The sequence below is a fragment of the Streptomyces solicamelliae genome (assembly GCF_045348655.1).
Taxonomy (GTDB): domain Bacteria; phylum Actinomycetota; class Actinomycetes; order Streptomycetales; family Streptomycetaceae; genus Streptomyces; species Streptomyces solicamelliae.
Genome location: NZ_CP160404.1, coordinates 5,098,008 through 5,155,203, shown reverse-complemented (window position 1 = coordinate 5,155,203; position 57,196 = coordinate 5,098,008). Strand labels below are relative to the sequence as shown.

The 57,196-nt window shown below is 71.2% G+C and carries 47 protein-coding genes and 5 tRNA genes (1 of these 52 running past the window's edge); 16 read left to right on the top strand and 36 right to left on the bottom strand.

Annotated elements, in window-relative coordinates:
* Window positions 1–62: 62 nt before the first annotated feature.
* The 4 genes from ABZO31_RS24085 to leuC form a co-directional block, all read right to left on the bottom strand.
* Window positions 63–716, bottom strand: a complete 654-nt coding sequence (locus ABZO31_RS24085; RefSeq protein WP_406863355.1) for an HU family DNA-binding protein — start codon at window positions 714–716, stop codon at window positions 63–65.
* Window positions 717–859: 143 nt separating this feature from the next.
* Entirely contained in the window at window positions 860–1,087 is a 228-nt protein-coding gene (locus ABZO31_RS24080) for a hypothetical protein (protein WP_406863354.1), read from the bottom strand.
* Between the two features lie 104 nt (window positions 1,088–1,191).
* Window positions 1,192–1,785, bottom strand: a complete 594-nt coding sequence (gene leuD / locus ABZO31_RS24075) for a 3-isopropylmalate dehydratase small subunit (protein ID WP_406863353.1) — start codon at window positions 1,783–1,785, stop codon at window positions 1,192–1,194.
* Window positions 1,786–1,791: 6 nt separating this feature from the next.
* Window positions 1,792–3,216, bottom strand: coding sequence for a 3-isopropylmalate dehydratase large subunit (leuC, locus tag ABZO31_RS24070; RefSeq protein ID WP_406863352.1), 1,425 nt, complete (start codon window positions 3,214–3,216; stop codon window positions 1,792–1,794).
* A gap of 141 nt (window positions 3,217–3,357) precedes the next feature.
* Here leuC and ndgR point away from each other — a divergent pair, with 141 nt between their 5' ends.
* Window positions 3,358–4,074 carry an IclR family transcriptional regulator NdgR gene (gene ndgR, locus ABZO31_RS24065; protein ID WP_005311436.1) on the top strand — a complete coding sequence of 239 codons (717 nt, stop codon included), beginning with the start codon at window positions 3,358–3,360 and terminating at the stop codon, window positions 4,072–4,074.
* Between the two features lie 138 nt (window positions 4,075–4,212).
* On the opposite strand, the gene ABZO31_RS24060 is transcribed toward ndgR, so the two are convergent.
* From ABZO31_RS24060 to ABZO31_RS24020, 9 genes are all read right to left on the bottom strand, one after another.
* Window positions 4,213–4,288, bottom strand: a tRNA-Glu gene (locus ABZO31_RS24060).
* 43 nt (window positions 4,289–4,331) lie between these two features.
* Window positions 4,332–4,403: transfer RNA gene (locus ABZO31_RS24055), tRNA-Gln, on the bottom strand.
* Between the two features lie 18 nt (window positions 4,404–4,421).
* Window positions 4,422–4,497: transfer RNA gene (locus tag ABZO31_RS24050), tRNA-Glu, on the bottom strand.
* 61 nt (window positions 4,498–4,558) lie between these two features.
* Window positions 4,559–4,631, bottom strand: a tRNA-Glu gene (locus tag ABZO31_RS24045).
* 41 nt (window positions 4,632–4,672) lie between these two features.
* Window positions 4,673–4,744 (bottom strand) — tRNA-Gln (locus tag ABZO31_RS24040).
* A 93-nt stretch (window positions 4,745–4,837) separates the two neighbouring features.
* Window positions 4,838–5,560, bottom strand: coding sequence for an HAD family hydrolase (locus ABZO31_RS24035; RefSeq protein WP_406863351.1), 723 nt, complete (start codon window positions 5,558–5,560; stop codon window positions 4,838–4,840).
* A 10-nt stretch (window positions 5,561–5,570) separates the two neighbouring features.
* Complete coding sequence (gltX, locus tag ABZO31_RS24030; RefSeq protein WP_406863350.1) at window positions 5,571–7,085, bottom strand: glutamate--tRNA ligase; 1,515 nt, start codon at window positions 7,083–7,085, stop codon at window positions 5,571–5,573.
* Window positions 7,078–7,854: a fumarylacetoacetate hydrolase family protein gene (locus ABZO31_RS24025; protein WP_406863349.1), complete on the bottom strand. Its 777-nt coding sequence runs from the start codon at window positions 7,852–7,854 to the stop codon at window positions 7,078–7,080. Before ABZO31_RS24025 ends, gltX begins: the two co-directional genes overlap by 8 nt.
* 103 nt (window positions 7,855–7,957) lie before the next feature.
* Window positions 7,958–8,143 carry a hypothetical protein gene (locus ABZO31_RS24020; protein ID WP_406863348.1) on the bottom strand — a complete coding sequence of 62 codons (186 nt, stop codon included), beginning with the start codon at window positions 8,141–8,143 and terminating at the stop codon, window positions 7,958–7,960.
* A gap of 548 nt (window positions 8,144–8,691) precedes the next feature.
* On the opposite strand from ABZO31_RS24020, the gene ABZO31_RS24015 reads away from it, so the two are divergent.
* The 8 genes from ABZO31_RS24015 (at window position 8,692) to ABZO31_RS23980 (ending at window position 18,913) form a co-directional block, all read left to right on the top strand.
* A complete protein-coding gene (locus ABZO31_RS24015) occupies window positions 8,692–12,246 on the top strand; it encodes a nitrate- and nitrite sensing domain-containing protein (protein WP_406863347.1) in 3,555 nt (1,184 codons plus the stop codon).
* Window positions 12,247–12,251: 5 nt separating this feature from the next.
* Window positions 12,252–12,665, top strand: a complete 414-nt coding sequence (locus tag ABZO31_RS24010) for a roadblock/LC7 domain-containing protein (RefSeq protein WP_406863346.1) — start codon at window positions 12,252–12,254, stop codon at window positions 12,663–12,665.
* A 132-nt stretch (window positions 12,666–12,797) separates the two neighbouring features.
* Window positions 12,798–13,205 (top strand): DUF742 domain-containing protein, encoded by a 408-nt coding sequence (locus ABZO31_RS24005; RefSeq protein WP_406863345.1) that lies wholly within the window; start codon window positions 12,798–12,800, stop codon window positions 13,203–13,205.
* Window positions 13,186–13,776, top strand: coding sequence for a GTP-binding protein (locus tag ABZO31_RS24000; protein ID WP_406863344.1), 591 nt, complete (start codon window positions 13,186–13,188; stop codon window positions 13,774–13,776). The genes ABZO31_RS24005 and ABZO31_RS24000 overlap by 20 nt, the downstream gene beginning before the upstream one ends.
* A 337-nt stretch (window positions 13,777–14,113) precedes the next feature.
* Window positions 14,114–17,266 (top strand): nitrate- and nitrite sensing domain-containing protein, encoded by a 3,153-nt coding sequence (locus ABZO31_RS23995; protein ID WP_406863343.1) that lies wholly within the window; start codon window positions 14,114–14,116, stop codon window positions 17,264–17,266.
* 10 nt (window positions 17,267–17,276) lie between these two features.
* Window positions 17,277–17,690, top strand: coding sequence for a roadblock/LC7 domain-containing protein (locus ABZO31_RS23990; protein ID WP_026057603.1), 414 nt, complete (start codon window positions 17,277–17,279; stop codon window positions 17,688–17,690).
* A 109-nt stretch (window positions 17,691–17,799) separates the two neighbouring features.
* A complete protein-coding gene (locus ABZO31_RS23985) occupies window positions 17,800–18,351 on the top strand; it encodes a DUF742 domain-containing protein (RefSeq protein ID WP_406863342.1) in 552 nt (183 codons plus the stop codon).
* Entirely contained in the window at window positions 18,332–18,913 is a 582-nt protein-coding gene (locus ABZO31_RS23980; RefSeq protein ID WP_017235983.1) for a GTP-binding protein, read from the top strand. Before ABZO31_RS23985 ends, ABZO31_RS23980 begins: the two co-directional genes overlap by 20 nt.
* Before the next feature lie 171 nt (window positions 18,914–19,084).
* On the opposite strand, the gene ABZO31_RS23975 is transcribed toward ABZO31_RS23980, so the two are convergent.
* From ABZO31_RS23975 to ABZO31_RS23955, 5 genes are all read right to left on the bottom strand, one after another.
* Window positions 19,085–19,285 (bottom strand): acyl-CoA carboxylase subunit epsilon, encoded by a 201-nt coding sequence (locus tag ABZO31_RS23975; protein ID WP_406863341.1) that lies wholly within the window; start codon window positions 19,283–19,285, stop codon window positions 19,085–19,087.
* A 15-nt stretch (window positions 19,286–19,300) separates the two neighbouring features.
* Entirely contained in the window at window positions 19,301–20,884 is a 1,584-nt protein-coding gene (locus ABZO31_RS23970) for an acyl-CoA carboxylase subunit beta (RefSeq protein WP_406863340.1), read from the bottom strand.
* A gap of 152 nt (window positions 20,885–21,036) precedes the next feature.
* Window positions 21,037–23,406 carry a polysaccharide lyase 8 family protein gene (locus ABZO31_RS23965; RefSeq protein WP_406863339.1) on the bottom strand — a complete coding sequence of 790 codons (2,370 nt, stop codon included), beginning with the start codon at window positions 23,404–23,406 and terminating at the stop codon, window positions 21,037–21,039.
* Between the two features lie 98 nt (window positions 23,407–23,504).
* The gene (locus ABZO31_RS23960) at window positions 23,505–27,410 is read right to left on the bottom strand and encodes an endo-alpha-N-acetylgalactosaminidase family protein (protein WP_406863338.1); all 3,906 of its coding nucleotides are present in this window, start codon (window positions 27,408–27,410) and stop codon (window positions 23,505–23,507) included.
* A gap of 133 nt (window positions 27,411–27,543) precedes the next feature.
* Complete coding sequence (locus ABZO31_RS23955; RefSeq protein WP_406863337.1) at window positions 27,544–28,053, bottom strand: hypothetical protein; 510 nt, start codon at window positions 28,051–28,053, stop codon at window positions 27,544–27,546.
* A gap of 271 nt (window positions 28,054–28,324) precedes the next feature.
* Between ABZO31_RS23955 and ABZO31_RS23950 the strand changes: the two genes are divergently transcribed.
* Window positions 28,325–28,936: a YceI family protein gene (locus ABZO31_RS23950; protein WP_406863336.1), complete on the top strand. Its 612-nt coding sequence runs from the start codon at window positions 28,325–28,327 to the stop codon at window positions 28,934–28,936.
* 149 nt (window positions 28,937–29,085) lie between these two features.
* Here the strand turns inward: ABZO31_RS23950 and ABZO31_RS23945 are convergent, their stop codons facing one another.
* Entirely contained in the window at window positions 29,086–29,364 is a 279-nt protein-coding gene (locus ABZO31_RS23945) for a hypothetical protein (RefSeq protein WP_406863335.1), read from the bottom strand.
* Complete coding sequence (locus ABZO31_RS23940) at window positions 29,361–29,915, bottom strand: RNA polymerase sigma factor (RefSeq protein WP_406863334.1); 555 nt, start codon at window positions 29,913–29,915, stop codon at window positions 29,361–29,363. The genes ABZO31_RS23945 and ABZO31_RS23940 overlap by 4 nt, the downstream gene beginning before the upstream one ends.
* A gap of 253 nt (window positions 29,916–30,168) precedes the next feature.
* Here ABZO31_RS23940 and dnaN point away from each other — a divergent pair, with 253 nt between their 5' ends.
* A complete protein-coding gene (dnaN, locus tag ABZO31_RS23935) occupies window positions 30,169–31,266 on the top strand; it encodes a DNA polymerase III subunit beta (protein WP_406863333.1) in 1,098 nt (365 codons plus the stop codon).
* Between the two features lie 27 nt (window positions 31,267–31,293).
* Here the strand turns inward: dnaN and ABZO31_RS23930 are convergent, their stop codons facing one another.
* From ABZO31_RS23930 to ABZO31_RS23910, 5 genes are all read right to left on the bottom strand, one after another.
* Complete coding sequence (locus ABZO31_RS23930; protein ID WP_406863332.1) at window positions 31,294–32,643, bottom strand: hypothetical protein; 1,350 nt, start codon at window positions 32,641–32,643, stop codon at window positions 31,294–31,296.
* 92 nt (window positions 32,644–32,735) lie between these two features.
* A complete protein-coding gene (locus ABZO31_RS23925) occupies window positions 32,736–35,051 on the bottom strand; it encodes a glycoside hydrolase family 3 N-terminal domain-containing protein (RefSeq protein WP_406863331.1) in 2,316 nt (771 codons plus the stop codon).
* 66 nt (window positions 35,052–35,117) lie between these two features.
* Window positions 35,118–36,734, bottom strand: a complete 1,617-nt coding sequence (cimA, locus tag ABZO31_RS23920; RefSeq protein WP_406863330.1) for a citramalate synthase — start codon at window positions 36,732–36,734, stop codon at window positions 35,118–35,120.
* A gap of 330 nt (window positions 36,735–37,064) precedes the next feature.
* Window positions 37,065–38,396 carry an MFS transporter gene (locus ABZO31_RS23915; protein ID WP_406863329.1) on the bottom strand — a complete coding sequence of 444 codons (1,332 nt, stop codon included), beginning with the start codon at window positions 38,394–38,396 and terminating at the stop codon, window positions 37,065–37,067.
* Window positions 38,397–38,471: 75 nt separating this feature from the next.
* Window positions 38,472–39,017 (bottom strand): TetR/AcrR family transcriptional regulator, encoded by a 546-nt coding sequence (locus tag ABZO31_RS23910; protein ID WP_406865451.1) that lies wholly within the window; start codon window positions 39,015–39,017, stop codon window positions 38,472–38,474.
* 270 nt (window positions 39,018–39,287) lie between these two features.
* Here ABZO31_RS23910 and ABZO31_RS23905 point away from each other — a divergent pair, with 270 nt between their 5' ends.
* Window positions 39,288–39,641, top strand: a complete 354-nt coding sequence (locus ABZO31_RS23905) for a DUF397 domain-containing protein (RefSeq protein WP_406863328.1) — start codon at window positions 39,288–39,290, stop codon at window positions 39,639–39,641.
* A gap of 221 nt (window positions 39,642–39,862) precedes the next feature.
* Here the strand turns inward: ABZO31_RS23905 and ABZO31_RS23900 are convergent, their stop codons facing one another.
* The 3 genes from ABZO31_RS23900 to ureA are packed head-to-tail and all read right to left on the bottom strand — an operon-like array spanning window position 39,863 to window position 43,338.
* Window positions 39,863–40,882, bottom strand: coding sequence for an agmatine deiminase family protein (locus ABZO31_RS23900; protein WP_406863327.1), 1,020 nt, complete (start codon window positions 40,880–40,882; stop codon window positions 39,863–39,865).
* Between the two features lie 30 nt (window positions 40,883–40,912).
* Entirely contained in the window at window positions 40,913–42,595 is a 1,683-nt protein-coding gene (locus ABZO31_RS23895; protein ID WP_406863326.1) for an urease subunit alpha, read from the bottom strand.
* On the bottom strand, window positions 42,595–43,338 hold the full coding sequence (ureA, locus tag ABZO31_RS23890; RefSeq protein ID WP_406863325.1) for an urease subunit gamma: 744 nt from the start codon (window positions 43,336–43,338) through the stop codon (window positions 42,595–42,597). Before ureA ends, ABZO31_RS23895 begins: the two co-directional genes overlap by 1 nt.
* A gap of 172 nt (window positions 43,339–43,510) precedes the next feature.
* Between ureA and ABZO31_RS23885 the strand changes: the two genes are divergently transcribed.
* Window positions 43,511–44,941 (top strand): cytosine permease, encoded by a 1,431-nt coding sequence (locus tag ABZO31_RS23885; RefSeq protein WP_406863324.1) that lies wholly within the window; start codon window positions 43,511–43,513, stop codon window positions 44,939–44,941.
* A gap of 3 nt (window positions 44,942–44,944) precedes the next feature.
* On the opposite strand, the gene ABZO31_RS23880 is transcribed toward ABZO31_RS23885, so the two are convergent.
* The 8 genes from ABZO31_RS23880 to ABZO31_RS23845 all read right to left on the bottom strand — a co-directional run bounded on the left by ABZO31_RS23880 (window position 44,945) and on the right by ABZO31_RS23845 (window position 51,891).
* Window positions 44,945–46,054, bottom strand: coding sequence for a branched-chain amino acid aminotransferase (locus ABZO31_RS23880; protein ID WP_406863323.1), 1,110 nt, complete (start codon window positions 46,052–46,054; stop codon window positions 44,945–44,947).
* 237 nt (window positions 46,055–46,291) lie between these two features.
* Window positions 46,292–47,332, bottom strand: a complete 1,041-nt coding sequence (locus ABZO31_RS23875; RefSeq protein ID WP_406863322.1) for a 3-isopropylmalate dehydrogenase — start codon at window positions 47,330–47,332, stop codon at window positions 46,292–46,294.
* A 100-nt stretch (window positions 47,333–47,432) separates the two neighbouring features.
* Entirely contained in the window at window positions 47,433–47,564 is a 132-nt protein-coding gene (locus ABZO31_RS23870; RefSeq protein WP_393643578.1) for a hypothetical protein, read from the bottom strand.
* A gap of 331 nt (window positions 47,565–47,895) precedes the next feature.
* Window positions 47,896–48,471 carry an RICIN domain-containing protein gene (locus ABZO31_RS23865; RefSeq protein ID WP_406863321.1) on the bottom strand — a complete coding sequence of 192 codons (576 nt, stop codon included), beginning with the start codon at window positions 48,469–48,471 and terminating at the stop codon, window positions 47,896–47,898.
* On the bottom strand, window positions 48,468–48,773 hold the full coding sequence (locus ABZO31_RS23860) for a hypothetical protein (protein ID WP_406863320.1): 306 nt from the start codon (window positions 48,771–48,773) through the stop codon (window positions 48,468–48,470). Before ABZO31_RS23860 ends, ABZO31_RS23865 begins: the two co-directional genes overlap by 4 nt.
* Window positions 48,774–48,802: 29 nt before the next feature.
* Entirely contained in the window at window positions 48,803–49,039 is a 237-nt protein-coding gene (locus ABZO31_RS23855) for a hypothetical protein (protein ID WP_406863319.1), read from the bottom strand.
* A gap of 128 nt (window positions 49,040–49,167) precedes the next feature.
* Window positions 49,168–50,799, bottom strand: a complete 1,632-nt coding sequence (gene pruA, locus ABZO31_RS23850) for an L-glutamate gamma-semialdehyde dehydrogenase (protein ID WP_406863318.1) — start codon at window positions 50,797–50,799, stop codon at window positions 49,168–49,170.
* A 165-nt stretch (window positions 50,800–50,964) separates the two neighbouring features.
* Window positions 50,965–51,891 carry a proline dehydrogenase family protein gene (locus ABZO31_RS23845; protein ID WP_406863317.1) on the bottom strand — a complete coding sequence of 309 codons (927 nt, stop codon included), beginning with the start codon at window positions 51,889–51,891 and terminating at the stop codon, window positions 50,965–50,967.
* A gap of 197 nt (window positions 51,892–52,088) precedes the next feature.
* Between ABZO31_RS23845 and ABZO31_RS23840 the strand changes: the two genes are divergently transcribed.
* The 3 genes from ABZO31_RS23840 to ABZO31_RS23830 form a co-directional block, all read left to right on the top strand.
* Window positions 52,089–53,360, top strand: a complete 1,272-nt coding sequence (locus ABZO31_RS23840) for a PucR family transcriptional regulator (RefSeq protein ID WP_406863316.1) — start codon at window positions 52,089–52,091, stop codon at window positions 53,358–53,360.
* A gap of 133 nt (window positions 53,361–53,493) precedes the next feature.
* Window positions 53,494–53,868, top strand: a complete 375-nt coding sequence (locus ABZO31_RS23835; protein WP_406863315.1) for a CU044_2847 family protein — start codon at window positions 53,494–53,496, stop codon at window positions 53,866–53,868.
* A protein-coding gene (locus ABZO31_RS23830; RefSeq protein ID WP_406863314.1) for a trypsin-like peptidase domain-containing protein crosses the window boundary here: on the top strand, window positions 53,865–57,196 show its 5' portion. It continues 1,084 nt past the right edge of the window; only the first 3,332 of its 4,416 coding nucleotides appear in the window; its start codon is at window positions 53,865–53,867; the stop codon falls past the right edge of the window. Before ABZO31_RS23835 ends, ABZO31_RS23830 begins: the two co-directional genes overlap by 4 nt.

Here is a 57,196-nt window from a genome sequence, read left to right as displayed (position 1 = left end):
GGGCCGGGCTCCCTGAGGGGAGCCCGGCCCGGCGCGTGAGTGGCCTGGTGTCGCCGACCCGCCTACTTCCTGGCGGCGGTCTTCTTGGCGGCGGTCTTGCGCGCCGTCGTCTTCTTGGCGGGCGCCTTCTTCGCCACGACCTTCTTGGCCGGCGCGGTCTTCTTGGCCGTGGCCTTCTTGGCCGCGGCGGTGGTCTTCTTCGCCGGGGCGGCCTTCTTGGCCGTGGCCTTCTTGGCCGCGGCGGTGGTCTTCTTCGCCGCCGTCTTGGTGGCGACCGTCTTCTTGACCGCCGCCTTCTTGGCGACCGTCTTCTTCGCGGCGGCCTTCTTGGCGGCGGTCGTCTTCTTGGCGGCGGCCTTCTTCACGGTGGCGGAAGCGCCGCCGGTCAGGCTGCCCTTGGGGGCCTTCTTGACGGAGACCTCGCCGCCCTTGGGGAGCTTCTTCGAGCCGCTGACCAGGTCCTTGAAGCCCTGACCGGCCCGGAAGCGGGGCACGGAGGTCTTCTTGACCCGCACTCGCTCACCCGTCTGCGGGTTGCGGGCGTAGCGGGCCGGGCGGTCGACCTTCTCGAACGACCCGAAGCCGGTGACCGAGACCCGGTCTCCGGCCACCACGGCACGCACGATGGCGTCGAGCACGTGGTCGACGGCCTCGGCGGCCTGCTGGCGACCGCCCACCTTGTCAGCGATCGCTTCTACGAGCTGCGCCTTGTTCACGTCTTCCCCTTCGGAGACATTGCCAGAACGAAAGTGTTCAAGCGTTTTCGCACGTTAGGCAGATATATACCGCAAATCAAACACGAAACGGGCTAATCACCCTAGTGCCGCAACGCTGTGCAGATGTTGCGGAGTTCCGGTGGTCAGTCGCCTTCAGGGAATCGGCCCTCGTCGAGGTCCTTCATCAAGCGGTCGAGACGCGCTGCCGCGTCCGCGAGATCGTGCTTCGCCGCGGCCGTGACGACCAACAGCTTCCGGGACAGCGCCATCCTTACGCCCTCCGGGACTTGCAGTTCGCGCACTTTCGTGTGCGCTTCCTTCAATCGGGCGGCGACTGCCTCGTAGAGCTCGAGTTGGCTGTCACCTTCCATGCACCGATTGTGCCATCTAGGGCGAGTTGTCGCCCGACAGGGGCTCAACATGCCACTGCGCCCCCCACCCGGAGGTGGGGGGCGCAGTCTGGGAAAACCGCTGCTCAGGCCGTAATTGTACGGGGCTTGAAGGACGGCCGGGCCGCCTCGTAGGCCGCGATGTCGCCTTCGTTCTGAAGGGTGAGGCTGATGTCGTCCAGCCCGTTCAGGAGCCGCCAGCGGGCGTTCTCGTCGAGCTCGAAGTCGGCGTCGATCCCGGCCGCGAGGACCTTGCGGGCCTCCAGGTCGACGGTGATCTCGGCGGTCGGGTCGGCCTCGGTCAGCTCCCACAGCGCGTCCACCGTCTGCTGCGGCAGGACGACCGTCAGGAGGCCGTTCTTCAGCGAGTTGCCGCGGAAGATGTCGGCGAAGCGGGAGGAGATCACGGTCTTGAAGCCGTAGTTCTGCAGCGCCCAGACCGCGTGCTCACGGGAGGAGCCGGTGCCGAAGTCGGGGCCGGCCACCAGGACCGTCGCACCCTGCCGCTCGGGACGGTTGAGGACGAACTCGGAGTCCTTGCGCCAGGCCTCGAACAGCCCGTCCTCGAAGCCGTCGCGGGTGACCTTCTTCAGCCAGTGGGCCGGGATGATCTGGTCGGTGTCGACGTTGCTGCGGCGCAGCGGGACGGCCCGGCCGGTGTGCGTGGTGAAAGCTTCCATGGTTCCTCAGACCCCCGCGGTGGTGGCGACGTCGGACAGATCGGCCGGGGAGGCCAGGTGGCCCAGTACGGCGGTGGCGGCGGCGACCTGCGGGGAGACCAGGTGCGTACGGCCGCCCTTGCCCTGCCGGCCCTCGAAGTTGCGGTTGGAGGTGGACGCGGAGCGCTCACCGGGAGCCAGTTGGTCGGGGTTCATGCCCAGGCACATCGAGCAGCCCGCGTGCCGCCATTCGGCGCCGGCCTCCTTGAAGACCTTGTCCAGGCCCTCCTCGACGGCCTGCAGGGCGACCCGCACGGAGCCCGGGACGACCAGCATGCGGACGCCGTCGGCGACCTGGCGGCCCTCCAGCAGGGAGGCGGCGTTGCGCAGGTCCTCGATGCGGCCGTTGGTGCAGGAGCCTACGAAGACGGTGTCGACCTTGATGTCGCGCAGCGGCTGCCCGGCGGTCAACCCCATGTATTCCAGGGCCTTTTCGGCGGCCAGGCGCTCCGAAGCGTCTTCGTACGAAGCCGGGTCGGGGACGTTCGCCGAAAGCGGCGCGCCCTGGCCGGGGTTGGTGCCCCAGGTGACGAACGGCGCCAGCGCGGCGGCGTCGATGACGACCTCGGCGTCGAAGACGGCGTCCTCATCGGTCTTCAGGGTCTTCCAGTACGCGACGGCGGCGTCCCAGCCCTCGCCCTCGGGGGCGTGGGCGCGGCCCTTCAGGTACGCGAAGGTGGTCTCGTCGGGGGCGATCATGCCCGCGCGGGCACCGGCCTCGATGGACATGTTGCAGATGGTCATCCGGGCCTCCATCGAGAGCTTCTCGATGGCGGAGCCGCGGTACTCCAGGACGTAGCCCTGGCCGCCGCCGGTGCCGATCTTCGCGATGATCGCCAGGATCAGGTCCTTGGCGGTGACGTCCTCGGGCAGCTCGCCGTCGACGGTGATCGCCATGGTCTTCGGGCGGGCCATGGGCAGCGTCTGGGTGGCCAGCACGTGCTCGACCTGGCTGGTGCCGATGCCGAAGGCCAGCGCGCCGAACGCGCCGTGCGTGGAGGTGTGCGAGTCGCCGCAGACCACGGTGGTGCCGGGCTGGGTCAGGCCCAGCTGCGGTCCCACCACGTGGACGACGCCCTGCTCGACGTCGCCCAGCGGGTGCAGCCGTACGCCGAACTCGGCGCAGTTCTTCCGCAGGGTCTCCAACTGGGCTCGGGAGACGGGGTCGGCGATCGGCTTGTCGATGTCGAGGGTCGGGGTGTTGTGGTCCTCGGTGGCGATGGTGAGGTCGAGGCGACGGACCTGCCGTCCGTTCTGCCGGAGGCCGTCGAAGGCCTGCGGGCTGGTCACCTCGTGCAGCAGGTGCAGATCGATGAAGAGGAGGTCGGGCTCGCCCTCGGCGCGCCGGACGACGTGGTCGTCCCAGACCTTCTCCGCGAGTGTCCTACCCATCGCTTTCCCTCCGGCCGGCGAGCTGCGCCGGCACTGCTAGAGACCCGTGTGGCGGGCCGTTGTGCGGCCGCATCACCAGAGTGGCAAGTTCCACGGAAAATTGAACTTGCGTTTCACAGAGTGAGACGCGAATATCGTTGCATGGACAACTCTAGCGGCGTGGGCGTTCTCGACAAGGCAGCCCTTGTCCTGAGCGCCCTGGAGTCCGGTCCGGCCACCCTCGCAGGTCTGGTCGCGGCGACGGGACTCGCACGACCCACGGCACACCGACTGGCCGTGGCACTGGAACACCACCGGATGGTGGCTCGCGACATGCAGGGCCGGTTCATCCTCGGACCGCGGCTGGCGGAGCTCGCCGCCGCGGCCGGCGAGGACCGTCTGCTGGCGACGGCCGGCCCGGTGCTGACGCATCTGCGCGACGTCACCGGCGAGAGCGCGCAGCTCTACCGGCGCCAGGGCGACATGCGCATCTGCGTGGCGGCGGCCGAGCGGCTGTCCGGCCTGCGGGACACCGTCCCGGTCGGCTCGACGCTGACCATGAAGGCCGGCTCCTCGGCGCAGATCCTGATGGCCTGGGAGGAGCCCGAGCGGCTGCACCGGGGCCTCCAGGGGGCCCGCTTCACGGCGACGGCCCTGTCGGGCGTACGGCGCCGCGGCTGGGCCCAGTCGATCGGCGAGCGCGAGCCGGGCGTGGCGTCCGTCTCCGCGCCCGTACGGGGCCCCTCGAACCGCGTGGTGGCCGCCGTCTCGGTCTCCGGGCCGATCGAGCGCCTGACGCGCCACCCGGGCCGTATGCACGCCCAGGCGGTCATCGACGCGGCCGCCCGCCTCTCCGAGGCGCTGCGCCGCAACGGCTGACACTGTTCAGTTCTCTTCCACGGCAGTCCCGGCCCACCGCTCCAACGCCGCAGCGGTGGGCCGGAGTTGTACCCGGGTACGGGTGCTCGGAACGGAACAGCGAAGAAGCCCTCCCCCGAAGGGAAGGGCTTCTTCGTTTGGTACCCCCGACCGGATTCGAACCGGCGCTACCGCCTTGAGAGGGCGGCGTGCTAGGCCGCTACACAACGGGGGCAAGATCCGTGAGCCACGCGACGGAGTCGCATGACCTTACTGCGCTGGCCTACCTGGACTCGAACCAAGACTAACTGAACCAGAATCAGTCGTGCTGCCAATTACACCATAGGCCACTGGTGGCTTAGACCAGTTGGTACCCCCGACCGGATTCGAACCGGCGCTACCGCCTTGAGAGGGCGGCGTGCTAGGCCGCTACACAACGGGGGCCCTAGCGATCCTGCATCGGGTTCACCGGGTGCGACCCAGGTGATCCCGCGGGAAGGATCTGTACCCCCGACCGGATTCGAACCGGCGCTACTGCCTTGAGAGGGCAGCGTGCTAGGCCGCTACACAACGGGGGCTTTGCGGATCAGATCCGCGAGTTGCAGATGAGCTCTGCGAGCTGGCCTACCTGGACTCGAACCAAGACTAACTGAACCAGAATCAGTCGTGCTGCCAATTACACCATAGGCCACCAAAACGCGATCCCCGGCGAGGGGATCTTGTTCGGGTTGTGCTCCGGGGGGTCTTGGCCTTTCGGCTTGCTCCCCTCGGCGCAGGAAGAACATTACCTGAAGGTGTCCGGCGCTCCAAAACGGGTATCCCCGCGGAGCAGTCCGGGCAGCTGGTGGAGGTCGGTGATCCGGGTCAGCTCGGGCCTGCCGCCGGTCCCGGTGCGGTCCAGCCAGACGCCGGTGAGCCCGGCGTCCTGGGCCCCGCGGGCGTCGATGTCCGGGTGGTCGCCGACGTACGCGACCTCCGCCGGGAGCAGCCCCAGGGCCGCACAGGCTGCGTGGAAGGCCTCCGCGGCGGGCTTGGCGACGCCGAGCTCCACGCAGCACAGGACGGCCTCGAAGCGGTCCCGTACGCCGAGCGCGCGCAGCTTGGGCTCCTGGACGCGGCTGCTCGCGTTGGACAGCACCGCGTGCCGGTACTCCTCCGCGAGCAGGTCGAGCACGGGGACCGCGTCCGGGAACAGCGTCCAGGCGGCCTCGTAGTGGACGACGTACCGCTGCAGCCAGGCGTCCACCTCGGCCCGGGGCAGCGCCGGCTCCCCCAGGAAGTCCCGCACCCGCTCCCGCCGGTGCTCCTCGTAATCCCCGCCCCGGGCCTCGAACCGCCGCCAGTGCAGCGTGGTGAGCTCCTGCCAACGGCGAAGGGCCTGGTCGACGGAGTCGAATCCGTCCACCAGGCCCTCGGCCGTCAGATGGTCCCGCATGCCGGCCAGGTCGGCCGAGGCGTAGTCGAAGATGGTGTCGTCCACGTCCCAGACCACGGCCCTGATCGTCATGGGCCCGACACTACGCGGTGAGCTTCGCCAGCGTGGTGTCGATGCGGGAAAGCGTCTTCTCCCGGCCCAGGATCTCCAGGGACTCGAAGAGCGGCAGGCCGACCGTGCGGCCGGTGACGGCGACGCGGACCGGGGCCTGGGCCTTGCCGAGCTTCAGGCCGTGCTCCTCGCCGGCGGCCAGGACCGCGTTCTTGAGGGACTCGGGGTCGTTCCAGTCCGCCGCGTCCAGCTTCTCCCGCGCCGTGCGCAGCAGGGCGTCGGAGCCCTCCTTCATCGCCTTCTGCCAGGACGCCTCGTCCTCCACCGGCTCCTTCAGGAAGAGGAAGTCGACGTTGGCCGTGATGTCCGAGAGGACCGTGAGGCGGGTCTGGGCGTACGGGGCGATCCGCTCCCAGGCGGCGCGGTCGAAGTCCTCGGGCGCCCAGTTCGCGTGCGGGGCCTGCAGCCAGGGCTCGCACGCCTCGGCGAAGGTCTTCACGTCCAGCATGCGGATGTGGTCCGCGTTGATGGACTCGGCCTTCTTGAGGTCGAAGCGGGCCGGGTTGGCGTTGACGTCCGCGATGTCGAACTTCTCGATCATCTCCGGGATGGTGAAGATGTCCTGGTCGGCGGAGAAGGACCAGCCGAGCAGGGAGAGGTAGTTCAGGAGGCCCTCGGGCAGGAAGCCGCGCTCCCGGTAGAGGTTGAGGGAGGCCTGCGGGTCGCGCTTGGAGAGCTTCTTGTTGCCCTCGCCCATCACGTACGGCAGGTGGCCGAACTGCGGGATCTCCTTGGCGACGCCCAGCTCGATGAGCGCCTTGTACAGCGCGATCTGGCGCGGGGTGGAGGAGAGCAGGTCCTCGCCGCGCAGGACGTGGGTGATCTCCATCAGGGCGTCGTCGACCGGGTTGACCAGGGTGTACAGCGGGGCGCCGTTGGCGCGCACGATGCCGTAGTCCGGGACGTTGTCCGGGGTGAAGGTCAGCTCGCCGCGTACGAGGTCGGTGAAGGTGATCGGCTCGTCGGGCATCTTGAAGCGGACGATCGACTCGCGGCCCTCGGCGCGGTAGCGCTCGATGCGCTCCTCGCTCAGGTTGCGGCAGGTGCCGTCGTAGCCGGAGGGCTTGCCGGCCAGGCGGGCCGCGTCGCGGCGGGCCTCGAGCTCGACCGCGGTGCAGAAGCAGTGGTACGCGTGGCCGCCGGCGAGCAGCTTCTCGGCGACGCCCCGGTAGATGTCCATCCGCTGGGACTGCCGGTACGGGGCGTGCGGGCCGCCGACCTCCGGGCCCTCGTCCCAGTCGAGGCCCAGCCAGCGCAGCGAGTCGAGCAGCTGGTTGTACGACTCCTCGGAGTCGCGGGCCGCGTCGGTGTCCTCGATGCGGAAGACCATGGTGCCCTGGTTGTGCCGGGCGAAGGCCCAGTTGAACAGGGCGGTGCGGACCAGGCCCACGTGGGGGTTGCCGGTCGGCGAGGGACAGAAACGGACGCGTAGGGGTGTCCCCTGCTCGAGCGAAGTCGAGAGCTTGGGGAAGTTCGCGTTAGCCACGCTTGATCACCTTGTTGGTGAGAGTGCCGATGCCTTCGATGGTGACGGCGACCTCGTCGCCGACGTTGAGGGGGCCGACCCCGGCAGGGGTGCCGGTGAGGATGACGTCGCCCGGGAGCAGCGTCATGGCCTCGGTGATGTGGACGACCAGGTCCTCGATGGAGCGGATCATGTCGCTCGTACGACCCAGCTGACGCTGCTCGCCGTTGACCGTGCACTGGATGGTGACGTCGGCGGGGTCGAGGTCGGTCTCCACCCAGGGCCCGAGGGGGCAGGAGGTGTCGAAGCCCTTGGCGCGGGCCCACTGCTTCTCGCGCTTCTGGACGTCGCGGGCGGTGACGTCGTTGGCACAGGTGTAGCCGAAGACGACGTCCTTGACGCGCTCGCGCGGCACTTCCCGGCACATGCGGCCGATGACGACGGCCAGTTCGGCCTCGTGGTGCAGCTCGTCGGAGAAGGAGGGGTACTGGATGGCGTCGCCGGGGCCGATCACCGAGGTGGTGGGCTTGAAGAAGGTGATCGGTACCTCGGGGACCTCGTTGCCGAGTTCACGCGCGTGCTCCGCGTAGTTGCGGCCGATGGCCACGACCTTGTTGGGGAGCACGGGGGGCAGCAGCCGTACCTTGCTCAGGGGGACCTTCGTCCCGCTGAGCTCGAAGTCGGTGTACGGGATGCCCTTGATGATGTCGAGGACGAGGCCGTCGGGGCCCTCGCCCTCCACGGCGCCGAAGGCGACATTGCCGTCGATGGAGAATCTGGCGATGCGCACGCGTGCTGTCGCCCCTCACTGATGCTGGCTGGAGTCTGACGCTCCAGGCTAACGCGGCGAGAGGGACGGCCTGCTGTATTACGTGCCCCGAGGGGGCCGGGGGCTACTCCGCGACGGCGGCCACGGGCGCGTCGACGAGGATCGTGCGGCGCGGGTTGGCGGTCTGGGTCGGCAGGTCCGCGGAGTACTCGGACTGCGCGCCCCGCTCCAGCTGCTCGGCGTCCTCCAGGTGCGCCAGCGTCGTGCGGCGGGGGTTGGCGATCTTGCGCAGCAGCATGGTGGTCTTCATCGCGGGTGTCAGGCCCTCTACAGAGTCGCGTCACTTGTAAAGCGTCAGGCTAAACACTCGCTTCCCTTCGAATACATGGAAGAGACAGCGATCGGGGTGTGAGTTTCCTCACCACTCACGGGACGATTCGGGCATTGCGGACCGCACTTCAGCCCCCATGAAACGGACATCCTGTACCTGAATGCGTTATTCCGCTCCTGATCATGGCGACTGGGACACTCCCCCACGCTCGGCACTTGATAGGGAAAGGTCCGGTTTGCACCTGATCATCTTCTACTGCCGGTGACGTATTGTTCACACGTTGTCATGCGCTTCGACAGCCGAGACACGGCTCTTGTTGGAGATCCGGCACTGTGCTGGAATTCCACGCACCGCCGCGGGTTCGCTGGACCGGCGCGCGTGGGGCGCAGACCGCGCCGAGCGAGCGGCGGGAAAGGGGGATCTGCGCCGGTCAAGACGACCACCATGGGGTGCATCTGCACCTCACGACGCCCGACACCGTCTTTCCGTTCGCGCGGGGGACGCCTGGTCCAGAGGTTGCGACGCTAGTGCAGGGACGATTCAAGAGGGATGGCAGCAGCGCGGCGGAACAGGAGCCGCGCGGCGGGACCGACCGCGGCTCCTCGCCCCAGCACGCTCCGAAGCCGGCTCAGGGTCCGGCCGGTGAGGGTGGTGAGACCGCGGCGCGCAGCACATCCACCGGCGGCTCCAAGCCCGAGCCCGCCGCCCCCAAGACCAAGGGACCCGGTGACACGGGTTCGCGAATAGCCCTGCGGAACTGGCGCATCTCGACGCGCCTGGTCTCGCTGCTCGCCCTGCCCGTGGTCGCGGCCACCACCCTGGGCGGGATTCGTATCAACGAGTCCCTCCAGGACATGGAGCAGCTGGAGCACATGCAGCTGCTGACCAAGCTCACCAAGGAGGCCACGGACCTCGCCGAGGCCCTCCAGGCCGAGCGCGACCTCTCCGCCGGCCCCCTGTCGAACGGCGGCTCTCCCAACGAGTTCAAGGTCGCCGACCCGCGCAAGAAGACCGACCGCGCGCGCACGGCCTTCCTCGACGCGACCGGCGGCATCGGCGACACCATGGGCGACGACGCCCTGGAGAGCATCCGCACCAACGCCAACCAGATCGCGCAGCAGGTCGTCCAGCTCGACGACGTGCGCCAGTCGGCGTACAAGGGCACCGAGCCGACCTCGCAGACGGTCGAGTCGTACAGCCGCATCATCAACTCGCTGCTGAGCCTCTCCCAGGACATGGCGCAGGCGACCAGCAACCCGGAGATGATCAAGCGGACGCGTGCTCTGGCCGCGTTCTCGCAGGCCAAGGAGTACGCCTCCATCCAGCAGGCGATCATCGCCGCCTCGCTGCCGCCGACCGACCAGCAGCTGGGCAAGCTCGACCGGCAGGACCGGCTGTACGCGGAGGCCGCGCGCAAGCAGGAGCAGGACACCCTCGACCGCTTCAACACCATCTACGAGTCCACCGGCGGCAACGCGACGGAACTCACCGCGTCCCTCGAAACCGGCAACTCGTCGGTCGAGGCCGCGAGCGCCTACGCCGAGCGCGTGCTCAGCACCGACTCCGGCCTGACGACCGCCCAGCGGCGCGGTTACCTCGACTTCACCGACGAGTACAGCACCAAGATGGAGGCCATGAGCCGCATCGAGGGCCAGCTGCTCGGCGAGATGGAGACCCAGGCCCGTGTGCTGAAGCAGGAGTCGCAGCGCGACGCGCTCATCAACGGTGCGCTGATCCTCCTCGTCCTCGGTGTCTCCCTCGTCGGCGCCTTCGTCGTGGCCCGGTCCATGATCCGCTCGCTGCGCCGGCTCCAGGACACCGCGACCAAGGTCGCCCAGGAACGCCTGCCCGAGCTCGTCAAGCAGCTCTCCGAGACCGACCCGCAGGACGTCGACACCTCCGTCGAGTCCGTCGGTGTCCACTCCCGCGACGAGATCGGCCAGGTGGCCGAGGCCTTCGACGAGGTGCACCGCGAGGCGGTCCGCCTCGCCGCCGAGCAGGCCCTGCTCCGGGGCAACGTCAACGCGATGTTCACCAACCTGTCGCGCCGCTCGCAGGGTCTCATCCAGCGTCAGCTCTCGCTCATCTCCGAGCTGGAGTCCCGCGAGGCCGACCCGGACCAGCTGTCCTCCCTGTTCAAGCTCGACCACCTCGCCACCCGCATGCGCCGTAACGGTGAGAACCTCCTCGTCCTCGCGGGCGAGGAGCCCGGCCGCCGCTGGACCCGCCCGGTCCCCCTGGTCGACGTGCTCCGCGCCGCCGCGTCCGAGGTGGAGCAGTACGAGCGCATCGAACTGGCCGCGGTCCCGGCGACCGAGGTCGCCGGCCGCGTCGTCAACGACCTCGTGCACCTGCTCGCCGAGCTGCTCGAGAACGCCACCTCGTTCTCCTCGCCGCAGACCAAGGTCCGCGTCACCGGTCACGCGCTGCCCGACGGCCGGGTGCTCGTCGAGATCCACGACACCGGCATCGGCCTCTCCCCCGAGGACCTCGCCGCGATCAACGAGCGGCTCGCCTCGCCGCCCACCGTGGACGTCTCGGTCTCCCGCCGCATGGGTCTGTTCGTGGTCGGCCGCCTGTCCCTGCGACACGGCATCCGCATCCAGCTGCGCCCGTCGGACTCCGGCGGCACCACCGCGCTCGTCATGCTGCCCGTGGACGTCGCCCAGGGCGGCCGGAAGCCCGCGCCCAAGCAGGCCTCCGGCGGCCAGGCCCAGGGGCAGGTCCCGCAGGGCCAGGGCGCCGCGGGCGGCCGGCTGGCCGCCGGTCCCGGCGCCGCCGCGGGCCTCGGCGGAGCGGGCCGGCTCGGTGCCGGCTCCGGTCCGCGGGCCGCGCTGCCCGGCCGGGACGGCGTGCGCCCGGGCGGGCCGCAGAACCCGCAGGGCCAGTCCCCGCAGACGCCCCAGGCTCCGCAGCGTCAGGGCGGGCCCGGCTTCGGCGGTGGCGCGAAGAGCGCCATCCCGTCCCGTACGGACGTCTGGCAGAACTCCGGCCCGGGTCAGAACGCCCCGGCCCAGAACCCGCAGGCTCCACAGAGCCCGCAGGCCCCGCAGCCCGCGCACAACGGCTTCCAGGCCCCGGCGCCGGCCCGCCCCGACCAGGGCAGGCCGCAGCAGGGCCAGGGCGCTCCCGCCGACGGCGGCCGCCGTCCCGGACTCCCGGGCGGCCCGCGCGCCGAACTCCCGGGCGCCGGGCAGCCGCAGCGTCCGCAGACCCCGAGCTGGGGCAGCGACCGGACGCAGCCGCCGCAGCGGCAGTCGTCCCCGGTGGACGCGCCGCGCGGTCACGAGGAGCCGGAGAGCACGGGCCCGTACGGCCGCTCCGCCGCTCCTCAGGGCCCGCACGCCACCGGGCAGTTCGCCCGGCCCGAGCTCGCGCAGCCGCAGGGGTACCAGACCGGTGCGCAGGACCCGGCGTCCACCGCCGCGTTCCAGCGCCCGGACTTCAACGCCCCGCAGCCGCCCGCGCCGCGCCAGCGCGGCCACGAGGCCGACTTCGGCGCGCCGCGTCCGGCCGCCGGTCTGCCCGCCGCCCCGCAGCCCGAGGCTCTGCCTCCGGCGAACGGTGGGGGTGACGGCCGTACGCCGCTGTACGACACCCTGGAGACGAACTGGTTCCACGGCCAGCAGGCCGACGGCAACCGCGTCCCCGAGGCCGAGCAGACGATGCAGACGCCGGTGGTCCCGCAGCAGCCGCAGCAGCAGCGTCCCGCCCCGGCGGCACCGCGCCGCCCGGCCGCGCCGCAGGCTCCCGCGCCGCAGGCCGCGCCCCAGCAGTCGGCGCAGTGGCGCACGTCGCCCAACGACGACCTGGTGCGTCAGGCCGAGCGGGCCCGCAAGCCCTCGGCCGGCGGCATCACCACCTCCGGGCTGCCGCGGCGGGTGCCGCGCGCCAACCTCGTGCCCGGGACCGCGCAGGAGCAGGCTCACACGGCCGGCCCTCAGGTCTCGCGTGCACCCGACGACGTCCGCGGCCGGCTCACCAACCTGCGCCGCGGCATCCAGCAGGGCCGACAGGCGGGCAACTCGAACACGGGTAGCTTCAACATAGGCCCGAATCACCAGCAGGAGCGTGAGTTTTGAGCGCCATGAGCCAGGCTGCACAGAATCTCAACTGGCTGATCACCAATTTCGTGGACAACACCCCCGGGGTGTCCCACACCGTGGTGGTCTCCGCCGACGGACTCCTGCTGGCGATGTCCGAAGGATTCCCCCGCGACCGCGCCGACCAGCTGGCGGCGGTGGCGTCCGGACTGACCTCGCTGACCGCGGGCGCCTCGCGGATCTTCGAGGGGGGTCCCGTCTCGCAGACGGTGGTGGAGATGGAGCGCGGCTTCCTCTTCATCATGTCGGTCTCGGACGGCTCCTCCATGGCCGTGCTCGCGCACCCCGAATGCGACATCGGCCTCGTCGGCTACGAGATGGCGCTGCTGGTCGACCGGGCCGGCGCCGTACTCACCCCGGACCTCCGCGCGGAGCTCCAGGGCAGCCTGCTGCACTAGTCCGCCCTGTACGCCGAAGCGGTGCGCCCCTCCGCACCGCTCCCGCACCACCTACCGTCCGGCCGCCCCCTGGCCCCCCCACCGGCCCCATCAGACGGCAGTCGACCGCTTGCTGTCCCGCCCGGAGGATTCATGACCCCGCCCACCGCCTCTCACGATCCGTACGGCGCGTCCATAGACGACTCGTACGGACATGAGGGCGACCAGCCGCTGGTGCGTCCGTACGCGATGACCGGCGGCCGGACCCGGCCGCGCTACCAGCTCGCCATAGAGGCGCTGGTCAGCACCACGGCGGACCCGGCGAACTTCGCCAGTCTGCTCCCGGAGCACCAGCGGATCTGCCACCTCTGCCGTGAGGTGAAGTCGGTGGCGGAGGTCTCGGCCCTGCTGTCGATGCCGCTGGGCGTGGCCCGGATCCTCGTCGCCGACCTGGCCGAGGCCGGCATGGTGGCCATCCACCAGCCGGGCAACGGCGAGGCCGGCGGCACGCCGGACGTGACTCTGCTCGAAAGGGTGCTCAGTGGACTTCGCAAGCTCTAACGGAGCGGCCGGCACCTCCGGTCGCTCCACCACCAGCGCGAAGATCGTGGTGGCGGGCGGCTTCGGCGTGGGCAAGACCACGTTCGTCGGCGCCGTCTCCGAGATCAACCCGCTGCGCACCGAGGCCGTCATGACGTCCGCGTCCGCGGGCATCGACGACCTGACCCACACCGGGGGCAAGACCACCACCACGGTGGCGATGGACTTCGGCCGCATCACCCTGGACCAGGACCTGATCCTGTACCTCTTCGGTACCCCGGGCCAGGACCGCTTCTGGTTCATGTGGGACGACCTGGTCCGCGGCGCCATCGGCGCCGTCGTCCTCGTCGACACCCGCCGCCTCGCCGACTGCTTCCCCGCCGTCGACTACTTCGAGAACTCGGGCCTCCCCTTCGTCATCGCCCTCAACGGCTTCGACGGCCACCAGCCGTACCAGCCCGAAGAGGTCCGCGAGGCCCTTCAGATCGGGCCGGACACCCCCATCATCACCACGGACGCCCGCCATCGGGCGGACGCCAAGAGCGCGCTGATCACGCTCGTCGAGCACGCACTCATGGCACGACTCAAGTAAAAACACGCGTACGGCAGTTGTCGTAGAGATCTTGGGGGCGGCCTGTGTCCTTTGACACGGTCCGCCCCCGTGTTCATAACATTTCGACAGAGAATCGGGGCCCTTCGGACACCCGACGCATCCGCCCGGTGTCGCTGCGCTCACATGAGCCCCGCCTTTTGACGGGGCTCGCTCTTTATGCCCGTTTTATCAACCGCCCGGAGCAGGAAAAAGTGACCGCTCAGGCTGTTTGGAACGGACACCCTTCACGTGCTGCAATTCATGAACTCCCGAGTAGTACGGCCCTGAACGAAACACGGCACAACGTAGGTGCCGACGCCGAGAGGTTGTTGGTCGAGTGAGGCGAAGCAAGGAAAGCTCCGCAGAGCTGCAGGCGCGGGGCAACTTCACCCCGCCGCCGCGCGCTGCGGCATCGCCTGCGGACGAGCCCGGAACCCCGCAGTCCGGCACCGGCAGGACCGGCAGCTCCAGCAAGCTGTCCCCGCGCAACTGGCGGGTGCCCACCCGCCTGAACGCGATCCTGCTCATACCCGTGCTGGTCGGCCTCGTCATGGGCGGCTTCCAGGTCAAGGGTGCGATCGACACCTGGCAGGAAGCGCAGGACGCCGAGAAGACGGCGCTCATCGTGCGCGCCGCCACCGAGTACGGCAACGCGCTCCTCGACGAGCGCGACCTGACGGCCCCCGCGCTCCTCACCGGGGGCGGCCCGGAGCACCCGGACGTCACGGCGGCGTACGCGAAGACCGACGCCGCCAAGGCCAAGTTCGACGAGGCCGTCAAGGACCTCCCCTCGGGCCAGGGCCTCGAGCGCCGCCTGGACCTGTTCCAGCGCGCGGAGCCGCAGCTCAAGCAGCTGCGTGAGCAGGCCTACACGAAGGGCTCCGACCCGGTGAACACCGAGGTCGGGTACGTCAGCGTGCAGCACTACCTGATGGAGTTCTCCAACGAGCTCGGCCTGGGCACCGGCAACGTGACCAGCTACGGCCGTACCGTCTACGCGATCTCGCTGGCGAAGGCCGCCGCGTCGCTGCAGCGCTCCATCGGTACCCACCTCCTGGTCCGGCCCAGCAAGGACAAGGCCAAGTTCGCCGAGCAGTCGGTGGCTTTCAAGTCGTACAACTACCTGGAGCAGATCGCCCTCGGCGAGTACCAGTCGGGTGGCACCCAGGCGGACCTCGACCGCCTGAAGGAGGTCATGAAGGCGGCCTCCGTGGAGGGCGAGAAGAAGCTCCAGGCGGCCGGCAAGAACCCGCCGCGCGGCCCGCAGGACGGCTCCGTCTACTCCGGCATGGCCATCGCGATCGGCCGCGCCGGTGACCCGAGCGACATCAAGGCCCTCGCGCAGCAGGACATCATCCCCCTGGTGTGGATGGGCGCCTCGACCGCCAAGTTCGAGGCGTACAAGACGGTCGAGACCGAGCTCGTCGACAAGGCCGTGACCGAGGCCTCCGACATCGCCGACGAGGCCGCGACCGACGCCTACGTCATCGGTGGCATCACCGTCGTCGCCCTGCTCGCCGCCTTCATCATCGCCGGCCTCATGGCCCGCCAGATGAGCCGCTCGATGCGCGAGCTGCGCACCGCCGCCTTCGGCATCGCCGAGCAGCGCCTGCCGATGCTGGTCGACCAGCTGTCCCGCACCGAGCCGGGCCGCGTCGACACCCGCGTCCAGCCGATCCCGATCGACACCCAGGACGAGATCGGCGAGGTCGCCCGGGCCTTCGACCAGGTCCACCGCGAGGCCGTCCGGCTCGCCGCCGAGCAGGCACTGCTCCGGGGCAACGTCAACGCGATCTTCACCAACCTGTCGCGCCGCAACCAGTCGCTGATCGAGGGCCAGCTGGGCCTGATCACCGACCTGGAGAACAACGAGGCCGACCCGGACCAGCTGGAGAACCTCTTCAAGCTGGACCACCTGGCGACCCGTATGCGCCGCAACGGCGAGAACCTCCTCGTCCTCGCCGGCGAGGAGCCCGGCCGCCGCTGGGACCAGCCGGTACCGCTGGTGGACGTCATGCGCGCCGCCTCCTCCGAGGTGGAGCAGTACGAGCGCATCGAGCTGGCGGGCGTCCCGGACGCCGAGATCCACGGCCAGGCCGTGACCGACCTCGTGCACCTGCTCGCCGAGCTCCTGGAGAACGCCACCACGTTCTCCTCGCCGCAGACCAAGGTCCGCGTGACCGCGACCCGTCTGCCCGACGGCCGCGTGATGGTCGAGATCCACGACAAGGGCATCGGCCTCACCGCCGAGGACTTCGCGGACATCAACCACAAGCTGGCCAACCCGCCGACCGTGGACGCCGCCGTCTCGCAGCGCATGGGCCTGTTCGTGGTCGGCCGGCTGGCCGACCGGCACGGCGTCCGTGTCCAGCTGCGCCCCTCGGGCGAGCAGGCCGGCACCACCTCGCTGGTCATGCTCCCGGACGCCATCACCCACGGTGGCGGTGGCGCGGAGCTCCCGCAGGACGACTTCACCGTCTCGCAGATCATCCCGCAGCAGGCCTCCTTCGACGCCGCCCCGATGCGGACCGCGGCCGAGCTCGGCTTCGACGACTCGCGCTACGAGCAGGCCGACGAGCGCCAGATGGACCCGGTCAACCGCTCGCTGATGCGCGAGGAGCGGCGTGCCGCCCTCGAGGCGCAGGTCCAGGGCGGCGAACGCCCGCTGTTCCAGGACGAGGTGGACGCCCAGCAGGGCTACGCGCCGCAGCAGGAGCAGGGCGGCCAGTACGTCCAGGACTACGGTCAGGACTACGGGCAGCAGGCCCCGCAGCAGGACGACTACGGGTACCAGCAGGGTGGTTACGACGGGTACGACCAGCAGGTCGGCGGTTACCCGGAGCAGCCTTATGCGGAAGCCGGTTACGACGGTCGCGAGCCCTCCGCCCAGCAGTACGACAACTCGTACGACCCCCAGCCCCACCAGGGCGAGTGGGCCGATCAAGGTGCGTACCAGGGCGGGTACGAGCAGCCTTACGGAACGGAACCGGAATCTTCCCAGGGCGCTCCCGAACAGGCCCGCGAACGCGTAGGCTTCGACCGTCCGGGTCCCACCCCGAACGCCGGTCACCAGCTGACCGACGCCGGGTTGCCGCGCCGTGGCAGCGCCACGCCGCGGGCCCCGCAGCAGCAGTCGCAGCCGCAGGCCCCGCAGGTGCACCAGCCGCAGCCGGTGCAGAACGAAGCCGACGGTTCCGAGGACTGGCGCTCGACGAACGACGAGCGCTGGCAGCGGGCCGAGAAGCTCCGCAAGCCGAAGGCGGGCGGGGTCACCTCGTCCGGTCTTCCCCGGCGGGTACCCAAGGCCAATCTGGTCGAGGGCACCGCGGAGCAGACCCCGCAGGGCGGCCCCCAGGTCTCCCGCGCACCGGAGGACGTGCGGGGCAGGTTGAGCAACCTGCGTCGCGGTGTCCAGCAGGGGCGCAGCGCGGGAACGGACACGAACGGATCGGGCCTCGGCCCGGGTAATACCTACAACCAGGAGCGTTAGTGTGAGCCCGATGAGCCAGGCGGCGCAGAATCTGAACTGGTTGATCACCAACTTCGTGGACAACACCCCCGGGGTGTCCCACACGGTGGTGGTCTCCGCCGACGGACTCCTGCTGGCGATGTCCGAGGGCTTTCCCCGGGACCGCGCCGATCAGCTTGCGGCGGTCGCGTCCGGACTGACCTCGCTGACCGCGGGCGCCTCGCGGATCTTCGAGGGCGGCGCGGTCAACCAGACCGTCGTCGAGATGGAGCGCGGCTTCCTCTTCATCATGTCGATCTCGGACGGCTCTTCGCTGGCCGTGCTCGCACACCCGGAGGCGGACATCGGCCTGGTGGGCTACGAGATGGCACTGCTGGTCGACCGGGCTGGCACCGTCCTCACCCCGGACCTCCGCGCGGAGCTCCAGGGCAGCCTGCTCAATTAGAACTGTTCTCAACAAGCAGACAGACTGTGCGTTTCACGCCACCGCACCATAGGGTGCGGTGGCGCGGTCCACAGGGACTTGGACCGCGATGGCAGTCGGAGGAGGAGACGTGGGAACACCGCCGGGCGGACGCCCTTATGACGGCTATGACGCACAACAGCCGTTGGGAGACACCGCGCAGAACCGCTTCAACTTTCCCTCCGCACCCAGCAGACAGGGCGGACAGCCCTATCAGCAGCCGCCGCCGCAGGCCCAGCCGTACGCCCAGTCCGTGCCGCATCGCCGCGCGGAGCCTGCCGCGCCGGCGAAGGGCGGTTCCAACAACCCGTTGGTGCGTCCCTACGCGATGACCGGCGGCCGGACCCGGCCGCGTTACCAGCTCGCCATCGAGGCGCTGGTGTCCACCACGGCCGATCCGTCCCGGCTGCAGGGGCAGTTGCCCGAGCACCAGCGGATCTGCCGGCTGTGCTTCGAGATCAAGTCCGTTGCGGAGATCTCGGCACTACTCTCCATTCCTCTTGGCGTGGCCCGGATTCTCGTCGCCGACCTGGCGGAGGCCGGACTCGTCGCGATTCACCAGCCCGGCGGCGACGAGGCCGCCGGCGGCCAGCCAGACGTGACACTGCTCGAAAGGGTGCTCAGTGGACTTCGCAAGCTCTAGCGGCGGCGCGGCCCGTTCTACCACCAGCGCGAAGATCGTGGTGGCGGGCGGCTTCGGCGTGGGCAAGACCACGTTCGTCGGCGCCGTCTCCGAGATCAACCCGCTGCGCACCGAGGCCGTCATGACGTCTGCGTCCGCGGGCATCGACGACCTCACGCACACCGGCGACAAGACGACGACGACTGTCGCCATGGACTTCGGCCGTATCACCCTGGACCAGGACCTGATCCTGTACCTCTTCGGTACCCCGGGCCAGGACCGCTTCTGGTTCATGTGGGACGACCTGGTCCGCGGAGCCATCGGCGCCGTCGTCCTCGTCGACACCCGCCGCCTCGCCGACTGCTTCCCCGCCGTCGACTACTTCGAGAACTCGGGCCTCCCCTTCGTCATCGCCCTCAACGGCTTCGACGGCCACCAGCCGTACCAGCCCGAAGAGGTCCGCGAGGCCCTTCAGATCGGCCCCGACACCCCCATCATCACCACCGACGCCCGCCACCGCGCGGACGCCAAGAGCGCGCTCATCACCCTCGTCGAGCACGCACTCATGGCACGCCTGCGGTAGTCCCCCGACGGGTCGGACGGTACGCGCGAGGCCCCGCACCGGAAACGGTGCGGGGCCTTCGTGCGTCCGGGAGGCGCGGCGTGGGGGCGGCGGGGGCGCGGCGTGGGGGCGGCGTACACGCGACAGGGCCCCGCACCGGATCGGTGCGGGGCCCTGTGCGGCTCTGTGGCGTCAGCGCCAGCTGTGCGGGGCGCGGAAGCCGTTCTCGCGCTCCAGGCGGCGCCAGCCGGCCGTGGAGCGGCCGCCGTGGGCGGTGTCGGACGGCTGGGCGGCGGCGCGGGCGAGCAGGACCGCGGTGATGGCGGCCAGCTCCTCGGGGTCTGCGTGGCCCTTCTCGACGCGGAGCAGGTTGGCTGCGGCAGGCGTGGTCACTTCTGCTGTCTCCTCTTACTGAGGCGGGTTGCCGTGCTTGCGGGACGGCAGGTCGGCGTGCTTGGTGCGGAGCATGGCGAGGGACCTGACGAGGACCTCGCGCGTCTCGGCGGGGTCGATCACGTCGTCGACGAGGCCGCGCTCCGCCGCGTAGTACGGGTGCATGAGCTCGGCCTTGTACTCCTTGACCATGCGCGTCCGCATGGCCTCCGGGTCCTCGGCCTCCGCGATCTGCTTGCGGAAGATGACGTTGGCGGCGCCCTCGGCGCCCATGACGGCGATCTCGTTGGTGGGCCAGGCGTAGGTGAGGTCGGCGCCGATGGACTGGCTGTCCATCACGATGTACGCGCCGCCGTAGGCCTTGCGCAGGATCAGCGAGATCCGGGGCACGGTCGCGTTGCAGTACGCGTACAGCAGCTTCGCGCCGTGCCGGATGATTCCACCGTGCTCCTGGTCTACACCAGGCAGGAAGCCGGGTACGTCCAGAAGGGTGATGATCGGGATGTTGAAGGCATCGCACATCTGGACGAAGCGCGCGGCCTTCTCGGAGGCCTCGATGTCCAGGACGCCGGCCAGCGTCTGGGGCTGGTTGGCGACGATGCCGACGACCTGGCCGTCGAGCCGGGCCAGGGCGCAGACGATGTTGCGGGCCCAGCGCTCGTGGATCTCCAGGTAGTCGCCCTCGTCGACGAGCTCCTCGATGACCTTGTGCATGTCGTACGGGCGGTTGCCGTCGGCGGGCACCAGGTCGAGCAGCACGTCCGAGCGGCGGTCGGCCGGGTCCTCGGAGGGGACGGTCGGCGGGTTCTCGCGGTTGTTCTGCGGCAGCATCGACAGGAGGTAGCGGACCTCCGCGATGCAGGTCTCCTCGTCGTCGTACGCGAAGTGGGCGACGCCCGAGGTCTCCGCGTGGACGTCCGCGCCGCCGAGGCCGTTCTGGGTGATCTCCTCACCGGTGACCGCCTTGACGACGTCCGGGCCGGTGATGAACATCTGCGAGGTCTCGCGGACCATGAACACGAAGTCGGTCAGGGCGGGGCTGTAGGCCGCGCCGCCGGCGCACGGGCCGAGCATGACGCTGATCTGGGGGATCACGCCGCTCGCCCGGGTGTTGCGCTGGAAGATGCCGCCGTAGCCGGCGAGGGCGGAGACGCCCTCCTGGATACGGGCGCCCGCGCCGTCGTTCAGGGAGACCAGCGGCGCGCCCGCCGCGATGGCCATGTCCATGATCTTGTGGATCTTGGTGGCGTGGGCCTCGCCCAGCGCGCCGCCGAAGATCCGGAAGTCGTGCGCGTAGACGAAGACCGTGCGGCCCTCGACGGTGCCCCAGCCGGTGATCACACCGTCGGTGTACGGCTTGCGCGCCTCCAGGCCGAAGCCCTGCGCGCGGTGTCGGCGCAGCTGCTCGACCTCGTTGAAGGAACTCGGGTCGAGCAGCAGCTCGATCCGCTCCCGCGCGGTCAGCTTGCCCTTGGCGTGCTGCGCCTCGGTCGCTCGGTCGCTCGGGCCGCGCCGCGCCTGCTCGCGCAGGGCGTGCAGCTCGGCCACTCGGCCTCGGGCGTCGGTCGGCTCGCTCGGGATCTGGTCCACAACGGTCATGTACCGACCCTACGAACAGGCACAAGAAAATCCCGCCGTCGACTCCGTACAGTCTCGCGCGCCGAATCCTGGTGGAGCTGGACAGAACCAGTGCCGGGGGGATCCGATACGACAGTCGGGTACCCCTCGGCCTTGTGGACTTCCTCCAGAAGTCAGTTCAGCGACACCCGACAGCCATGGGTGGCGCCGGCGGTGCCCGGAGTGATCCGCAGCCGCAGGGAGCGGCCGGTCTCCAGCACCTCCACGGAGGGGTCGTGGGAGATCACCCGGGCGGCCCGGTGGTCCCAGACCAGTTCCAGCGGTTGCCCGGTGCGGGGCGGCTCGGCGATCTTCAGCACGGCCTCGGAGCGGTACCGGCGGACCAGCACGCTCGCCGGGGCGGTCGTGGTCAGGCGCCCCACCGTACCGGCCCGCCAGAAGTTCGCGGCGGTCAGCCCCAGCGAGGGCACGGCGACCGCCTGCCGGTCGGCGGTGTTGTCGAGGATCTCCAGCCACTGCGGATCGGCGGCGCGGCCCGCGAGGGTGCGCGCGGAAGCCCCGGGCATCACCAGATAGGCGTACTCCGCTCGGGTGGGGTCGACACCGTGGTCCAGCCACAGGGTCTGGTAGCGACGGCTGCGGCGCTCGGTGGAGCTGGTGGTGTTGATGTCGCTCCACGCCCCGGTGCGGTCCTCGCGCAGGGTGCGCAGGGCGGCGGTGCCGCCGGGCAGGATCCAGCCGCCGTGGCCTTCGAGGTGGGCCCAGCGATCCCCCACGGTGAGCCTCTGGCTGCCTCCCCCGGGCCCCGTCCGGGAGGTGCCCCCATCGCCGAGGCAGCGGTTGTCGACGACCGTCTCGACAGACACCCCGTCGGTGGCCTTGATCCCGGCGCCGAGGCAGACGATCGCGTCGGCGACGCAGAACCAGGACTTGCGGGCCTCCAGGGTCGAGCCGAGGCCCTTGAGGTGCTGGCCGATCGCCGCGTACTCGCCGTCCGTGGTGCCGCCGACCCACTGCACGGCCGGCTTGGGCGCGCCCCACTCGCCGCCCGCCCGGTCGGGGAGCCGCTTGGTGGAGACGGTGGTGCCGGGCAGCCGGTACGGGTCGACGGTGGGCCAGTACCAGTCGGTGTACTGGGCGTCGGCGGTCCCACCGCCGGGCGCCCACCAGGAGAGCATCCCGGAGCCGGTGTGCCAGCCGCGCGGGTTCTCGCCGTTGCCGCACTCGTAGTGCGAGATCCGCTCGGAGGCCATGGAGACGTTGGCGGCCCAGCCGGGGCGGCGGTGCACGGCCCGGTCCATGGAGGCGAACAGGCGGTGGCCGACGGGCTCCGGCGCGGCCGGCACGGCGTCGGCGGCGACCGCGTGCAGCCGGGCCAGGTCGGCGACGCCGAATTGGGGCGCGGCCAGGATCGGGGCGACCGTGTCCCGTTCGATCCAGCCCTTCACGCGGGCGTGCCAGCGGTCGCGCTCGGCGGGGCTCGCACCGCCGGCGAGCAGGGCGATCGCGGCGATCACGCCCTGGCCGTGGAAGTGGTCGGAACGCATCACGTTGCGCGGGTCGTTGCGGGGCATGCCGCGGCTGATGGCGCGGCCGTTGACGCTGTCCATCATCAGCCCGTTGTGGATGAGCGGCGCGTAGGCGTGCTCGACGCTGTCCAGGACGATCTGCCGGTTCGGATCGGTGACGGCCCAGGCGGAGCCGGCGAGCAGCGCGAAGAGCCGGCCGAGGCCGTCCAGCATGACCTGGCCGTAGGTGCCGGAGTAGGCGACCCAGGTGTGCTGGACGAAGGAGCCGTCGGCGTAGAGCCCGTCGCCCTTGGTCACGTACGGGAACACCGGGCTGAGGGCGTCGCGGGCGAGGGCGGTCTTGGCGGGGCTCGCGCCCAGGATGCCGCGCAGGGCGACCGAGCGGCACAGGTCGACGCGGTTCGCGCCGGTGGAGGTGCCGCTGTAGTTCGTGAGCATCGAGTCGGGGATGAAGTGGTCGACGGCGCCGCAGGCGGCGGCGATCCGGTCCGCGCCGAGGTGCTCGTACAGGGCGGCGACGATGTCCATGAGCAGGCGCGGGCTGCCGATCTGCCACTCCCACCAGTTGCCGTAGCGGGCGGTGCCGGGGTGGTAGACGCGGGCGGAGAGGTGGTCGAGGCCGGCGACGGTGTCGGCGAGCAGACCCGGGTCGCCGGTGAGTCCGGTGCCGGGCTGGACGTACGCCTGGGTCATGGTCCACAGCCGGCTGTAGCTCGCGGTGATGCCGGCGGGCGGGTCGAAGGCGAGGCCGGGCCAGAGGCTGGTGGCGGCGGGGGCCATGGTGGCGCGGAAGGCACCGGCGAGCTCGCCGGTCTCGCGGAGCCGGGAGGCGTACGGCTCGGCGCCGGCGTCGAAGCCGGCACCGAGCTGGATGGCCAGCCAGCGCCGCCGCAGCGCCTCGAACTCGCCCTCGACGGCGGCGGCTCGGGCCGCGGGGATCTCGGGGACGAGCGCGAGGGCGGCCGCGGCGGCGGTCGCGGTGCTCAGGAAGGTACGGCGGGACCAGACGGGCACGGGAGCCTCCTGGAGGGGACGGGTGGAGACCGGTTCGGCGCCCGGTTCTAGCGCCCTTCGCCCGACGCAATCAATGAGCACAGCAAGCGCTTTCTCCCTCAGCCCGCGCAATGGAAGCGGGCGTTCCCCCAGTCCGCGTGATCGTTGCCGTTCCCGTCGCCGCCGTCGCCGACGACCAGCTCGACGTACGAGGCGCCGGTGACGTCGGCGGTCAGCGACCGGGCCGCGTCGGCGGCCTTCAGGACCGGGGACTTCGCCGTCTCCGTCCCGTCCGCGAGGACGCTGAACTGCACGGTGCCGCGGCTGGTCTGGACGTCGTCCACCCCCACCTCGGCGGTGAAGGACGTGCACCTCCCGCCCAGGTAGTAGCGGACCTTGGCCGGGGCGTGGGTGCCGAGGCCCTTGGCGTACGTCACTCCCCCGATCCGCAGCGGGCCGCCGTCGCCGGTCCCGGTCTCGCCGTTGGAGAGGTCCCGTTCGACCGGGCCCCAGCCGTTCGCGGCCGAGGTCCACTCCAGGTCGCTCGCCCAGGCGTCGGCGGTGGGCGGCGGAGGCAGGGTGCGCACGGAGGCGGCGGCGGTGAGCTTCCGGGCCTCTCCCTCGACGGAGTACGTGAGCGTCGCGCCCAGCGGGTACGCGCGGTACGGGGCGTCGACGGGCGGGGTGACCTTCCAGGTGGCGGTGGCCTTCCCGCCCGCGGCGACGGCGCCGAGGGAGACCGGTCCCGCGGGCTCGGCGGTCCAGCCCTCGGGCAGGGCCAGTTCGGCCCGCGCGCCTTCGGCGGCGGTCGCCTCGTCGTTGGCGAAGACGGCGCTGACCTCGTTCGCCCGGCCCGGCTCCAGGGTCTCCGGGGCGGTGACGCCGAGGGTGCCGCAGGCGGCCTTCTCCGAGGCCGGGGCCGGGCCCAGGTCGGTGACGGTGAAGCCGTCGAGCACGAAGTCCGCGCCGTCGGGGGCGTCGGCCCGCTTGCGCAGCCCGGTCCAGGTGTCGCCGCAGCCCGCGGTCACGGTCTCGCTGAAGTGGCCGGTGGTGTGCTGCTGCCCGAGGGGGGTACGGCGGGTCTCGACGGAGCCGGAGCCGGAGCCGGAGCCGGAGCCGGTGCCGTTGGTCCGGTCGTAGCCGGTGACCCATTCGTACGCTCCGGCGTGGCTGGACTGGTAGTCGTACGCGACGCGGTAGCGCCGGCCGTCCTGCATCGGCACGGTCCACGGGGCGGTCCGGTAGACGAGACCGGTGTTCTCGTCGTGCGACTTCAGCGACTCCGCGCCGCCGATGACGTCGTCGATCGGTTTCCCGTTCCAGCCGGCCTGCGTGTACGGGGCGTGCAACTGGGCCAGGTGGGTGCGCGGGTCGGTGGTGCCGCCGGCGTCGCCCTTCAGGAACGGGCCCCAGCCCTGGTCGACGGCCTCGAAGTCCTCGTACACGGCCGCTCCGTCCCTGGTCGCGGGGTCGTTCGCGACGACGCGGACGTCGTCGATCCGGACGGCGGCGGCGCCGGCCTGCGCGGCGGCCGCGATCAGCAGCGGGGTGCCGCCGTCGGCGGGGGCGGTGAAGGTGACCTTGGCGCGCTGCATGCGGGTGTCGTTCCAGTCGGAGGCGGCGACCCGGTCGGGGAGGACGGACCGCTGGACGGTGACGGAGCGACCGCCTGCGGAGAGGGTGACGGGGCGGGCCTTGCCGGGTTCGACCTCGATCAGGGCGGAGGCGGTGTAGCGGGCGCCGGGGGTGAGGCCGGTGAGCTGCTGGCGGAGCGAGGCGGTGGCGGCGCCGGTGAGCCTCGCGCTGTTGCGACCCTGGGCGTCGGTGTCGCGGGCGACGGTTCCGGCCGTGGACCAGGCGGCGAGGGCGCGGTCGTTGAAGCCGGGGTCGCGGACGGGGGTGCCCTGGCCCCAGCGCGGGTCGCGGGCCTCGGGCGAGGCGGACGCCGGGTACAGCACGTACGGCTGTCCGGCCTCGGCGTCCAGGGTGATCCGGCCGCCCTTGGGGGTGACGGTGCCGGTCTTCACACGGCCGTTGTCGGTGAGCCTGTGGACGACGTACGCGCCGTTTCCGGCGACCGTCCAACTGGTCTTCCCGCCGGCCCTGTTGTAGTGGTACAGCTTCGTGCCGCCGTCCCACGGGAGCAGGTAGGTCTCGCCGTCGAGGACCTTGCGGCCGTTCTCATAGAAGGCCCGGCGGCCGTTCTCGACGGTGCCGCGGACGCCGCCGGTGAACGTGAGGTCGTTGCCGTTCCAGCGGGTGATCCGCTGCTGCTGGAGGTACTTGGCGGGGAGGTTCTTCTGCCAGATGTTGGCGTAGAAGCGGTTCCAGTCGGTCTCGCCGGTCCAGCCCTCGAAGTCCTCCAGAGCGGTCTGGCCCAGGACCGGGTGGTTGTTCCAGACGTCCTTCTCGCCGTTGCGGATGAAGCGGATGATCTGCGAGTTGAGGCCCTTGTTGGTCGCGCCGCCGTAGTTCAGGTCGTTGGCCCAGTGCGACCAGAGGGAAGCCCGCTCGAACTTCTCGGACCACTCGGTGGCGACGTTCCAGCCCTGCGCCTGGACGGCCTGCAGCGTCTTGTCGGCGATCCAGCCGTGCGTGTAGTAGACGTCGACGTAGAGGGTGGAGAGGTTGGGGTCGGTCTCGTCGCGCAGCTGGCGGAAGCGGCGGGCGAGGTCGCCGCTGTTCACGTCGCGGCGCTGGTCGATGTAGTAGCTCTGGTTGAGCCAGTTCCAGCCGGGCTTGGTCTTGTCGACCAAGGTCTCGCTGAAGTTCTTCGCCTCGGGGTACGACTCGGTGGCGTTGACGTGGACGCCGAAGGTCGAGCCCCACTTCCTGCCCTCCTTCAGGAGGGTGTTGAGGTCGGCGAGGCCGCCGGCCCGCTTGTTGTAGTTTCCGCCGTAGTCGGGGTGAGCGGAGTCGTGGCCCTCGGAGCCGTACCCCTTGAGCAGGGTGAACTGACCGAGCCCGTCGGTGGCGAGGGAGATCCGCTTGACGTCGTCGAGGGTGCGCAGGAACGGGTGGGTGGCGTTGGACGCGAAGTTGAACGGGATGTGGGCGATCACCCGGTCCGGCGTCTGCGCGCTGCCGGGTGCCTCGATCCCGATGGAGCGGAAGGCGACGGCGCCGTCCTGCCAGTCGGTCTTCCCGTCGGCGTTGGCGTCGGGGGTGACCACGACCTTGGCCCACGGAAGGTGGTCGCCGGTCTCGGGTCTGTCGGCGCCGGCGCCCCGGTAGGTCCACTGGCCGGACCAGACGCCGACGCGGGTCTCGGTGGCGGTCTTCCGGGCCTGGTGCCAGAAGCGGGCGCCGTCGCGGGCGCTCGCGCCGGAGGGCTTGTCGTAGCTCGAGTTGGACTCGACGGCGGCGGCGAGGCTGCCGGTGTTGACGAGCGCGTAACTGGCGCCGACGGGGGCGGGCTCGGCGGCCGTGGCGTCCGTGACCTGGGCGAACACGTCGGCGGTGCGGGTGGAGTCGGGGTCGAGGCGGGTGAAGGCGGTCGCCGCGCCGGGGTCTGCGGAGCCGACGGAGACCAGGTCGTGGCCGGGGATGTCGATGGTGCCGACGCGGAAGGCGTCGGTGTCGCGGACGGCGGTCACCCGGAAGGCGACGGCCCGGCCGGAGACGCTCAGCCGCGCGTCGAGCTCGACGCCGGGCAGGTCGGGGAAGACCAGGGTGTACGCGGCGGCGGACGGGGTGACGACGGGGGCGGCCTCGGCCCGGACGTCGTACGCGGTGCCGTTGAGGACGACCTCGGCGACCGGGCTCGTACTGCCGAGGAGGCGGGCGCCGGTGCCGCGGTCGGTGTACGAGAGGACCCGGGGGAAGTCCTCGGCGACGGAGACGGTGAGGCGGTCGGAGGCGATGACGGCCTGTCCGGCGGCTTCTGGGGCGGTGGGCCCGGCGGGGGCGGGGGCCGCGGGTGCGGCGAGGGCGGGGGTGGCGGGCCCGGCCAGGGCGAACACGGCGGCGGTGGCGGTGGCGAGCGCGCAGGCCGTACGGAGTCTTCGCGACGTGGGGAGGGACATGGGGACCAGTGGGCCCGTCGGGCGGAGCGCCGTCAACGAGATCGCGCCCCGGGGGCCCCGCCAGTCCAAGAACCCCCTCCGGTAAGTCCAAGTGACCATCGGAGGGGGCGGGTCGGCTTCTGCCGGCCGGGGCTCAGCAGCCGCCGCAGTTGTAGTAGGTCACGTCCCAGTGGTTGCCCTCGTCGGCGTAGACGTTGCCGGAGCCGGAGCGCCACTGCGGGGCGCCGTCGCCGCGGACGCCGATGTAGGTGAACGTGTTCTTGATGTAGTTCCCGACGCACGTGTACTTGCTGTAGTCGAGCTTGTAGCCGTTCCAGTGCGAGTACGTGCCGCCCGCGTGGCCGGTCTCGGTGCCTCCGGTGATGTTGAGGGCGCAGCCGCTGGCGCGCTTGAGGGTCTGGGCGCCCTGGGCGGTGGCGAGGTTGAGCTGCTCGAACGACGTGCAGGTCGGGTTGTTGCGGTCGGAGCAGCCGCCGGACGACGACCAGGTGATGCCGACCTCGCGGAACATCGAGGTCGCGGTGGCGTGGCTGATCTTGGTGACGGCGTGGGCGTCGGTGGCGCTCGCCAGGACGCCGAAGCCGGGGGCGAAGAGGGCGCCGAGTACCAGCGCGAACGCGGTCAGGACGGAGCGGAGCTTCATCGGGGGGTGCCTCCTGCGGTGGACCGTGACGGACGGGGACGGCTGTGCAGGTGGTGCGGGACGCGCAGGGAGATGGTGCCGCAGTTCTACGCGCGTCCGCCAGAGGCCGGAGGCGTCGTGTACACACCACGAAAGTGAACCCTGAGGATCCCCGCCCGGATCACCTCGGCCGGGCTGTTGAAATTTAAACGGAATACCTCTATGGTCGATGTCGTTGAAGGTTCAACCAAGCCGGAAAGCGCCCCCGCGCACCGTCCCCAAGGAGCACGTCATGGGTCTGTTCAACCGCAAGAACAACGAGTCCGCCGTCGCCGTCGCCGACACCGCCGTCGACCCGGCCCTGGCCGCCGTGACCGGCGACTACACCATCGACCCGGCCCACAGCAGCATCGGCTTCACCGTCCGTCACGCCATGGTCACCAACGTCCGCGGCAGCTTCGCCGAGCACGAGGGCGCGCTGAAGCTGGACGGCTCCGACCCGGCGAAGTCCTCCGCCACCATCGACGTCAAGATCGCGTCGATCGACACCGGCATCGCCGACCGCGACAACCACCTGCGGGCCGGAGACTTCTTCGACGCCGAGCAGTTCCCGCTGATGACCTTCCGCTCCACCGAGGCGTCGCACGTGGGCGGCGACACGTTCCGCATCACCGGCGACCTCACGATCAAGGACGTCACCAAGCCGCTCTCGATCGACCTGGAGTTCAACGGCACCGCGAAGGACCCGTTCGGCAACGAGCGCGTCGGCTTCGAGGGCTCGGCGGAGATCCTCCGCTCCGAGTGGGGCCTGACCTGGAACGCGGCGCTGGAGACCGGCGGCGTGGTGCTCAGCGACAAGGTCAAGCTGAACTTCGACATCTCCGCCATCAAGAACGCCGCCTGACCCGAGCCGGCTGAACCGGCATCCCCACCCCGAGCGCGCCCGCCTCTCCGCATCCCCTCCGCGGAAGGCGGGCGCTCGGCGTCTCCGCGCCCGGGAGGCGGCCTTCGGCCGGCGGGAGCATGTGCGCCTGCCGGCGGGAGCGTGTGCGCCTAGTCGGGACGGGTCCTGGTGGTGAGGGTGCAGGTGCCGTTCGCGCAGGTGCGCTGGAGGCGGTTGCGGGAGACGGTCTGGATCAGGCCGACGGTCCAGCAGGTGGGGCAGCCGCGGAAGGCGATCAGGCTCAGCGGGGCCGCCAGCAGGGCGACCGGGCCGACGGCGGGGACGAGGGCGATCGAGCCCGCGATCAGGCCGAAGCCCAGGGCGCCGCGCGCCAGATGGCGCGGGACGGACTTGCTCGCGAAGTTCGGTTCGCGCGTCGTGGTCTTCACGAGGGGGACTCTCCTTCGGGTGCGGGGTGGGTCTCCAGGGAGCGGCGCAGGGCCGCGCGGGCCCGATGCAGGCGCGACTTCATCGCGGGCATGCTCAGTCCGAGCGAGCGGGCGACCGCCTTGCCGGGCAGTCCCTGGACGTCCCGCATCACCAGGACCTGCCGCAGGTCGCGCGGGAGCGCGCCGACCGCGGCCGCGACCCGCTCCACCTCCAGCCGGTGCAGCGCCGCGTCCTCGGCGGACGGTTCCGCCCGCGCCTCGCCGTCGCGCGCCGCGACCAGCCGTATCTGCCGGAGGCACTCGTTGCGCACGATCCGGAACATCCACGAGGCGAGCGCCCCGGTCGCCCGCAGCGTGCCGATCTTGCGGTACAGCACGATCAGCGCCTCCTGCGCCGCGTCCTCCGCGTCCTGCGGCGAGGCGCACAGCGACCTGGCGAACTTCCGCACATGCGGCTGCGAGGCGAGGACGACCGTGGTGAGCGAGCTGACGTCGCCGTCCTGAGCGGCCTTGATCAGCCGCTCGTCCGGCCAGGAGAAACGTCGGTCCATGGGTGGAATCCTGCTCAGCCCCGACTCTTCCAGCGCCTGAGGAGATGCCAACTGCACGCCCCCACGAGAAGCACCCCGACCACCACGACACCGGCCACCATCATGCTGCTGTCCTCCTGAACCCCGCCGGCCCCTGCGGCCGGCTGCACGGATAAGAGTCGGGCCGGCCCGAAAAGGATTCACCTCCACCCCGAAGATCGACGTCTTCGCAGCTCACCGACGGTTGTCAGTGCCCCCTGTCAGCATCGGGGACATGGAACTCCGTATCGACAGCAGTGTGTTGACCGACGTCGTCGCCTGGGCCGCCCGTGTGCTGCCCGTGCGGGCGGCCGTGCCGGTGCTCGGGGGGCTGCTTCTGGAGGCGCAGGGCGACGGGCTCGTCGTCTCGGGGCTCGACCACGAGGCGGCGGCGCGGACCGGGGCCGCCGCCGACGTCGCCGTACCGGGGCGGGCGCTGGTGCTCGGGCGGCGGCTGGTCGACATCTGCAAGGTGCTGCCCCGGAGCCCCGTGGAGCTGGCCGTGGAGGGCAGCCGGCTCTCCGTGACCGGCGGGGACGTCCGGTTCGGGCTCTCGCTGCTGCCCCTGGACGACTATCCGGCGCAGCCCGCGCTGCCGGAGCAGCGCGGTGTCGTGGACGCGGACGCGTTCGCCGACGCCGTGGCGCAGGTGGCGCCGGCCGCGGGGCGGGACGAGTCGCTGCCGGTGCTGACGGGGATACGGCTGGCGCTGGACGGCGACACCATGACGCTGGCCGCGACGGACCGGTACCGCTACGCCCTGCGCACCCTGGAGTGGAAGGCCGCGTCCGCGGAGGCGGCGGACGTCGTCGCGCCCGCCCGGCGGCTCACCGAGATCGCCCGGTCCCTCGCCGGTGCCGGGGACGTCCGGCTCTCGCTCGACGCGGGCTCGGTGGGGTTCGAGAGCGGCGCGATGCGGACCACCACCCGGCTGCTCGACGGGCGGCTGCCCCGGCACGACAAGCTGTTCGACCTCGGCGACCCCGTCACCGCGGTGACGGACCGCGCCGCGCTCCTGGAGGCCGTGAAGCGGGTCGCGGTCGTGGCCGACGGCGGCAGCCCGCTCCAGCTGGAGTTCACCGGCGACGCCCTGCGGCTGCGCGCGGGGTACGAGGACGACGTCGCCTTCCAGTGTCTGCCCGCCGCCCTCTCCTCCGACGAGCCGATGACGGTGGCGTTCAACCCCGCGTATCTCCTCGACGCCCTGGGCTCCTTCGACGTGCCAGAGATCAGGTTCCATCTGCTCGGGCCCGGTCAGCGCGCCCTGCTCACCGATCCCACGGGCGCCGCCCACCGCCATCTGCTGATGTCCGTCAAGCCCCCGCTCGTCTAGCCCGGCCGGCCCGGCCGGCCCGTCCCGCTAGAAGCCGCCGCCACCGAAGTCGCCACCACCGAACCCACCGCCGTCGAAGCCGCCTCCGCCGCCGAAGTCGGAGCCGCCGAAATCGCCGGAGCTGAAGTCGGCACCGGAGAAGTCACCGCCCTCGAACTCGTTGCCGCCGTACTCGCCCGCGTACGCGGGGGTGGAGAGCATCGAGCCGAGCATGGTGCCCACCAGCAGGCCGGGCAGCAGGCCGCCGCCGAAGTAGCCGCCCGCCCAGGGGCCGTACGCCGGACCCGCCTCCCAGTACGGGCGGCGGCCGGTCGCGGTCTCGACCGTACGGGCCTCGGGGTCCCGGCCCTCGTCGAGGCGGGCCGCGTCGGCGGCGCAGACCGGGACCTCCCGGGACGAGCCGCCGGCCGGCGACCAGGTGCGGTCCGCCGTGGAGGGGCCGTGCCGCGGGTCGAAGAAGCAGGGCGGCCGGCGCTCCGGCAGCGCCCGGTGCTCCCGACGGGCGGCGAGCACGGCCAGCGCGAAGCGGCCGTCCTCCACCTGCTGGGTCACCCCTCGTACGTCGTGCGGATGCTGCGCCGAGCCCATCAGGGACTTCGCCTTGTCGTAGGCGTCGAGGGAGCGCTCGTAGTCGGCCCGCATCGCGTCGTCCGCGCCCTTCTCGGAGGGGTGGAAGTCCAGCCGTTCGAGCTCCTCGCCGAAGGCGGTGATGTCCTCGTCGACCACGACCCGCAGCTTCTCCAGGGCCTCGCGCTCCTCTTCCTCCTTGCGCTTCCGGTTGCGCCGGACGATCGCGTACGCGCCCGCGCCGCCGGCCGCCACGACCGCGCCGAGGGTGATCAGGCCGCCGACCGGCACGCCGTCGGAGGCGGCCGAGCCGTCGCTCCAGGTGGCGGGCGCGGAGCCGCCGGCCACCGGCAGGGCCTGGTCGACGAAGTTGTTCAGCTGGGTGTTCGCGTCCACACCGGGTCCGGTGACCGAGCTCACCAGGTTCTGCACGGCGTCGCGCGACATCACGGAGCTGTCGGCGCCCGCGTCGAACTGGTCGCCGAGCCGGACCCCGTACAGACCGGTCACGCCGGTCTGGGTGCGCAGATCGCGCAGCAGGTTCTGCTCGGGGAACTCGGAGGTATCGGGCAGCACGGCCACGAAGACCGGCTTGTCGGCGTTCTCGATCTTCTGGGCGAGCGCGTCCGCCTGGGCCTGGGTGAGCTGGTCGGACGCGTCTGGGTGGACGTAGACCGGGCCCTGTTTCAGGGCCGCGGCCGCGTCCTGGATGCCCGTGGCCCTGGCGCCCGCGGCGGGCGCCAGGAGCACGAACAGCATCAGGGCCAGCCCGGCGAGGGCCGCCAGTACGGGTATGCGGCTCGTCCTCATACCCCCGAGTTACCCCAAATGGAGCAATTCAGACATCCCGCCGGGTACGGGGAGGACGTCAGCCCGGGGCCATCGACCGCCGTCGCGGGGCGTCAGCCCGCCGTCGCCCTCGTCGTCAGGCCCCAGTCGAACGCGAACTGCGGCTCGTACGGGTGCCGGTCCGCGGTCAGCGGGAGCGTGCTGGTCGACTTCGGCCAGCTCAGCGGCAGCCGGCCGGTGAAGCCCCGGCGGCCGTACAGCACGTCCGCGACGCCGTCGCCCTCGCTGCCCGGCAGCCAGGAGGCGACCAGCGCGTCGACCCCGGAGAGCCGGTCGACGAACTGCGGACGGCCCGAGACGATCAGGACCGCGCACTTCATCGCCCTGCAGACCGTGTCCACGGCCTTCCGGTCCGCCGCCGACAGCTCCAGGTCGTGCCCGTTGACGCCGACGTCGCCCCGGCCCTCCGCGTACGGCGTCTCGCCGACGACGACCACGCCCACGTCGTGGCCGGCGGTCGGCGCCGCGGCCTTCTCCGAGTACGTGATCTCCGCACTGGGGGCTGCCCTGCGCATGCCCTGCAGGATCGTGGTGCCCGGGATCGCCCGGCCCTGCGTGCCCTGCCAGCCGATGGTCCAGCCGCCCACCTGGTGGGACAGGTTGTTCGCGTTGGAGCCGGCCACGTACACGCGCTGCCCGGTGCGCAGCGGCAGCACGTTCCCGTCGTTCCTCAACAGCACCTGAGACTTGGCGACCGCCTCGCGGGCCGCGGCGCGGTGCGCGGCGGAGCCGACCGAGGAGAGGTTCGCGGTGTCCGCGTACGGCTTCTCGAACAGGCCCAGCCGGAACTTCTGCTCCAGGACCCGGCTCACGGCGTCGTCGACCCGCGACTGCGCGATCCGGCCCGCGGCGACCTCGTCGCGCACGATCCGGCCGAACTCCTTGTACGTCAGCGGGGCGGTGTTCATGTCGATGCCGGCGTTGACCGCGTTCCGTACGTCAGTGACCGCGTCGCCGTCCATCTGGTCGACGGCCTCCCAGTCGCTGACCACGATCCCGCGGAAGCCGAGGTCCCGCTTGAGCAGGCCGCCGACCATCTCCTGGTGGGCGTGCATCTTCACCGGCCCGCTGCGCTCACCGGTGAGCTCCAGGGAGGAGAAGGAGGTCATGACCGCGCCGGTGCCCTGGGCGATCGCCGCGCGGAACGGGGCGAGGTGGAGGGTCTCCAGCTCGCGCCGGTCGACGCGGGTGACGCCCTGGTCGATGACGTACGGCGGGCGGCCGGAGCCGTACGCGGTGCCGCCGTCGCCGATGAAGTGCTTGGCGGTGGCGAGGACCTTGTCGTTGCGGGCGAGGTCCCGGCCGCCGTCCGCGCCCTGGAGGCCGCGGACGGCGACCGCCATCTCCGAGACCAGGTCGGGGCTCTCGCCGAAGGACTCGTAGACGCGGCCCCAGCGCACGTCGCGCACCACGCAGACGCAGGGCGCGAAGTTCCAGGAGATGCCGGTGGCCCGGGCCTCCTTCGCGGTGATCGCGGCGAGCCGTTCCACGAGGGCGGCGTCGCGGGTCGCGCCGAGGCCGATGTTGTGAGGCATGACCGTGGCGCCCTTGACGAAGGCGTGGCCGTGCAGGGCGTCGGCGGCGAGCATCAGCGGGATCTGCAGCCGGGTGGCGCGCGAGTACTTCTGGTAGCCGTCGGTGACCGCGCGCCAGCCGGCGGGGGTCTGCCCGGCCCTTCCGTCGGGTTCGCCCTCGTAGATCACGGAGCCAAGGGCCTGGTCGGCGATGTCCTGCCGGGCGGCGAGGGTGTTCCGGCCGGCCTGGGTCATCTGGCCGACCTTCTCGGCGAGGGTCATCCGGCCGAGCAGGTCGGTGACCCGCTGCCGCACCGGCAGGCTCCGGTTCAGGTACGGCAGCCCGTGGGCGTCGACCACGACCTCGGGCTCGACGGCGGGCCGCGGCGCCCCGGTGACGTCCAGCGCGACGCGTACCGTCTCGGCCGTCTCGGCGGCGCTGTCGCGGACGGTGCGGACGGGCACGGTCCGTACCGTGCCGGGGGCGCTGCCCGCCGGGAAGGTGACGGTGCCGGAGCCGGCCCGGTAGTCCCGGCCGGCGACCGCCGCCGCGGCGGCGACGGTGCGGCCCTTCGGGGCGGCGGTGCGCCAGCGCACGGTCACCGGGCGCTTCAGCCGCCCGGCGGCCTTGAGGGTGAGGCGGACCTGTGCGGTGCCGCCCTCGGCGACCGTGGTGACGGCGGGCGCGGTGACCCGTACGCCGGTCGCGGCGGCGGCCGTGGTGGTGGTCGCGGTCGTCGCGGTGAGACAGCCGGTGAGGACGGCGGCGACGGTCGCGCCGGCGGCCACGGTGCGCGGCCGCCTGTCGGCGAGGAAGGGGGGCGAAACCGTATGGAACGTATGACTGCTACCCATAGCGCACATGCTGGGGCGTACCGGCCCCGGAGGGCCGGTACGACGCGCTGCGGGCCTGCTGCCGGGCTACTCGGCGGGGTCGATTCCCGCCCGGAGGAGGCCGTAGGTGAACGCGTCTTCGAGCGCCTGCCAGGACGCGGCGATCACGTTCTCGCCGACGCCGACCGTCGCCCACTCGGCGTTGCCGTCGCTCGTGGTGACGAGCACACGGGTCGTCGACTCGGTGCCGTGCCGGCCCTCGAGGATGCGGACCTTGTAGTCGATCAGCTCGAACTTGGCGAGCTGCGGGTAGATCCGCTCCAGCGCCACCCGCATCGCCCGGTCCAGCGCGTTGACCGGGCCGTTGCCCTCGGCGGTGGCGACGATCCGCTCGCCCTTGGCCCACAGCTTCACGGTCGCCTCGTTGGCGTGCGTGCCGTCGGGCCGGTCCTCGACGATGGCGCGCCAGGACTCGGTACGGAAGTAACGGCGGGCCCGGCCCTCGACCTCCGCGCGCATCAGCAGCTCGAAGGAGGCGTCGGCGGCCTCGTACGTGTAGCCCTTGAGCTCGCGCTCCTTGACCCGCTCGACGACCCGGGCGACCAGCTCGCGGTCGCCGCCGAGGTCCACGCCGAGCTCCTTGCCCTTGAGCTCGATGGAGGCCCGGCCGGCCATGTCGGAGACCAGCATCCGCATGGTGTTGCCGACGAGTTCGGGGTCGATGTGCTGGTACAGGTCCGGGTCGACCTTGATCGCGGAGGCGTGCAGCCCGGCCTTGTGGGCGAACGCGGAGACGCCCACGTACGGCTGGTGCGTCGAGGGCGTCAGGTTGACGACCTCGGCGATGGCGTGCGAGATCCGGGTCATCTCGGCGAGGGCGCCCGCGGGCAGCACCCGCTTGCCGTACTTGAGCTCCAGCGCGGCGACCACCGGGAACAGGTTGGCGTTGCCGACCCGCTCGCCGTAGCCGTTCGCGGTGCACTGGACGTGCGTGGCGCCGGCGTCGACGGCGGCGAGGGTGTTGGCCACCGCGCAGCCGGTGTCGTCCTGGGCGTGGATGCCGAGCCGGGCGCCGGTGTCGGCGAGCACGGTGGCGACGACGGCCTGGACCTGGGCGGGCAGCATGCCGCCGTTGGTGTCGCACAGGACGACGACGTCGGCCCCGGCCTCGTGCGCGGCGCGGACGACGGCCTTGGCGTACTCGGGGTTCGCCTTGTAGCCGTCGAAGAAGTGCTCGCAGTCGACGAAGACCCGGCGGCCCTGACCGCGCAGGTACGAGACGGTGTCGCGGACCATCGCCAGGTTCTCGTCCAGGGTGGTGCGCAGCGCCAGCTCGACGTGCTTGTCGTGCGACTTGGCGACCAGCGTGATCACCGGGGCGCCGGAGTCCAGGAGCGCCTTGACCTGCGGGTCCTCGGCGGCGTTGCCGCCGGCGCGGCGGGTGGCGCCGAAGGCCACGAGCTGCGCGTGCTTGAAGTCGATCTCCTGCCGGGCGCGGGCGAAGAACTCGGTGTCCCGCGGGTTCGCGCCGGGCCAGCCGCCCTCGATGAAGCCCACGCCGAAGTCGTCCAGGTGCCGGGCGATGGTCAGCTTGTCGGCGACGGTGAGGTTGATGCCTTCACGCTGCGCGCCGTCGCGCAGCGTGGTGTCGAAGACGTGGAAGCTGTCGTCGACGCGCGAGGTCTCGTCGGTCTCCGTGCTCATGACTGTGTTGGCTCCTGTCGGATGTGGGTCCGGACGGTATGGATCCACTTGCCCCCATTTTCACGCGCGGACGTCTTCCGGCCTCGGTGGGGCCGGAAAACGAAAAAACCCCTCGCGGGTGCGAGAGGTCTGCGCGCGGGTCTGGGGCACGGTGTGCACTGCCGCGGGGGTCGAGCCACGGTTCAGCGTTCACTGCGGACCGGCGCGCTGCTGCCCATAATCATGGTGGTAGCAAGCACGGCGGCAGTCTGCCACACGCCCGCGACGCGCGGGACGGCGGTCTCACGATGCGGGCAGCGCGCCGAGACGACGGCGCGCTGCCCTCTGCTCTCAGGCCTGGACGGGCTTGACGGCGGACGTCGGCTCGACGGCGGGGTGCCTCTCCGCCCCCACCCGCGCGAGGTCGATGTCCCGGGTCTCCCGCATCGTCAGGTAGACGACCAGCGAGACGGCCGCGCAGCCCGCGACGTACCAGTAGTAGCCGGACTCGATGCCGGAGTCCTTGAACCACAGGGCCACGTACTCGGCGGTGCCGCCGAACAGCGCGTTGGCGATGGCGTACGGCAGGGCCACGCCCAGGGCGCGGATCCCGGTCGGGAACAGCTCGGCCTTCACGCAGGCGTTGATCGAGGTGTAGCCGGTGACGACGACCAGGGCGAGCAGGGACAGGCCCAGGGCCGGCCAGAAGGAGCCGGCGTGCTGGAGCATCGTCATGATCGGCACGGTGAGGAAGGTCGAACCGAGGGCGAAGGTGATCAGCAGCGGGCGGCGGCCGATGCGGTCGGAGAGCCGGCCGGCGAGCGGCTGGAGGCAGGCGAAGACGATCAGCGCGCAGAAGGAGACCAGGGTGGCGGTCTGCTTGGGCAGCCCGGCGGAGTTGGACAGGTACTTCGTGAGGTACGTGGTGTACGTGTAGTACGCGACGGTGCCGCCCATGGTCAGGGCGATGACGAGGAACGCCTCGCGCTTGTGCGCCCACAGGGCCTTGATCGTGCCCTTCTCGCCGCGCGCGACACCGGCGTCGGCGGTCTCCTCGTAGACCTCGGTCTCCAGCATGTTGCGGCGCAGATAGAAGACGACCGCCGCGCCGAGCGCGCCGATGATGAACGGGATGCGCCAGCCCCAGCTGTGCAGCGCCTCGGCGGACATGGTGCGCTGCAGGACGATCTGCAGGCCGAGACCCACGATCTGGCCCACCGTCATCGACACGTACTGGAAGCTGGAGGCGAAGCCGCGGTGCTGCGGGGCGGAGGCCTCGGTGAGGTACGTGGCGCTGGCGGCGTACTCGCCGCCGACCGAGAGGCCCTGCAGCAGCCGGGCGATGAGCAGGACGGCCGCGCCGCCGTAGCCGGCGACGGCGTACGTGGGCGCGACGGCGATCAGTACGGCGGAGGCCGACATCAGCGTGACGGTGAGGGTGAGCGCCGCCTTGCGGCCCTTGCGGTCGCCGACCCGGCCGAGCAGCCAGCCGCCGACGGGGCGCATGAAGAAGCCGACGGCGAAGATGCCGGCGGTGTTCATGAGTTTGGCGGTGTCATTGCCCTCGGGGAAGAACGCTCCCGCGAAGTACGTGGCGAAGCTCGCGTACACGAACCAGTCGAACCATTCGACCATGTTGCCGGCCGAACCGACCCAGATCTTCTTCCAGTGCTCTCGTCCCATGGACCGGAACCGTGCCGGAGGTGACGACGGGTCAACAAGGGTGCAACGGGCAACGATCGGGAGTACTTGCGTGCGTTACGGTCGCGGCAGCAGTTCGTCGCGGATGAACTCCCGTACGTGCGCCAGGACTTGCTCCCGCCCGGTACCGGGAATCCCGACCGCCACGTGCACGCTGAAACCGTCGAGCAGCGCGCGCATCCGGGTGGCGAACCGGTCCGGGTCGACGGCGCGGAACTCGCCGCGCGAGACACCCTCGGCGAGCAGCGCGACGAGGTCGCGGTGCCAGGCGCCCTCGATGGCGGCCTGGCGGGCGCGGGCGTCGTCGTCGGCGTTCTGCGAGCGGTTCCAGACCTCCAGCCAGAGGGTCCAGTGCGGGTCGCGGGGCCCGTCGGGCACGTACACGTCGACGTACCCGTCGAGCCGCTCGCGCGCGGTACCGGCCCGCGACAACAGCGCCCCGCGCTCCGCCCCGAGCCGCCCCTCGCTCCACTCCAGGGTCTGCAGCAGCAGCTCGTCCTTGGTGCGGAAGTAGTAGAGCAGATGCCCGCTGCTCATCCCGACCTCCCGCCCGAGCCCGGCCATGGTCAGCCCGTCGAGCCCCCGCTCGGCGATCGTGTCCATGGCAGCCGCGAGCACGTCCTCACGCGGCGGCGCGGCCTGATGCCGGCGGCGGGGCTGGGGGGCCGGGTTGCTGCTCTGACTCACTCGTACGTTCTACCTCATGGCTCGGCCGGGGCACGGTCGGCGTCGGCGCAGGAGCCCTGCGCGCTCCCGCACGCACCCGCCTGCAACTTCCTGGTCGCCGGTGATCGAGACGGGGCGGGGGTCCGGCACGTATTCCACGGCGGGGGACAGCCCCTGCGCCGAGCAGCACACACCTCAGGAGCGACCATGACCGAGGCAGGAACCATCAGCAACGGCGTCACGACGAAGCCGTACGAGAATCTCAACGCGCCCGGGCTCGCGTGGCGCAAATCCAGTCGGACGGATCTCGATCCGATTCTCAAGGACTGCGTGATCGTGGCCGAGGCGCCCGTCGCGCAGGGGCACCCGCACCCCCACATCGCGGACGGGACGCGGATGGTCGCGCTCTCGGACGACAAGGATCCGGCCGCCCCGGTGCTGTACTTCAGCCGGGCGGAGTTCACCAAGTTCCTCGACGGGGCCGCGGCCGGTGAGTTCGACCATCTGCGGGCCGACGAGGCGGAGATGGAGCGGGCGGCGGCCGCCGTAGCCGTCGCGTGAACGCGGACCGGGTCGGGGCGGCGTTCGCGCGGTTGCGGGAGCGGTTCGACCGGTCGTCGTGCCGGGAGTGCCGGGGGCGCAACACCGTCGCGGTCGTGTACGAGGGGACCGTGATCGTGTCGTGCGGCGACTGCGGAGGGGCCACACGGAAGGGGCGGTTCCCTCCGGCCTCCGGGCTTCCCTGATCCCCGGGCCCGAGGGCGCCCGCCCCTCCCCCGCCGTCACACCGCCGGCTGCTGCTGGGTGATGCAGTGGATGCCGCCGCCGCCGGCGAAGATGGGGCGGGCGTCGACCAGGGTGACCGTGCGCTCGGGGAAGAGGCGGCGGAAGATCTCCGCGGCGACCTCGTCGTGCGGGTCGTCGAAGGCGCACAGGACCACGCCGCCGTTGCACAGGTAGTGGTTGATGTACGAGTAGTCGACCCAGTCGCCCTCCTCGTCCTTCAGGACCGTCGGGGCCGGGACCTCGATGACCTCCAGCGGACGGCCCTGCGCGTCCGTCCGGCCGCGCAGCAGGTCCACGTACGTCTTCGAGCGGACGTAGTCCGGGTGCGCCGGGTCCTGCTGGCTGTGGACGAGGACGGTGCCGGGGCGGGCGAAGGCGGCGACGATGTCGACGTGGCCCTGGGTGCCGTACATGCCGTAGTCGCCGGCCAGGCCGTGCGGGAGCCAGATCGCCGTGGTCGTGCCGAGCTTGGCGTGGATCTCCGCCTCGACCTGCTCACGGGTCCACTCCGGGTTGCGGCCCGCGCCGAGCTGGACGGTGTCCGTCAGCAGGACCGTGCCTTCGCCGTCGACGTGTATCGCTCCGCCCTCGTTGACGAGGCTGCTGCTCAGTACGGGGACCTCCGCCTCGTCCGCGACATGGCGGGCGATCTTGGAGTCGTGCTCCCAGCGGGCCCAGTCCTGGGCGCCCCAACCGTTGAACACCCAGTCCACGGCGGCCAGTCGGCCCTCCTCGTCCTTGACGAACGTGGGGCCGATGTCGCGCATCCACGCGTCGTCGAGTTCCCGCTCCAGCAACTCGATGTCGTCGCCGAGCAGTTCGCGTGCCGAGTCGCCCTGGCCCGGGCCGTGCACCATCGTCACCGGCTCGAAGCGGCGTACCGCGCGGGCCACGGTCGCCCAGGCGGCGCGGGCCTCGGCCAGCTCCTCGTCGTTGGTGAAGGTCGGGTTGGGGCCGGGCCAGGCCATCCACGTGCGCTCGTGCGGGGCCCACTCGGGGGGCATGCGGTAGGTCATCGAGGGTCCTCGGTGTTCTGGGCTTGAGTGTCAGAGGAAGTAGAGGCGGTTCAGCGTCATCCGCTCCGCCGCCTCCGAGCGGATCGGGTCGCCGTCCAGCGAGACCAGCCCCGTGCGGCCGTCGACCTGGACGTCACCGATCCGGGAGTTGAGCCGCAGGTCCGCCGGGCCGATGCCGCGGGTGCCGCGGACCGCCACGCGCCGGCGCCGGGTCGGCATCCGGTCGGAGCCGAGGTCGACGGCGGCCTGGGCGACGAAGGCCACGGAGATGTCGGCGGGGGTGGCCCCGTACGCCCCGAACTGCGGCCCGAGGACCAGCGGTTCGCAGGTGTCGGTGGCCGCGTTCGGGTCGCCCACGACCCCGTACGCCGGGAAGCCGGACTTCAGCACCAACTGCGGCTTCGCCCCGAAGAACTCGGGGCGCCACAGCACGATGTCGGCAAGCTTGCCGACCTCGACCGAGCCGACCTCGTGCGCGAGGCCGTGGGCGATCGCCGGGTTGATGGTCAGCTTGGCCATGTAGCGCAGCACGCGCGCGTTGTCGTCGTGCGCGCCGTCGCCCTCCATCGGGCCCAGCTCGGCCTTCATCTTCCCGGCCATGGCGAAGGTCCGGCGTACGGTCTCGCCGGCCCTTCCCATCCCCTGCGCGTCGGACGAGGTGATGCCGATCGCGCCGAGGTCGTGCAGGACGTCCTCCGCGCCCATCGTCCCGGCCCTGATCCGGTCGCGCGCCATCGCGGCGTCGCCGGGCAGGTCGGTCTTCAGGTCGTGGACGGAGACGATCATCCCGTAGTGCTCGGCGACCGCGTCGCGGCCGAAGGGCAGCGTGGGGTTGGTGGAGGAGCCGATGACGTTGGGCACGGCGGCCATCTTGAGCACGTTCGGGACGTGTCCGCCGCCGCAGCCCTCGATGTGGAAGGCGTGGATCGTCCGGCCCTCCAGCACGGCCAGTGTGTCCTCGACCGACAGGCACTCGTTCAGGCCGTCGCTGTGCAGCGCCACCTGGACGTCGTGCTCCTCGGCCACCCGCAGCGCGGTGTCCAGGGCGCGGGTGTGCGCGCCCATGTCCTCGTGCACCTTGAAGCCGGACGCGCCGCCCTCCGCGAGCGCCTCGACGAGCGGCGCCGGGTCCGAGGACGAGCCACGGCCGAGGAAGCCGATGTTGACCGGCCAGGCGTCGAAGGCGTTGAAGGCATGCTTGAGCGCCCAGGGCGAGTTCACACCGACGCCCCAGACCGGGCCGAATTCCTGGCCGATCACCGTCGTGACACCGCTCGCGAGCGAGGCTTCCATGATCCGCGGCGAGAGCAGGTGGACATGGGTGTCGATCGCGCCGGCGGTGGCGATCAGGCCCTCGCCGGAGACGATGGACGTACCGGTGCCGACGACCACCTCGACACCGTCGAGGGTGTCCGGGTTGCCGGCCCGTCCGATGGCGTGGATGCGCCCCTCGCGGATGCCGATCGACACCTTCCGGACGCCCTGGACGGCGTCGATCAGCAGGACGTTGCTGATCACGACGTCGCAGGTGTCGCGGACGGCGGCGGCCTTCAGGTGCAGCCCGTCGCGGGCGGTCTTGCCGAAGCCGGCGAGGAACTCGTCGCCCGGCTTCTGGGAGTCCGACTCGACCCGGACGACGAGTCCGGAGTCGCCGAGGACGACCCGGTCGCCCTCGCGGGGGCCGTGCACGGAGGCGTACTCGTACGGGTCCATCAGCTCTCCTCCTTCGGGTCCTGCGCAGCGGCGGCAGCCGAGTCCTCCGCGGCGGCCGCAGCGCTCTCCGCGCCCAGGTAGCCGCAGGCCGCCGCGCGCCGCAGGGCCTCCTCCTTCGCGCCGGGGGCGTCCAGCGGGCCGTCCACCAGGCCGGCGAAGCCGATCGCGATCCGTTCGCCGCCGATCGGCACCAGGCCCACCTCGGCCTCGCCGCCCGGGTCGAAGCGGAACGAGGCGCCGGCGGGGATGCAGAGCCGCGTCCCGTACGCCGCGGCGCGGTCGAAGTCGAGGCGCGGGTTCGCCTCGAAGAAGTGGAAGTGGGAGGTGACGCTGACCGGGACGGCCGCGGTGTTGTGCACCCGGACCCGGACGGCCGGTACCGGTTCGGCGTGCGCCGGGGCGGGCAGCAGCGCGCCGGGGGCCGCGTCGCCGAGGTGGCCGCCGCCGATCGGGGCGGAGACCACGGCGAGCCGGGAGCCGTCGTCGAAGACGGCCTCGACATGGACCTCGGTCACGACGTCGGCGACGCCGGGCAGCACGTCGTCGGGACCGAGCACGGACCGGGCCGCCTCGATCGCCTCGGCGAGTCGCTTGCCGTCGCGGGCCGCCTCGCAGACGGTGTCCGCGATGAGGGCGGTCGCCTCGGGGACATTGAGCCTGAGGCCCCGGGCCTTACGGGCCCGAGCCAGTTCGGCGGCGCCGAAGAGCAGCAGCCGGTCGCGCTCTGTGGGGGTCAGTCGCACGTCCTCACACCTCCTGTTTGAGCGTCACTCTAAATGCTTTCGGCGCGTCCGCCAAGCATTGACGGCACTTTGGAACGCGTTGTCTCACGAGAGGGACCACCGTTGACAGTCGCCGAGAAGTGGCTCACATTGAGCAGCACTCAAATTCTCCGGCGAGCAGGGAGTGCACCTCATGCCGATCGAACAGCGCGGAGTCGACACCATCCCCGAGGCGGAACGCACCAGCGGACCGCGGGATCTCGTGGCGATCCTGCTCGGCTCCAACCTCTGCCTGGGCGTGATCGTCTTCGGCTGGCTCCCGGTCTCCTTCGGCCTCGGCTGGTGGGCCTCGGTGAGCTCCGTGGTCACCGGCACCCTCGTCGGCGTGGCCGTGACCGCGCCGCTGGCGCTGGTCTCGCTGCGCACCGCGACCAACCTGTCCACCTCCAGCGGGGCCTTCTTCGGCGTGCGCGGCCGGCTCGTCGGCTCGGTCGTCGGCCTGCTGCTCTCACTGGGGTACACGGCACTGACGCTGTGGATCGGCGGCGACGTGATCGTCGGCGTCCTCGCCCGGCTCACCGGACTGCCCACCGGCGGCGCCGCGCACACCGCCGTGTACGCGGTCCTGGCCGCCTGCACGGTGGTGGCGGCGGTGTACGGCTACCGGCTGCTGCTCCGGCTCAGCAAGGGACTCGCGGTCGGCATGACCCTGCTGCTCGCGCTGGGCCTGGCCGCGTACGCGGGCGACTTCGGCACCGCCGCCGTACCCGAGACCCCGTACCTGCTCGGCTCGTTCTGGCCGACCTGGGTGCTCTCGGCGGTGGCCGCCGGGCTGAGCGGGCCGATCGCGTTCATCACGCTGCTCGGCGACTACACGCGCTACATCTCCCCCGCCCGGCACACCTCGAAGTCCGTGTGGCGGGCCACCTGTCTGGGCCTGGTCGCCGGGCTGCTGCTTCCTCAGCTCTTCGGCACGTACACGGCGCTGGCCGCCCGCGGCGCGCTCGACTACGCGGGACCGCTGGTCGCGGCCTCCCCCGCCTGGTACCTGGTGCCGCTGCTGATCGCGGCGACCGCGGGCTCGGTCGGCAACGCGGGTCTGATGCTGTACTCGATGGGCCTCGACCTCGACGCGATCCTGCCGCGCGCCAGCCGGACGGCCGCGACGCTCGTCGTCGCGGCGGTCGCCACCGCGTTCGTGTTCCTCGGGCACTTCCTCACCGACGCGCAGTCGGCGATGACGTCGTTCGTGCTGCTGCTCACCGCGATCGGCACGCCCTGGGCGGTGATCACTCTGATCGGGCACGTCCGCTGTCGCGGCGGGTACGACGCGGAGGCGCTGCAGGTGTACAACCGGCGTGCGCGCGGCGGGGTGTACTGGTTCGCGGCCGGCTGGCATCCGCGTGCCACGTTCAGCTGGGTGGTGGGGGCGGCCGTCGGCCTGGCGGCCGTGTCGACTCCGCTGTACGAGGGGCCGCTGCTGGCGCTGACCGGCGGGGTGGACTGCAGCTTCGTGCTGTCGGGCGTGGTGGGCGGGGCGCTGTACGCGGTGCTGACGCCGGGCGCCCGGAACGCGCAGACGCCCGGGACGGTGACCGCCCCGGGCGTCTCGGCGAAGGTGTGAGCCTTACTTGCCCAGCTCGTGCGTCCAGCCGTGGACGTCCTCGGCCTTGCCGGTCTGGATGGCGAGCAGCGCTTCGCGCAGCTTCATCGTGACCTCGCCGGGCCGGCCGCCCGACTGCTGCCACTCGCCGCGCGCGGACTTCACGGTGCCGACCGGGGTGATGACGGCGGCGGTGCCGCAGGCGAAGACCTCGGTGAGGCTGCCGTCCGCGGTGTGGCCCTGCCAGTCGTCGATGGAGACCCGGCGCTCCTCGACCTCGTAGCCGAGGTCGGCGGCGAGGGCGAGGAGGGAGTCGCGGGTGATGCCCTCGAGGATGGAGCCGGTGAGGGTCGGGGTGACGATCTTCGTGGTGCCGCCCTCGCCGCCGCCGTACACGAAGTACAGGTTCATGCCGCCGAGTTCCTCGACCCACTTGTGCTCGACCGCGTCGAGGTAGCAGACCTGGTCGCAGCCCTGCGCCGCCGCCTCGGCCTGCGCGAGCAGGGAGGCCGCGTAGTTGCCGCCGGTCTTGGCGTCGCCCATGCCGCCGGGGACGGCGCGGACGCGGTCCTCGGAGGCCCAGATGGAGACGGGCTTGACACCACCGGGGAAGTACGGGCCGGCCGGGGAGGCGATGACCACGAAGAGGTACTCGTTGGCGGGGCGGACGCCCAGGCCGACCTCGGTGCCGATCATGAACGGGCGCAGGTAGAGCGACGCCTCGCCGCCGTGCGCCGGGACCCACGCCTTGTCCTGCTGGACGAGCAGGTCGCAGGCCTGGATGAAGGTCTCGACCGGCAGCTCGGGCATGGCCAGGCGGCGGGCGGAGGCCTGGAAGCGGCGGGCGTTGGCGTCGGGGCGGAAGGTGGCGACCGAGCCGTCGGGGCGGCGGTAGGCCTTCAGGCCCTCGAAGATCTCCTGGGCGTAGTGCAGGACGGTCGTCGCCGGGTCGAGGGCGAGCGGGCCGTACGGCACGAGCTGACCGTCGTGCCAGCCGCGGCCCTCGGTCCAGCGGATGGTCACCATGTGGTCGGTGAAGTGGCGGCCGAATCCGGGGTCGGCCAGGATCGCCTCGCGCTCCGCGGCGGACAGCGGGTTGGAGGAGGGCTTGAGCTCGATCGTGGGCGTCGTCATGAGTGCTTGTCCTTCACCGGTTGTGTGTGTCGGACCGCGCTCACACACGCCCTCGCCACTGCTAGGACGTCCGAGCTTCTGCGCATGCCGCGGCCCCACGTTCGATTATCGCGCGTGGGGGCCGGGGCAGGAAGCGGGGGTGAGTGCGGCCCAGGGTTCGATGGTGGCACCCGGAGGCCGCACAGGTGAAGCCGCCGGGCGCGGTGGGCGACCCGGCGGCTTCGTGGAGTCGTCGGGTCAGCTCGCTACTCGGGCGGCGAGCGCGTCGCCGATCTCTTCCGTCGTACGGGGCGTGGTGCCGCGCTCGGCGAGGTCGGCCGCGACGGCCTCCTCGATCCGGACCGCCTCGGCGTCGCGGCCGAGGTGGCGCAGGAGGAGCGCGACGGACAGGACGGTGGCCGTGGGGTCGGCCTTGCCCTGGCCCGCGATGTCGGGTGCGGAGCCGTGGACGGGCTCGAACATGGACGGGAACTCGCGGCTCGGGTTGATGTTGCCCGAGGCCGCGACGCCGATGCCGCCGGAGACGGCCGCGGCGAGGTCGGTGATGATGTCGCCGAAGAGGTTGTCGGTGACGATCACGTCGAACCGCGCCGGGTCGGTGACGAGGAAGATCGTCGCCGCGTCGACGTGCAGGTAGTCCGTGGTGACCTCGGGGTACTCCGCGGCCACCTTCTCGAAGATGTTCGTCCACAGGTGCCCCGCGAAGGTGAGCACGTTGTTCTTGTGGACGAGGGTGAGCTTCTTGCGCGGGCGGGCCTGGGCGCGGGCGAAGGCGTCGCGGACCACGCGCTCGACGCCGAAGGCGGTGTTGACCGAGACCTCGGTCGCGACCTCGTGCTCGGTGCCCTTGCGGATGGTGCCGCCGTTGCCGGTGTACGGGCCCTCGGTGCCCTCGCGGACCACGACGAAGTCGATCGCCGGCTGGCCGGCGAGCGGGGTCGCGACGCCGGGCAGGAGCCGGGACGGCCGCAGGTTGACGTGGTGGTCGAAGGCGAACCGGAGCTTGAGCAGGAAGCCGCGCTCCAGGACACCGGACGGGACCGACGGGTCGCCGATGGCGCCGAGCAGGATGGCGTCGTGCTGCTTCAGGGCGTCGAGGTCGGCGTCGGTGAGGGTCTCACCGGTGGCGTGGTAGCGCCGGGCGCCGAAGTCGAACTCCTTGGTCTCCAGCTTCACATCCTGCGGGAGGGCGGCCGAGAGCACCTTGAGGCCCTGGGTCACGACCTCCTGGCCGATGCCGTCGCCGGGGATCACTGCGAGATTGATGCTGTGAGACATATCGGCACCCTACTCTTCGTCCCATCGTCTGACACGGTGACGTCCACGATGCGGACGGTCGTGTCGCCGGCCGGCGTCTCGCGGCCGGCGACACAGGGGTTCAGTGGCCGGTCTCGCCGCCGTTGTCACGGCGGTCGAGCGCGCGCTGGAGGGCGGCGGCGGCGTTCTTGCGGGCGTCGTCGCTGGGACGGCTGGCGGAGTGGCGGACGCGGCGGGCGGTCTGAGCGGCCATGGGGGATCGACTCCTTGAGATCAAGATCAGCGTGATCGAAGGCGCCGGAAGGGGCGGGGAGCGGGCCCGCAGGGGTTGCCTGCACAGGGGCAGCGCGCTCTCGACCGCCATTCGCTCGATGGAGCGGGACGTTCGGCTCCTACAAAGCTAGGACAGGTCCGGCTGTCTGTCTCCACAGTTACTCGGACTTCCTACTATCTGAGACGGCGAACGCGTCACACTCCGGCGGAGCAGGGAACGCGGACACGACGACGGGCCGGCAGCAACGTGGTGCACCACGTCGCTTCCGGCCCGCAGAGACCGCCCGGCCGGTCGGCCCGGACAGGTCGGGTCAGCTGTAGCTGTGCCAGTGATCGGTCCACAGCTGGTTGTAGTCCGCCGTCGCGCTCCCCTGCGGCCACGTGATCATCCGCGCCCCGTTCTGGGTGGTGCCGGCGGGGACGTCGACGACGCGGGGACGGTTCAGGTTGTCGTAGTGCGGGCTGTAGAGCCAGACCATCTGCTCCTCGCCGTTGGGGGCCCAGCCCGCTTCCCAGCGGCCCCACTCCTGGGACCAGTTGTCGTCGCAGTACCACAGCACCAGCGGGGTGCCGTAGTTGCCGTCGGCCCGGTCGATGGACAGGCAGAGGTTGCTGGCCTTGTTCTTGATGACCGAGTTGCCGCGGCTGTTGGTGGAGTAGTACCAGAGCTGGTTCTGGCCCCAGTGGCAGTCGTACTGGATGACCCAGGCGCCCGGGTGAGTGCCGGCCGCGTCGAGGCACTTGTTCGTCTTGACGTTGCGGAACCACCAGTTGGTCGTCGCGGCGGAGGCGCTGCTGCTGACGACGAACTGGGTCGCCAACAGGGCCATCGTGGCCGCGACGACGCCGAGGACGCGCCGGGCTCTGGACGCGCGGACAGGCTTCATGGTCTTTCCCCCCAGGAAAGGTGTGCGTGCAGAAAAAGCGCCCCTTCGCGCTGCCCGAAGGCGCGCCGAAGAGGCGCGAGGAGGTCAACCCCGTGTTCGACCAAGATCATATGGCGAATCGCCCCTGCTCGGCCAGGCTCGTCCGCCTGCCGCTGCTCGCCGTCCGGGGCGAGGGCGACGAGGTGTTCGTGCCGGCGGGCGCGGAGGCGTTCCGGCGCGACCTGGCGGACGCGGAGATCCGCCTGCTGCCCATGGGGCACTTCGCCCTGGACGGCCCACGCCCCGCAGATCGCGGCGCTCACGGACGACTTCCTCGCCCGGCGGGTCGGCGTCAGGCCGTAGCCTCCCGGAGCTGCCCGGCCACGCGCCCGACCCAGTCGGCGAACTCCTCGCGGTGGTGTTCCTCACCCCCGCACAGGGCTCTGACCTGAGCGTCCGTGAGCGCGTCCGGTGCCGGCGCGGCCAGCAGCCGGTGCAGCTCCGTCATCACGGACGCCATCCGCTGCGCGTCGGAGTGGTCGATCGTGTCGACCCCGTGCCCGGGGCCGAGGGTCGTCGAACCAGGCATACCGCACCTCCTCGCCGAGTCATCCCCTCCATGCAGCGTAAGCCCGCCCCATGAGAACCGCCCCCGTCCTCAGTTGGGGGACCGAGGAGGGGGGCGGTGATCAGGAGCCTCCGGGGAGGCGGGGGGCGTCAGCCCATGTGGGGGTAGCCGTACTCGGTCGGCGGGACCAGCGTCTCCTTGATGGCACGGGTCAGCGTCCAGCGCATCAGGTTCTGCGGGGCGCCGGCCTTGTCGTTGGTGCCGGAGGCACGGCCGCCGCCGAAGGGCTGCTGGCCGACGACGGCGCCGGTCGACTTGTCGTTGATGTAGAAGTTGCCCGCGGCGAAGCGGAGCTTCTCCATCGTGTACGCGGCGGCGGCGCGGTCGCCGGAGATGACCGAGCCGGTCAGGGCGTAGTCCGAGACCGACTCCATCTGGGTCAGCATCGCGTCGTACGCGGCGTCCTCGTAGACGTGGATCGCGAGGATCGGGCCGAAGTACTCGGTCGTGAAGACCTCGTTCTCCGGGTCCGTGCACACGATGACGGTCGGGCGGACGAAGTAGCCCTCCGAGTCGTCGTACGTGCCCCCGGCGACGATCGTGCAGGTCGGGTCGGCCTTCGCACGGTCGATCGCGGCCTTGTTCTTGGCGAAGGAACGCTCGTCGATGACGGCGCCGATGAAGTTCGTCAGGTCGGTGACGTCACCCATCTTGATGCCGTCGACCTCGGCCGCGAACTCCTCCGCGAAGCCGTCGTTCCAGATGGAGGCCGGGACGTACGCACGCGAGGACGCGGAGCACTTCTGGCCCTGGAACTCGAAGGAGCCGCGGGTCAGCGCGGTCTTCAGGACGGCGCGGTCGGCGCTCGGGTGGGCGACGACGAAGTCCTTGCCGCCGGTCTCGCCGACGATCCGCGGGTAGGAGCGGTACTTCTCGATGTTGGTGCCGACCGTCTTCCACAGGTGCTGGAAGGTCTTGGTCGAACCGGTGAAGTGGATGCCGGCGAGGTCGGGGTGGTTCAGGGCCACGTCCGAGACGGCGATGCCGTCGCCGGTCACCAGGTTGATGACGCCCTTCGGCAGACCGGCCTCCTCCAGGAGCTCCATGAGGAGCACGGCGGAGTGGGTCTGGGTCGGGGACGGCTTCCAGACCACCACGTTGCCCATGAGGGCGGGGGCGGTGGGCAGGTTGCCCGCGATGGCCGTGAAGTTGAACGGCGTGATCGCGTAGACGAAGCCCTCCAGCGGGCGGTGGTCCAGACGGTTCCACACGCCCGGGGAGTTCGCCGGCGGCTGCTCGGCGAGGATCTGGCGCGCGTACGCCACGTTGAAGCGCCAGAAGTCGACGAGCTCGCAGGGGGTGTCGATCTCGGCCTGCTGGGCGGTCTTCGACTGGCCGAGCATCGTGGAGGCGGCCAGCGTCTCGCGCCACGGGCCGGCCAGCAGCTCGGCGGCGCGCAGGATGATCGCGGCGCGGTCGTCGAAGGACATCGCGCGCCAGGCCGGGGCGGCGGCCAGGGCGGCGTCGATCGCGTCCTGGGCGTCGCCCTGGGTGGCGCCGGCGAAGGTGCCGATGACGGCCTTGTGGTTGTGCGGCTGCACGACGTCGACGCGCTCGCCGCCGCCCATGCGCTTCACGCCGCCGATGGTCATCGGCAGCTCGCGCGGGTTCTCGGCCAGCTCCTTGAGCTTGACCTCGAGCCGGGCGCGCTCGGGCGAACCGGGGGCGTAGCCGTGCACCGGCTCGTTGACGGGAGTGGGGACCTGGGTCACAGCGTCCATGAGTCTCGTAACTCCTTATGAGGGGTGTGGGGCTCAGCCCTTGGTGAGGATGGACCGGGCGAAGAACAGGAGATCGGCCGGCTTCTCCGCGAGGCGACGCATGCTGCGCCTACCCGGGGGACGACCCCCGGACCCCCGGCAGAAACCATCGGTGGCCGTCATCGCTCAGCCCTTGGTGAGGATCGAGCGGGCGAAGAACAGGAGGTTTGCCGGCTTCTCCGCGAGGCGGCGCATGAAGTAGCCGTACCAGTCGGTGCCGTAGGCGGTGTAGACGCGCATGCGGTGGCCCTCGGCGGCGAGGCGGAGGTGCTCCTCGCCGCGGATGCCGTACAGCATCTGGAACTCGTACTCGTCCAGCTTGCGCCCGGCGCGGCGGGCGAGCTCCTGGCCGATGGAGATCAGGCGCGGGTCGTGGGACCCGATCATCGGGTAGCCCTCGCCGTCCATCAGGATCTTCAGGATGCGGACGTACGCCTTGTCGATCTCCGCCTTGTCCTGGATCGCGACCTCGGCGGGCTCCTTGTAGGCGCCCTTGACGATGCGGACGCGGGAGCCGGCGGCGGCGAGGCGGCGGGCGTCGTCCTCGGTGCGGTACAGGTACGCCTGGATGACGCAGCCGGTCTGGGGGAAGTCCTTCCGCAGCTCCTCGTGGATGGCGAACATCGAGTCGAGGGTGGTGTGGTCCTCGGCGTCCAGGGTGACCGTGGTGCCGATGGCGGCGGCGGCCTCGACGACGGGCCGGACGTTGGCGAGCGCCAGCTCGTGGCCCCCCTCCAGCGACTGGCCGAACATCGACAGCTTCACCGACATCTCGGCGCGCTCGCCGAGCTCGAGCTCCTTCAGGCGCGCGATCAGCTCCAGGTAGGCGTCCCGGGCGGCGTACGACTGCTCGACGGTCGTGATGTCCTCGCCGACGACGTCGAGGGTGAGTTCCAGGCCCTTGTCGGCGAGGTCCCGGATGATCGGGACGACCTGGTCGACGGTCTCGCCGGCGATGAACCGGGCGACGACCTGCTTGGTGCCCGGGGCGGCCGACACGAAGCGGCGCATCTTGTCGCTGCGCGACGCGGCGAGGATCAGGGGACCCAGCACGGGGGCACCTCCAAAGGACAATGCGGAGAAACGGGTGCCGTAACCGACCGTACGGAACGAAACGGGAACAGCACGAAGAACCACCGTGAAACCTAAGGATCGCTCCGATCCTCGGCCATCTACAGGTGTCACGCATCCGTGGCCGGTATCTCAGACATATGTCTGAAGGACGCGGCGGGCGGTGCGAGAATGGCCGCGTGAAGGGCGATTACCAGGAGCTGGTCGACGAGATCTCCGAGCTGCTCGGCGAGCCGGCCACGCTGGAGAACCGGGACTTCGGCCTGATCGCCTTCGGCGCCCACGACAGCGACGACGACAGTGCGATGGACCCGGTGCGCACCCGCTCGATCCTCACCCGGAAGTCCACCCCGGCCGTCCGCGCCTGGTTCGAGGGCTTCGGCATCGCCCGGGCGACCGGCCCGGTCCGCATCCCCGCCGCCCCCGACGCGGGCGTCTTCCGGGACCGCATCTGTCTGCCGGTGCGCCATCGGGGTGTGGTCCTCGGGTACGTGTGGCTGCTCGACGCCGAGCCGGGTCCGACCCACGAGCAGCTCACGGCGGCGATGGAGGTGGCCGGCCGGATCGGCGCGCTGCTCGCGGACGAGGAGCGGGCGGGCGCGGACCTGTCCCGGGAGCTGCGGGCGACGCTGGGCGCCGAGCGCGGCTGGCAGTACGACATGGCGCTGACGGCGCTGCGCGCGGCGCTGGGCCCGTCGGCGGACGGGCCGCACGCGCTGCTGTGCGTGGCCCCCTGGCCCGCGGAGGGCGGCCCCTCGGCGCGTACGGTGCCGGCCGCGGCGGCCCTGAGCGCACTCCCCTGGCAGGCGCCGGGCGTCCCCGGGACCCCGGCCGTACCGTCCGGCGCACCCGGACCGGCGGAGCCGGGAGCCGGGGGCGGCAGGCGCTCCGGGCGCGGCCGCCCGCTCGGGTCGGGCGATCCGGAGAGCGGCGCGACGGACCGGCCGTCGCACGCGCTCGCCGTCCTCGTGCGCCTGCGGGCCGCCGACTCCCCCGCGCCGGCGCTCACCGCGGCGGAGCGGCTGCGCGACGCGGCCGGTCCGGGCGCGGTCGCCGGGCTCGCGGCGCCCCGGCGCGGCCTCGCCGAACTGGACGTCTCCTGGCGCGAGGCGACCGCCGCGACCCGGGCCGCCCTGGCCGAGCCCCGGCTCGGGCCGGTCGCCCAGTGGTCGGCCATCGGCCCGTACCGCCTGCTCACCGCGCTCCCCCCGGCGCCCCACGACCCGTCCGTGGGACCGCTGTTGACCCCGGCGCACGCCGAACTCGCGCGCACAGCGGAGGAGTTCCTCGACCACGCCGGCCAGGCCGGCCGGACCGCGGCGGCCCTGGGCATCCACCGCCAGACGCTGTACTACCGCCTCTCCCGCGTCGAGGCCCTCACCGGCCTCGACCTCGACGACGGCGAGGACCGCCTCCTCCTCCACATGGCGCTGAAGTCGGCGAAGTTGTGACCGGTCCGATCTTCCTTGTGCAGGCACACTGCCTGGGAACTACCGGTGCCGATCTGATGTCATCTTTCAGAGCGCTCCGTACGGTCACCGACGACCGCTGGGGCCCCAACCGCCCAAGCGATGAAGGAGAGTCATGAGCGACCGACCCGTCCACACGGTGGAAGTTCCTCTGGGTGACGGCAATGACGAGTTCGTGCGTGTTCAGATCCGAGAGGTGGACGAGACGCTCGTCCGTGTGGGCCGGGGAGGCCGCTCCGTCGCGCGGGCCGAGCGAACGTTCGGGCAGATGCTGGACACCGTGCGCCCCGTGGCGGAGAGCTTTGTGGGACGGTTCAAGGGGCTTGCGAACGCTCCCGACGAGATCACTCTGGAGTTCGGCGTGTCACTTTCGGCCGAGGCCGACGTAGTGATCGCGAGTACCGCGACGGCGGCCAACTTCTCCGTGAGCCTGACGTGGAACAGCGGTGATGCGAGAAACTCCGATGGAGTCGCCTCGCAGGAGAGTTGACCGACGCGGGACACAACGGGGGCACGGAGGTCACAGTGACGGGGGTTCGAGGCCAGGACACCGAGGAGGCGGAGCTGGCACTGGTGTCCGCCGTACTCCGCATCAAGGGACCGGACGGTTCGATCGGCGGCGCAGGTTTTGTCATCTCTCCGGACCTGGTGCTGACCTGCGCCCATGTGGTGTCGGACGCGCTGGACCGACCCCGGGAGGACACGGTCGAGGTCGGCACCGAGGTCACGGTCGACGTGCCACTGGCCGGGCACGCCGACGGCGTCCACGGGGGCGACCACACTGCCGAGGTCCAGCGCTGGATACCGATCCGACCGGATCACACCGGGGACATCGCTGTCCTCCGGTTGCGGGCCCCGATCCCCGGAGCCCGTCCGCTTCCCGTGGTCGAACCGCGGCGCGGCGTATGGGACCACGATGCGCGCGCCGTTGGCTTCACCGACGACAGTCCGGATGGGATCTGGCAGAGCGGCAGGTTCCGCGGACCCACCCGTCAGGGCTGGATCCAGCTCTCACGGGCCGACGGTGAGGCCGTCTACGTCAAGGGTGGCTTCAGCGGCAGCCCTGTCTGGGACAACGAGCTGGGTGCCGCCGTCGGGCTGATGGTGGCGGCGCAACCGGTACGCGAGGCCCAGCAGGCGTTCGTCCTGCGGATGAGAACCCTGCTCAAGGAAGTGCCCGAACTCGCCCCGTTCGTGAGCCCGGCATCGCCCTTCCGCGGCCTGTCCACGTTCGAGGAGAACGACCGGGACGTCTTCTTCGGCCGGAACGACGACATCGAACGAGTGATCAACGCCCTGCGGGGCGAACAGCCCACCATCACCGTGTACGGGCCGTCGGGCTGCGGCAAGTCGTCACTCGCGCTTGCCGGTGTGGTACCCAGGATGAGACAGGACGGCTACCGGATTCTGCGGGTGAACGCCACCCGTTCCGCTTCCCTGCGGGTCGCGCTCGCCACCGAGCTGTTCGAGATCGCGAGGCTGGAACAGGATGGACCGCCGCGTGAGCAGGACGCCGACCAAGTAGATCGCTGGTTACGTGAGTTAGGGCTTGCGGACACGTTCCACCGGATCACCGGGCGCCCAGCGGCGCGGCTGCTGGTCGTACTCGACCAGGCTGAAGCGCTGCTGAACCGCCCGGAGGCGGAGATCGCTGAGACCGTCGAACTACTGTTCCCGGAACGGCGACCAGCCGGCTCACGGATTCTCGTCACCCTGCGCGCCGACCTCATGGGCGCCGCACTGAGCCACACGCACCTGGGCCCCGCACTGAAGCGCGGCATGACACTCCCGCTCACGCCCATGACCCGGGACCAGCTGCACGAGGTGATCACCGAACCGCTCAAGCACATTCCGGCGGTCGAGTACGACCCCGGGCTTGACCGGCGCATCCTGGACGATGCCGGCGACGAGCCGGGGATTCTGCCACTGCTGGGCTTCGTCCTGGCGCAGTTGTGGGAGCGGCGGTCCGCCGGACGGTTGCGGGCTGCGACGTACGAGGAAATCGGCGGGGTGTCCGGTGCGCTGCGGCACCACGCCGAGAAGGCGTGGCGGGAGTGCGTCACACCTGAGGGTGAGGCCGAGGCACGGCAGCTGCTGACGGGGCTGGTACGGCTCCTGCCGGGCGGCGAGGCACCGCTGCGGCGCGCCCTGACACGCGAAGAGGCCGGAGAAGGGCGCTGGCGCCTGGCGCAGGCACTGGCCGAACGGCGCCTGCTGGTCCTGCACGGCGGCGATGACCGATCGGAGAGCGCGGAGCTGGCCCACGAGGCGCTGATCACGGTATGGCCGGCGCTGGCAGAGCTGGTCCGGGCCGATGCCGATTTCCTCGCGGCGCGGGCGGATCTGCAGCACGAGGTGGAGCGGTGGCGGAAGGCGCACAGCCCGGCCGACCTGCTGCCGGGCAGTCGTCGTCTCGCGGCCTTCGAAGAGAGGCTGCGGGAGCGGGAGGCGGATCTGACCGAAGAACAGCGACAGTTCCTGGCACTGGCCCGTCAGCGCCGACGGGCCAGGCACGTTCAGGTGAGTGCGGGGTGGGTCGCGGTGGTCCTGGCCTTGGTACTGATCGCCGGGCTGGTCACGTTCCTCGTGCGGGAGTCGCAGGTGAGCGCGGAACGGGCGGCGGAGGGACGGTCGCGGGCGCTTGCGCGCCTTTCGGATCAGCTGACGAGGCAGGACCGAGGGAAGGCCGCCCTGGTCGCGATGGCGGCGTACGAGATCTCACCGACAGAGGAAGCCCGTGGCGCGATGCTGCGTCGGTACGACCAACTGAAGCGCAGCACCTGGATGTTGAGCGGCACCGAGGGGCCGATCTCCGATGTGGCGTCGAGTGTGGACGGCCGAGTGGTGCTTGCCACGACGGAGCAAGGGCGAGCCACGCTGTTCGTCCGTACGGCAGAGGGGCGTGTGCTGCAGGAGCATCTACGCCTCGCCGAGCTGGCCTTCAGGCCGCTCGTCAGCAGGGACGGGCGGCGGATCGCCTACATGACGACGGAAGGCAATCTGTACTGGCGTGAGGTGCACGCCCAGACGGCCGGGGCGCGGAGCATGGTGGGGCCCGCGAGCAGTGTTCACGATGGCGCGATCGAGCGTAAGGGCCGCAGCCACCAGCTGCGTAACGACTCCCCCTACCTCGCAGATTTCTCCCCGGACGGCAGGCGGTTGGTCACGATGGCCGACGATGAGCGGCTTCAGGTATGGAACCTGGAGACGAAACAGCCCCGGCAGGTGCCCGGGCGCGCGACCGACGCACGACAGGTGCGGTTCGGACCGGAGGGAAACACCCTTCTGGTCGAGAGGCGCGCACTCGCGACAGACGTGTCCACAGTGACGGCCGTGGACATCCGGACCGGTCGATCGCGTGAACTAGCTGACCGTGTCTCCTTGTTGTTCGATACCGCGCGTGCCTTGTCGGGTGACGGCAGCGTGATCACCGTCTGCCAGGTGCTGGGGGACGACGAAGACGCAGTCCGCTACCGGTCTCTGCGCGTGGCGGACGGCCGTGAGCTGAACCGCTACGACGACGAGAACACAGGGATCTGCGGAGACGTTGCCGCCGACGCAACGGGGAAGCGCTTCGTGGTGCAGGCCAGCTCCGGAGGCTGGACGCTGGTCGACAACCGGCGGGGCGCGAAGACGACATCCGTCACCGGCCCTCGTCAGGCGGGCCCCCTCGGCCTTCGGCAAGCGGGCACCCTCGAAAGGCTCCTTGGAGAGCCGAGCCGTCCGGTCGTCTTCGCATGGGACCCGGAGGCGGTGACCGGTGCTTCACTGACCGAGGACAACCCCGGTGATTCAAGCCTCATCACCAACCATCCGGT

Excerpts from the sequence above, each read along its gene's own strand:
- dnaN (WP_406863333.1), top strand. The coding sequence starts at position 30,169 with ATGGAACTCCGTATCGACAGCAGTGTGTTGACCGACGTCGTCGCCTGG.
- ABZO31_RS23940 (WP_406863334.1), bottom strand. The coding sequence starts at position 29,915 with ATGGACCGACGTTTCTCCTGGCCGGACGAGCGGCTGATCAAGGCCGCT.
- ABZO31_RS23915 (WP_406863329.1), bottom strand. The coding sequence starts at position 38,396 with ATGGGACGAGAGCACTGGAAGAAGATCTGGGTCGGTTCGGCCGGCAAC.
- ABZO31_RS23930 (WP_406863332.1), bottom strand. The coding sequence starts at position 32,643 with ATGAGGACGAGCCGCATACCCGTACTGGCGGCCCTCGCCGGGCTGGCC.
- ABZO31_RS23885 (WP_406863324.1), top strand. The coding sequence starts at position 43,511 with ATGCCGATCGAACAGCGCGGAGTCGACACCATCCCCGAGGCGGAACGC.
- ABZO31_RS23950 (WP_406863336.1), top strand. The coding sequence starts at position 28,325 with ATGGGTCTGTTCAACCGCAAGAACAACGAGTCCGCCGTCGCCGTCGCC.
- ABZO31_RS24010 (WP_406863346.1), top strand. The coding sequence starts at position 12,252 with ATGAGCCAGGCTGCACAGAATCTCAACTGGCTGATCACCAATTTCGTG.
- ABZO31_RS24080 (WP_406863354.1), bottom strand. The coding sequence starts at position 1,087 with ATGGAAGGTGACAGCCAACTCGAGCTCTACGAGGCAGTCGCCGCCCGA.
- ABZO31_RS23910 (WP_406865451.1), bottom strand. The coding sequence starts at position 39,017 with ATGGACACGATCGCCGAGCGGGGGCTCGACGGGCTGACCATGGCCGGG.
- ABZO31_RS23970 (WP_406863340.1), bottom strand. The coding sequence starts at position 20,884 with ATGACCGTTGTGGACCAGATCCCGAGCGAGCCGACCGACGCCCGAGGC.
- ABZO31_RS23855 (WP_406863319.1), bottom strand. The coding sequence starts at position 49,039 with ATGCCTGGTTCGACGACCCTCGGCCCCGGGCACGGGGTCGACACGATC.
- ABZO31_RS23925 (WP_406863331.1), bottom strand. The coding sequence starts at position 35,051 with ATGGGTAGCAGTCATACGTTCCATACGGTTTCGCCCCCCTTCCTCGCC.
- ABZO31_RS23905 (WP_406863328.1), top strand. The coding sequence starts at position 39,288 with ATGACCGAGGCAGGAACCATCAGCAACGGCGTCACGACGAAGCCGTAC.
- leuD (WP_406863353.1), bottom strand. The coding sequence starts at position 1,785 with ATGGAAGCTTTCACCACGCACACCGGCCGGGCCGTCCCGCTGCGCCGC.
- cimA (WP_406863330.1), bottom strand. The coding sequence starts at position 36,734 with ATGAGCACGGAGACCGACGAGACCTCGCGCGTCGACGACAGCTTCCAC.
- ABZO31_RS23875 (WP_406863322.1), bottom strand. The coding sequence starts at position 47,332 with ATGTCTCACAGCATCAATCTCGCAGTGATCCCCGGCGACGGCATCGGC.
- ABZO31_RS23865 (WP_406863321.1), bottom strand. The coding sequence starts at position 48,471 with ATGAAGCCTGTCCGCGCGTCCAGAGCCCGGCGCGTCCTCGGCGTCGTC.
- ABZO31_RS23880 (WP_406863323.1), bottom strand. The coding sequence starts at position 46,054 with ATGACGACGCCCACGATCGAGCTCAAGCCCTCCTCCAACCCGCTGTCC.
- ABZO31_RS24020 (WP_406863348.1), bottom strand. The coding sequence starts at position 8,143 with ATGAAGACCACCATGCTGCTGCGCAAGATCGCCAACCCCCGCCGCACG.
- ABZO31_RS23955 (WP_406863337.1), bottom strand. The coding sequence starts at position 28,053 with ATGAAGCTCCGCTCCGTCCTGACCGCGTTCGCGCTGGTACTCGGCGCC.
- ABZO31_RS24005 (WP_406863345.1), top strand. The coding sequence starts at position 12,798 with ATGACCCCGCCCACCGCCTCTCACGATCCGTACGGCGCGTCCATAGAC.
- ABZO31_RS23835 (WP_406863315.1), top strand. The coding sequence starts at position 53,494 with ATGAGCGACCGACCCGTCCACACGGTGGAAGTTCCTCTGGGTGACGGC.
- pruA (WP_406863318.1), bottom strand. The coding sequence starts at position 50,799 with ATGGACGCTGTGACCCAGGTCCCCACTCCCGTCAACGAGCCGGTGCAC.
- ABZO31_RS23895 (WP_406863326.1), bottom strand. The coding sequence starts at position 42,595 with ATGGACCCGTACGAGTACGCCTCCGTGCACGGCCCCCGCGAGGGCGAC.
- ABZO31_RS24035 (WP_406863351.1), bottom strand. The coding sequence starts at position 5,560 with ATGACGATCAGGGCCGTGGTCTGGGACGTGGACGACACCATCTTCGAC.
- ABZO31_RS23870 (WP_393643578.1), bottom strand. The coding sequence starts at position 47,564 with ATGGCCGCTCAGACCGCCCGCCGCGTCCGCCACTCCGCCAGCCGTCCC.
- ABZO31_RS23960 (WP_406863338.1), bottom strand. The coding sequence starts at position 27,410 with ATGTCCCTCCCCACGTCGCGAAGACTCCGTACGGCCTGCGCGCTCGCC.
- ABZO31_RS23900 (WP_406863327.1), bottom strand. The coding sequence starts at position 40,882 with ATGACCTACCGCATGCCCCCCGAGTGGGCCCCGCACGAGCGCACGTGG.
- ndgR (WP_005311436.1), top strand. The coding sequence starts at position 3,358 with ATGGACAACTCTAGCGGCGTGGGCGTTCTCGACAAGGCAGCCCTTGTC.
- leuC (WP_406863352.1), bottom strand. The coding sequence starts at position 3,216 with ATGGGTAGGACACTCGCGGAGAAGGTCTGGGACGACCACGTCGTCCGG.
- ABZO31_RS23990 (WP_026057603.1), top strand. The coding sequence starts at position 17,277 with ATGAGCCAGGCGGCGCAGAATCTGAACTGGTTGATCACCAACTTCGTG.